We start from the raw sequence: 44,933 nt of genomic DNA, 5'->3' as shown, positions 1-44,933 counted from the left end.
CACCCCCCCCCGCCCGACTCGTTCCCGGGCGCGCCGGTTCAGACCTCCTGACCGCTGCCACCGCTGCTGCTGATCGACGCCTCCCTGATGCCCTCGGTGATCTCGTCGATCACCGACTGCTCGGGCGCCTCGTCACTGACGTCGATGCCGAACCGGACCACGACGAGCCGCGAGGAGTCGGCCGGGGAGGGGAACGCGAGCGACTCGACGTAGCCGTCGTCGCCCTTGCTCGTGACCACCTTCCAGCGGACCAGATAGCCCTTCTCGCCAGCCACGGTCACCGCCTTGGAGGCCAGCTCCTCGTGCGAGCTGATCTTGCCGTACCCCTCGGAGCCGTAGGCGTTCTCGGCGTTCTTGGAGATGTCCTCCTTGGCGGCCGCCTCGGCCGTGGTGGCCTTCAGCTCCAGCGCCTCGGCGGGCATCGAGTAGGCGCCGCCACGCGTGCACGTCTTCGAGTTGTCGGCCGGGCACTCGTACGACGCCTCCGTCACCACCTGCGCGCCGATCTGAAGCGGCGAGGTGACCCAGCCGTCCGGCACCGGCAGGCTGATGCCGCTGGTCGCGTCGGTCGCGTACCCCTCCTCGCCCTGCGGCGGCTGCCCGGACCCGTCGGGCGCCGGACTCTGACCACCGCCACCGGGACCACCCGAGCCACCGGAGTTGCCGCCCGGGCCACCATCGACTCCGCCCTGGCCGTTCTGCCCACCGGGGCCCTGGGACGTCGTGCTGCCGTCGCTGCCACCCTCGCTGCTGGTCAGGGCGTACACACCCACCCCGATGCTCGCCAGCACCGCCGCCGCCACGGCGACGGCTATGCCCGTGCGCAGACCACGCTTCGGAGCGGCGACCGGGTACCCGGGGTATCCGGGATGCGCCCCGGCACCCGGCGGAAAGGCCGGCGGCCCGAACCCCGCGGCCGAGCCCACGGGCCGGATCTGATCCGTCCACGCCTTGCCGTCCCACCAGCGCTCGGTGGCCGGCGCGTCATTCGTCTGCCCGGGGTCGGGATACCAACCGGGAGGAGTCACCTGCGTCATGGAGTCACCGTATGAGGCCGGAGTGAAAAGCGGATGAGAGGGGACGGTTATTCGCCGTGCCCCGTGCGGTTCTCCCCCGATGACCGCCCCCCGACCCGCCCAGCAGCCTGCGCAGCAGCGGCCGTCTCCTGAAGGGGGTGGACCCTGTCGAAGGTCGAGAAACAGCGTCAGATCACGGTAGTTGACTGTCCATCACCTCCAACGCGACAGGTCGGCGGCCGGATGCGTCGCTTCCCGCCGCCCGATGTCACTCGACAAGGCAATACCTGCACGGACCAGCCTTCACTTCGGCAGCCGGAGGGCTACGCTCGATGACCTGTACGTCGTTTGGGCGACCTGGGGAGGTAGCGGGATGACGGAGGACCGGCCGGAAGCGGCCGCCTCGGCTTCCCTGCGGGAGCGCGACGCGGAGATCGCCGCCATCACGGAGGCGATGGACGAACTGCGCGTCGACAAGGCGTCCCCGGGCAGCGTCCTGGTCTTCAGCGGCGAGGCGGGCATCGGCAAGACCGCCCTCCTCACCGAGACCCGCCGGGTCGCCGAGGAGCGCGGCTGCACCGCCTGGTACGCCCGCGGCGGCGAGACCGTCACCTCCGTCCCCTTCCACGTCGTACGCCAGTTGCTGCAGCCCGCGCTGCTCGGGCTGATGGAGGAGGAGACCCGCGACTACCTCGGCGACTGGTACGACATCGCCGGACCCGCCCTGGGACTCGCCGAACCGGGCGCGACACCCCCCGACCCGAAGGGCGTGTGCGACGGACTGGTCGCCGCCGTGAACCGGCTCGTCCGGCGCGACTGGCCGCTCGTCCTGCTCATCGACGACGCCCACTGGGCCGACCAGGAGACCCTGCAGTGGCTGTCGGCGCTCTCCGAACGGCTGACCGAGATGTGCGTCCTCGTCGTGGTCGCCCGCCGCCCCGGCGAGGCCACCGGCGATCGCGCCCAGCACCTCACCGAAATCGCCGCCAAGGCCCGCCCCGTCACCACGCTCAGCGCGCTCACCCCCGAGGCCACCGCCGGGCTCACCCGGGACACGGTCGGCCGGCACGCCGACGACCCGTTCTGCCGCGAGGTGTGGGCAGTGACCGGCGGCAACCCGTACGAGACCGTCGAACTCCTCGCCAAGGTGCAGGACAGCGGCCTGGAGCCGGTCGAGAGTTCCGCCGCCGAACTCCGCGCCCTCAACCGCGCCGCACGCGGCCGCGGTCTCGTCGCCCGCCTGGAGACGCTCGGCGTGGACGCCACCCGCTTCGCCTGGGCGGCGGCCATCCTGCATACCGGCATCACCGTCGAGATCGTGGCCCGCCTCGCCAGCCTCAGCCGGGAGACGGCCACGGAGTGCGCCCATCTGCTGACCGACGCCCGCATCCTCACGGCACCGGATCCGGCCAACCGGCAGGCGGACGACGGGGAGCTGGAGTTCGTGCACCCCCTGATCGCCACCGCCGTCTACAAGTCGATCCCGCGCGGCATCCGCAGGGCGTTCCACGGTGTGGCCGCGACCGTCGTCACCGAGTCCGGCCGCGGCGCCGCCGCGGCCTCCCGGCACCTCATCGAGGTGCACCCGGAAGGCGAACCGGAACTGGTCGAGCAGTTACGGGCCGCCGCCCGCGAACATCTCGCCGTGGGCGCCCCGGAGGCCGCCCGGCACTGTCTGGAGCGGGCCCTGAAGGAGCCACCGCTGCCCGAAACCCGCGTCCACGTGCTCTACGAACTGGGTCGCGCCACCCTCCTCACTTCGCCCGCCACCACGATCGACTACCTCCGCTCGGCACTCGCCGAACCGGGCCTCGACACCACCGAGCGCGTGGACGCCGTCTTCCGCCTCTCCCAGGCGCTGCTCCACAACGACCAGTTGGAGGAGGCCGTCCGCACGGTCGACGCGGAGGCCTCCCGACTGGAACCGGGGCCCGGCCGGATGCGACTCCAGGCCGCGCGTTACATGTGGGAGGGCATCCACACGGGCGAGGCACTCTCTCCCACCCACTCCCAGGAACTCGCCGCGCTCGCCGCCACCTGCACGGGCAAGGACAACGCCGAACGCGCGCTGCTCATCCTGCGTGGCTTCGACGCGATGGCGCGCGGTGAGAACGCCGAGGAGGTCGTCGAGTTCTGCGACCGCGCGCTCGTCAACGGTCGGCTGGCGCCCGGCCTCGGCTGGCTCGACTCCGAGTGGGGCATCGAACTGCTGCTGATGCTGGCCCTCGCGTATGCCTACGCCGACCGGCTCGACCGGGCGGAGAGCTTTTACAGGGATGCCTTGCGCACCTATGAGTCCGCCGGGTGGACCGGCGGCCATCTCGCCATGGCCCACGCGCACGTCGGACTCGGACATCGCATGCGGGGCCGGCTCAGGGAGGCCGAGAAATCCCTGCGCAAGTCTCTGGCCTTCGCCGAGCGGGTCGGCCGCAGACTGCCCCTGCACTGGTCGACGACCTGCAATCTCGTCGATACGCTGCTCGCCCGCGGCCATGTCCAGGAGGCCTGGAAGGTCGCCGAGGAGCAAGGCTTCGCGCCGCCGTACCCGTCCCCCATGGTGCTGCCCGACCCGCGCTCCATTCGGGGTCGGCTGCTGCTCGCCATCGGCCGCACCGAGGAAGGCATCAACGAACTGGAGGCCGCCGAGAAGGCCGCCAACACGCGGGGCCACCACAACACGATCCTCGCGCCCTGGGGCGGTGACCTCGCCCGAGCCCTCGCCAACGTCGACCCGCGCCGTGCCGCCGAACTCGCCCTGACCGTCCGCACTCGCGCCGAACGGCTCGGCACGGACACGGCCATCGGCGAGGCCCTCCGCCTCCAAGCCGCCCTCGCCACCGGCAAGCAGGCCGCCGGCCTCTACGCCAAGGCCGTCACCTACCTGGCCGCTTCACCCTGTGGCTACGAGCACGCCGCGGCCCGCGTCGAATACGGCATCACGATCCGCTCGGCCTCCGAACTCACCCGCGGTCTGGCCCTCGCCGAGTCCTGCGGCGCCGACGGCCTGGCCCGACGAGCCCGGGAGGCTCTCGCCGGGCTCGTCTGAGGAGGCGCCCTCAGTCTTGCTCGGCAGCCTCCTCCTCCGCGAGGACCCGCTGGGCCGTCGCGAAGGCCGAGTTCGCGGCCGGGACTCCGCAGTACACGGCGGTCTGGAGGAGTACGGCGCCGATCTCCTCCACCGTGAGGCCGTTGCGGCGGGCCGCTCGGAGGTGCATGGCCAGCTCGTCGTAGTGGCCGTGGGCCACCAGGGCGGTGAGGGTGATCATGCTGCGTTCGCGGCGCGAGAGGGTCGGGTCGGTCCAGATCTCGCCCCAGGCGTAGCGGGAGATGAAGTCCTGGAACCGGGCCGTGAAGGGCGACTGCCGGGCCTGGGCGCGGTCCACATGGGTGTCGCCCAGGACTTGGCGGCGGACCTCCATGCCGCGCTCGGCGTAGCCGCCGAAGTGCGCGCGCAGCGCGGCCAGTACGGCCTCCGGGCGCTCCGCGGGGGCGAGGTGGGAGGCGCCGGCGATCTCCGTCAGCGACGACCCAGGGACCGCGTCCGCGATCTCCCGAAGATGCGCGGGCGGTGTCGCCGGGTCCTCGCGGCCGGCGATGAGGAGCGTGGGGGCGGTGATCCGGGAAAGGTCCTCACGGATGTCGAACGCGGCCAGCGCGTCACAGCAGGCCGCGTACGCCTCCGGGGCGGCGTTCCGGTGGTCGTCGACCAGCTCCGGCACGGTGAACCCGGGCGTGAACCAACGGGAGTTCGCCGTCTCCGCGAGTCCGGCCAGCCCCTCCCGGCGCACCAGCTCGGCGCGCTCCCGCCAGGGCCCCGCGCCGTTGAAGTGGGCGGAGGAGCAGATCACCGCGAGGGACGAGACCCGCTCCGGGTGGTGCGCGGCCAGGTGCAGACCGACCGCGCCGCCGAGGGACACACCGGCGTACGCGAACCGCTCGATGCCCAGCGAGTCCGCCGACGCCAGCACCAGTTCGGCCAGGTCGCCGACCGTCGCCCCCGGGCCGATGAGACCGGCGGGGGAGCCGCCGTGTCCCGGCAGGTCCCAGCGGACCACCCGGTGCGTGATCGACAGCTCGGGCGCCACCTTGTCCCACAGCTTGGTGGAGGTGCCGAGTGAGGGGCCGAGCAGCAGTGGGGGAGCGGAAGTCGGTCCCTCCGCACGGTGGTTGAGCAGCTTGTCGGTCAACGTCGCTCCAGGGCACGGTCGGTGAGGGCTCCGGCGGAGCCGGTGTAGCGGGCGGGGTCGGTGAGGTCCGCCAGGTCGATGTCCTTCAACTCCGGCTCCTCGGCGAGGAGTTCACCGAGGGGGCGCCCCTCGGCGTACACGCGCTCGGCGGCCCGGGTGAGCAGCTCCTTGGCGCGGGCCCGGCCGAGCACCGGAGCCAGCTCGGCGGCCAGCCGTTCGGAGACGATCAGTCCATGGGTGAGATCCAGGTGTCGGCGCATGGTGTCCGCGTTCACCCGGAGCCCTCGCGTCAGTTCCACGGCGTCCCGGGCCGCGCCACCGACCAGCCGGAGCAGATCGCGCAACGGCTCCCACTCGGCGTGCCAGGCCCCGGCCGGCCGCTCGTCCTCCGCGGCGAGCGAACCGTACAACGTCGCTGCCAGCTGGGGCGCCCGCCGGGCGGCCGCCGCGATCAGCGTGGACCGTACGGGATTCGCCTTGTGCGGCATCGCCGACGAACCGCCGCCGCTGCCCTCGGCGACCTCCGCGATCTCGGTGCGGGCCAGGGTGAGCACATCCACCGCGACCTTCCCGAGCGCGCCCGCGGCGAAGGCGAGCGCTCCGGCGAGGTCGGCGATCGGGGTGCGCAGGGTGTGCCAGGGCAACTCCGGCTCACGCAGGCCGAGTTCACGGGCGTACGCGGCGCTCAGCGCCTGCGTGTCGACCGACCCGAACACCGTGAACGCGGCCAATGTGCCTGCCGCGCCGCCCAGTTGAGCGGGCAGACTCGCCCGTACGAGTGCGAGCCGGTCCCTGGCGTCCAGCACCAGCGAGCGCCAGCCCGCCGCCTTCAATCCGAACGTCGTCGGTACGGCGTGCTGGGTGAGGGTCCGTCCGGGCATGGCGGTGTCCCGGTGCTCGGCGGCGATCCGGGCCAGCGCGGCCTCCGTACGGCCGAGGTCGGCCAGGACCGGGTCGAGGGTGCGCGCGGCGACCAGCATCGTCGCGGTGTCCATGATGTCCTGGCTGGTCGCGCCCCGGTGGACGTACGGGCCGTACTCCGCGCCGACCGCCTTGGTGAGGTCCGCGACCAGCGGGATCACCGGGTTTCCACCGCCGCGGGCGCGCTCCGCGAGCGACGACACGTCGATGCCGCTGGGGCCGGCGCCGGCGGCCTCGGTCACCGCCGTCGCGGCCCCGGCGGGCGCCAGCCCCAGCGAGGCCTGGGCCCGGGTCAGCGCGGCCTCGGCGTCGAGCAGCGCCTGGAGGTAGGCGGTGTCGCCGGTCGCGGCCGCCGCCGGGGAACCGGTCCACCCGGGGGCGAGCAGACCGGTGTCGGGATCGTCAGCTGTCACTGGAACTCCAGGAAGACCGTCTCGCCCTCGCCCTGAAGGCGGATGTCGAAACGGTAGGTGCCGTTGCCCTGGTCCTCGGCGATCAGCGTGCCGCGGCGCGCCTCCTCCACCCGGGAGAGCAGTGGGTCCGCGGCGAGCGCCGCGTCGTCGCCCGGCAGATAGATCCGGGTGAACAGGTGTACGAGCAGGCCGCGCGCGAAGACGCACACGCTGAGGTACGGCGCGCTCTGCCCGCGTGCGCCCGGCCGCAGCGTACGCGCGACCCAGTGGCCGTTCTTGTCCGTCTGGATGCGGCCCCAGCCGGTGAACTCCAGGCCGTTGCGGCCGAGGAAGCCGCCGCTCGCCGGGTCGCGCCGCATCGAGCCGTCGACCCGCGAGACGTTGCCGTCCGGGTCCGGGCCCCACAGCTCCACGAAGGCGTCCGGCAGCGGGTTGCCCTGGCCGTCGTAGATGTAGCCCTGGAGAGAGATGGTGTCAGGGTGACCGAGCGGGGCGATGTCACCGCCGCCGGGGAACGGCAGGGCGTGGCCGTAGAAGGGGCCGACCGTGTGCGACGGGGTCGGGAGCACCGTCTCGGGGCGGCTGGTGTCGATCTTCGTCATGGCAGGTCAGCGCCCTTCTTCGATCCAGGTGGCGTTCGGCCCGTCGAGCACGATGTCCCAGACGTAGCCCATCGAGAACTCCGGCACGGACAGGCTGTGGTCGTAGGTCGCCACCAGCCGCTGCCGGGCCGCGTCGTCCGTCACGGACTGGATGATCGGGTCGTACGGGAACAGCGGGTCGCTCGGGAAGTACATCTGCGTCACGAGCCGCTGCGTGAACGCCGTACCGAAGAGCGAGAAGTGGATGTGGGCCGGCCGCCAGGCGTTGACGTGCTGGCTCCACGGGTACGGACCCGGCTGGATCGTCGTGAAGTGGTAGTGGCCGTCGTCGTCGGTCAGGGTGCGGCCGACGCCGGTGAAGTTCGGGTCCAGCGGGGCGTCGTGCTGCTCACGCTGGTGCGCGTAGCGGCCGGCCGAGTTGGCCTGCCAGATCTCGACCAGCTGGCCGCGGATCGGGCGCCCGTCACGGTCGAGGAGCCGGCCGGAGACGGTGATGCGCTCACCGATCGGCTCGCCGTTGTGCTGCCGGGTCAGATCGTTGTCGATCTCGGTGATGTCCCGCTCGCCGAAGGCGGGGGAGTGCAGCTCCACCAGCTCCGGGTCCTTGGTGGCGTCGATCGCGATCGGCGGCTGCTTCGGATGCCGCAGCACCGAGGACCGGTAGGGGGCATAGCCGCGACGAGGCTGATGCTCGATGGGCGCGCCGTCCGCGACCCGCTTCTCGTACGCGGCACGCTCGGCCGCGATCTCCAGATCGATGTCCGCTTGGGTGAGAGTCATGGGGGTTCCTGGGGGTTCGGGGGTCTCATCGAAGTCGGGGCTGGGATCGCGCGCCCTTTAGGGGCGCGGGGCTGCATCGATATGCGGCTCCGCCGCGTGGGCGCGACCAGCCACGGATGGCCCGCAGTCGCAAACGGTGCTCAACGTTCAAGGACGAGGGCGAGCCCTTGCCCCACACCAATGCAGAGCGTGGCGACGCCGATGCCGGAGCCCTTGCGGGCAAGCTGGTGCGCCACCGTGCCGGCGAGCCGGGCGCCCGAGGCACCGAGCGGATGGCCAAGGGCGATCGCCCCGCCCTGCGGGTTGAGGATCGCGGGGTCGAACTCGGGCCACTCGGAGACACAGCCGAGCACCTGCGCGGCGAACGCCTCGTTCAGCTCCAGGACCGACAGATCGCCAAATCCCTTGCCCGCCTTGGCCAGCGCACGCGTAACCGCCTCGACGGGAGCGAGTCCGAAGTAGTGCGGGTCGATCGCGGACACCCCGGACGCCGAGACCCGGGCCAGCGGCTCGCGACCCGTGGCCGCCAGACCCTCCTCGTCCACCAGCAGCAGCGCGGCGGCACCGTCGTTGAGCGGCGACGCGTTGCCGGCGGTGACCGTCCCCTCCGCGGGGCGGAACGACGGTTTCAGCTTCGCCATCGCCGCGAGGGAGGCGTCGGCCCGTACGCATTCGTCGGCGCCGAAGACGACCGGGTCGCCCTTGCGCTGCGGAATGGACACGGGCGCCAGCTCGCCGTCGAACAGACCCGCGGCCTGCGCCCTCGCGGCCTTCTGGTGGGAAGCCAGGGCGAACTCGTCCTGCTGCTCCCGGCTGATCTTGTGCTTGTCGGCGATGAGCTCGGCCGACTCGCCCAGCGGGATGGTCCACTGCGGGTCGATCTTCGGGTTGACCATGCGCCAGCCCAGCGTGGTCGAGTACAGCTCGGTGTGCCCGGCGGGGAAGGGCCGGTCGTTCTTGGGCAGGACGTAGGGGGCGCGGGTCATGGACTCGACACCGCCGGCGACGGCGATCGAGGCGTCGCCGAGCGCGATGGCCCGGGCCGCCTGGATCACGGCCTCCAGACCGGACGCGCACAGCCGGTTGACGGTCACGCCGGGCACGGAGGTCGGCAGGCCCGCGAGCAGGGCGGCCATGCGGCCGACGTTGCGGTTCTCCTCGCCGGCGCCGTTGGCGTTGCCGAAGTACACGTCCTCGATCCGGGCCGGGTCCAGGTCCGGGGTACGGGCGATCAGCTCGCGGATGGCGTGCGCGGCCAGGTCGTCGGGGCGCACGCCCGCCAGACCGCCGTTGTAGCGGCCGATCGGCGTACGCACCGCGTCGACGATGTAGACGTCCTTCAGGCCGTTCCTCAGGCCGTTGTTCGGACCGTTGCTCATGACTGGATCTCCTCGGGGATGCGCACCTTGGCGGCGGTCTTCGCGACGATCTCCTCGACGGTGACGCCGGGCGCCGTCTCCACCAGCACGAGGCCCTCGTCCGTCACGTCGAGCACACCCAGGTCGGTGATGATCCGGTTCACGCACGCCTTGCCGGTCAGCGGCAGCGCGCACTCCTGAAGGATCTTCGCCGAGCCGTCCTTCGCAGTGTGTGTCATGACGACGATGACCGTACGGGCGCCGTGGACCAGGTCCATGGCTCCGCCGATGCCGGTGATCATCTTGCCGGGGATGGCCCAGTTGGCCAGGTCGCCGCCGGCGGAGACCTGCATCGCGCCGAGGACCGCCACGTCGATGTGACCGCCGCGGATCATCGAGAACGACAGCGCCGAGTCGAAGTACGACGCGCCGGGCAGCACCGTCACGGTCTCCTTGCCCGCGTTGATCAGATCCGGGTCGACCTGGTCCTCGGTCGGGTACGGGCCGGTGCCCAGGATCCCGTTCTCGGATTCGAGGATCACCTCGACGTCGTCCGGGAGGTAGTTCGGGATCAGTGTCGGCAGACCGATGCCGAGGTTGACGTACTGGCCGTCCTGAAGCTCGCGCGCGGCGCGGGCGGCCATCTCTTCACGGTTCCAGGCCATTACTCGCTCACCGTTCCCTGCGCCGGAGGCACGGAGACCGTGCGCTGCTCGATCTTCTTGTCCGCCGCCTGCTCGGAGGTCAGGGCGATGACCCGCTGTACGAAGACGCCCGGCAGGTGTACGGCGTCCGGGTCGATCTCGCCCGGCTCGACCAGTTCCTCGACCTCGGCGATCGTCACCTTGCCGGCCATCGCCGCGAGGGGGTTGAAGTTGCGGGAGGACTTGTTGAAGACCAGGTTGCCGTGCCGGTCGCCCTTGGCCGCCCGTACGAGTGCGAAGTCGGTACGGATGCCGCGCTCCAGCACGTACTCCGTGCCGTCGAACTTGCGGACCTCCTTCGGCGGTGAGGCCAGCGCGACGCCACCGCCGCCGTCGTAGCGCCAGGGCAGACCACCCTCGGCGACCTGCGTGCCGACGCCGGCCGGGGTGAAGAACGCCGGGATGCCGGCGCCGCCGGCGCGCAGCCGCTCGGCCAGCGTGCCCTGGGGGATCATCTCGACCTCCAGCTCACCTGCGAGGTACTGTCGCGCGAACTCCTTGTTCGCCCCGATGTACGAACCGGTCACCCGGGCGATCCGGCCCGCCGCGAGGAGGACCGCGAGACCGGACTCCATGGCCCCGCAGTTGTTCGACACCACGCCGAGGCCCGAGACACCGCGCTCGTACAACGCCTGGATCAGCACGTTCGGCACACCGCTCAGCCCGAAGCCGCCGACGGCGAGTGTCGCGCCGTCCGGCACATCGGCCACTGCCTCAAGGGCTGTGGCGACCACCTTGTCCATCCGTGAGGCCCCATCTCGTCCGAGCGCCCGGTGACCAATTAATCAGGGCACTGAGTATTTCGGTGAAGTTTCTTTCACGCTGCCACTCGCCGGGTCCTGCGTCAAGACCTGGGAGAACGGTGAGGTCAGACGTGTGTGGGTATGGACACGTCGCGGTCGTCTGCGGGTATCGTTCAGTGCACCAACGATTTCCAGTGCATCAACGATGTGCCGACCGCCTTTTTCCGACCCTGTCGACCAGCCGAGGAGCGAACATGGCCGCGGTGGACCTCTCCACCCACCCCGGGCACCTGGCCCGACGGCTGCAGCAGGCCCACTATCTGCTGTGGAACGTGATGGTCTCCGAGGAGATCACCTCGCCGCAGTTCGCGGTGCTCAACACCCTCGTCGCCGAGCCGGGGCTGGACCAGCGCACGGTGGGGGAGCGGGTCGGGCTCGACCGCTCCACGATGTCCGAGGTCATCAGCCGTCTCGGCCGTCGAGGCCTGCTCGACAAGGTCCGTGATCCGCAGGACGGCCGGCGGTTCCTGCTGCGCCTCACCGAGGAGGGCGTGCGTACGCATCGCAAGCTCACGGTGCGGACGGCCCGGATGAACCAGGTGTTCCTGGCGCCGTTGTCCGAGGGGGAGCAGGAGTTGTTCTTCGAGCTGATACGGCGGGTCGCCGACGCGGCGGAGGAACTGCGCAGCCCGGCGGAGATGGTCCGTCAGTAGCCCGTCTCCAGGGTCACTTCTTCGCGTAGACGACCCACACCTGGCCCTTCGCGAAGTTCAGCGGCTCGCCGTTCCGCGTCGTGAAGTCCGTGCCGTCTGTGGCCGTCTTCCGCTTCCAGTTCGCGTCGAAGGCGCGGCCGTCGCGCAGGATCTCCGCCCGGCCCGAGCCGACCGTCTCCGTGTACGGGGTGTTGTTGCCCAGGAAGTCGCGGAACTGCGACTTGCGTACCGTCACGTACTGCACGACCACGGTCGACGCGGCCACCCGGGTGCCGTCCGTCAGCACGGTCGGTGTGCCGTCCATGGAGACCTGCCAGCGCTGCTCGCTCGGCGACCAGGTGAAGGTGAAGCGGGCGGCCGGGTAGCGGATCGTGCGGGAGTTCTCCGGAGTGCCACCCGTGGGGGCGGAGCCGTAGCGGAAGCCGGTCGTCAGGGCGTCGGCGCCCGGTGGGGAGTCGATCAGTCGCTCGGGGCGCAGGAAGAGGTTGTGCGGGGCGGACTTGTCGGTGCTCCGGAAGAAGGCGTCGGCGGCGTCCGAGGGGGTCACCGCGCGCAGGGGCTCCTCGTCTATCAGGGGAAGGAGCTTGCTCTGGGCGCCGGAGAAGGCCAGCGTCGGCTCGTCGAACTGGCGCAGGAGTTCGAGGTCGGACTCGCGTGCGCTGCGCACCGGTCCCACGGTGTCCGGGAACTTCGTCGCGTAGACCGCCATCAGTCGGCTCAGGCCGCCCTCGACCTGCTCGGCGTAGACGATGTCCGCGGCGTCGAGGCCCGTCTGGGGGTGGGCGGCCCGTACGTTGTCGATCTTCACGGCGAGTACGGAACCGGCAGGGCCGGTCGTGACCTGGTCGTCGCGGGGGTTCGGGCTCGTACCGCGACCGTCGTCGTTCGAGCCGTTGCCGGTGCAGCCCGCCAGCAGGGTGCCCGCTGTCACGGCGGCGAGCAGCGCCCCCGTCACCCCGCCGCGCCGTCTCCGCCGCGCGCTCGCCCTCAGACCTATGCCCACTGTGGCCATCCCGTTCCGTGTTTGTTGTTTGTCTTCGATTGTGCGCTTACGGATCCATAGATGGCCATATCTGTCTTTTTATGGCTGCAGTTTGGGGTGAGGCGGTTCGGGGCTGGGGTCGTGGGTACTCGTGCCCGACCTGCTGGGCTGAGGCGAGGGACGGGAGTGTGTCGCGATGAAGGCAGTGACATGGCAGGGCAGGCGGGACGTACGCGTGGAGACCGTGCCCGACCCGGTGATCCAGGAGCCGACGGACGCGGTCATCCGTATCACCTCGACCGGGCTGTGCGGCTCCGACCTGCACCTCTATGAAGTACTCACTCCGTTCATGACGCCCGGCGACATCCTCGGCCACGAACCCATGGGCATCGTTGAGGAGGTCGGCGCCGGAGTGCCGGACCTGGCGGCGGGGGACAGGGTCGTGGTGCCGTTCCAGATCGCCTGCGGCACCTGCTGGATGTGCCTCACCGGCCTGCCCACCCAGTGCGAGACCACCCAGTGCACCGGCGAGGGCATGGGGGCGGCCCTCTTCGGCTACACCCGGCTGTACGGCGCGGTGCCGGGTGCCCAGGCCGAGTATCTCCGCGTCCCGCAGGCGCAGTTCGGGCCGATCAAGGTGCCGGAAGGGCCGCCGGACGACCGGTTCGTGTACCTCTCCGACGTGCTCCCCACCGCATGGCAGGCGGTCGAGTACGCGCACGTCCCGCCCGGCGGCAGCGTCGCCGTGCTCGGCCTCGGTCCCATCGGCGACATGGCCTGCCGGGTCGCCCAAGTGCGGGGCGCGGAACGGGTGTTCGGGGTCGACCTGGTGCCCGAGCGGCTGCGCCGGGCACGCGAGCGGGGCGTCGAGACATTCGACCTCAGGGACTTCGACAGCCAGAAGGAACTCGTCACCGCACTCCAGGACCGCACCGCCGGGCGCGGCCCCGACGCGGTGATCGATGCCGTCGGCACCGAGGCCCACGGCAGCGCGGCCGCCCGGCTCGCCCAGACCGCCACCGGACTGCTGCCCCGGGCCATCGGCGCGCGGTTCGCGGAGCATCTGAGCGTGGACCGGCTGGCCGCCCTCCACACGGCCATCGACCTCGTACGGCGCGGCGGCACCATCTCCATCTCCGGGATGTACGGCGGTACGGCCGACCCGCTGCCGCTGCTCACCATGTTCGACAAGCAGGTCTGCCTACGCATGGGCCAGGCCAACGTCCGCACCTGGAGCGACGACATCCGGCCCCTGCTCACGGACGAGGACCCGCTAGGCGTCGACTCCTTCGCCACCCACCGCCTGCCACTCGCCGAGGCAGCGCACGCCTACGAGATGTTCCAGCGGAAGCAGGACGGTGCGGTGAAGGTGCTCATGGAGCCCTGAGAGAGGGAGCCCTGAGAGACGGAGTTCTACTCCTCCGGCACGATGCGCTCGACCGCTGCCGTCACCAGCAGTTCGCGCTCCGCCTCCGTGAAGACGTCCGGCAGGGTGAGCTGCTCCACGATCAGCCAGTTCAGCGTCAGCATGAGCAGCTTGACGGCCATGGCGTCGCCGGGGAGGCCGGATGCCTCGTGGTAGGCGACGTTGGCGTCGACGTCGGCACGGACCCGCGCGGTGAGGACCTTGCGCAGTTCCGGGCGGCGCGTGGCCTCGAGACGGAGTTCGAGCAGCGCGAGGTAGCCCGTGCGGAAGGAGGCGACCCGGCCGACGAGTTCACGCATCAGCTCCACGTAGGTCTCCCGGTCGCGGCCGGCCGCCTGCTGGCGGGCGATCGTGGCCTCGTCGGGCTGGAGCCGCTCATAGACCCGGGCCCCGGCCTGGGTGAGCAGGTCGTCGCGGTTGGCGAAGTAGTTGGACGCGGTGCCCGCCGGTACGGCCCCCTCGGTGTCCACCGCCCGGAACGTCAGGCCTCGGGCACCTTCCCTGGCCAGCACCTCGATCGCGGCGTCGACGAGCGCGGCGCGCCGCTGGTCGTTCCTTCTCACCATGGGCCCACTCCCACTTCGCCGTTGACACCACTCCAACTGTAGTACTACGTTCAAACCACTTCAATCAGAGTACTACGTATGGAGTGATCAGAATGCGAAAGCTCGTGTACTACGTCGCCGTCTCCCTCGACGGCCGCATCGCCGGCCCCGGCGGTGAGTACGACTTCTTCCCGGCCGGCGACGAACAGCAGCACGCCGCCCGCAGCGCCTGGACCAACGGGCTGTACCCCGAGACGGTCCCGACCGCCATGCGCGCCGCCGTCGGACTCACCGACGCGCCCAACCGGCACTTCGACACCGTCGTCATGGGCCTCGGCACCTACCGCCCCGCCCTCGACGCGAAGATCACCAGTCCGTACGCGCACCTGCGTCAATACGTGGTGTCCAGCACCCTCGACCCCGACATCGACCCGGCCGTCACCGTCGTCCCCGGCGATCCGCTCGCCCTCGCACGCGAGCTCAAACGGGAGGAAGACGCCGACCTGGACGTCTGGCTCTGCGGCGGCGGCAAGCTCGCGGGCGCACTCCTGCCCGAGATCGACGAACTGGTCATCAAGAACTATCCCGTCGTCGTCGGCGCCGGAATCCCGGCCTTCGACGGTGCCTTCGATCCCACCGTCTTCGAGGTCGCCGAACGCACCGCCTTCCCCAACGGCGTGACCCTCACCCACCTCACCCGCCGCTAGCCGCTGGGCCGGGCACGCCTGAAGAACGGCCTAAGTCCTGTCGTCACATTCCCGTCGTCCGCCCGGAGGGCGGGCCGCGCGCCCGCCGCGGTAGCGGCTGATGTCCGCGTAGGTGCGTGCTCTGGGCGTGCCGGGCGAAAGCCCTCGTACTGGATGTACTTGGGCTTTCGCCCGGTGCGGCGGTGGGGGCACCTCCCGCTCCGCTAGTGCCCGAGGATCTCCGTCAAGTCGTAGTTCACCGGCTCCTCCAGCTGGGCGTAAGTGCAGCTCTCGGGAGTGCGGTCGGGGCGCCAGCGGCGGAAGCGGGCCGTGTGGCGGAAGCGGACGCCGTTCTCCATGTGGTCGTACGCCACCTCGGCGACCCACTCGGGCCGCAGCGGCACCCAGGAGAAGTCCTTCTTCGCCGACCAGCGGCTCGGCGCGCCCGGGAGCCGGGCCGTCTCGTGCGCCGCCTCGTCGGACCAGGCCGCCCACGGGTGCTCCTCCACGTCCTCCATCCGCAGCGGCTCCAACTCCTCCACCAGCTCCGCCCGCCGCTTCATGGGGAACGCGGCGCATACGCCCACGTGCTGGAGGGTGCCCCCGGCGTCGTACAGGCCGAGCAGCAGTGAGCCGACCACCGGCCCGCTCTTGTGGAGGCGATATCCGGCGACCACCACGTCCGCCGTGCGCTCGTGCTTGATCTTGAACATGGCCCGCTCGTCCTGCCGGTAGCGAAGATCGAGCGGCTTGGCGATCACCCCGTCCAGCCCGGCGCCCTCGTACTGCTCGAACCACTGCTCGGCCAGCTCGCGGTCCGTGGTCGCCGGGGCGAGATGGACGGGCGCCGTGGTCTCCGAGAGGGCCAGCTCAAGGAGAGCGCGCCGGTCGGTGAGCGGCACGCTCAGCAGCGACTCGTCGTTGAGGGCGAGCAGGTCGAACGCGACGAAGGAGGCGGGGGTCGTCTCGGCCAGCATCCGGACTCGGGAGTCCGCCGGGTGGATGCGCTCGGTGAGGGCGTCGAAGTCCAGCCGGCCCTCCCGGACGATCACGATCTCGCCGTCCACCACACAGCGCTCGGGGAGCCGTTCCCTGAGCGCCTCCACCAGCTCGGGAAAGTACCTGGTCAGCGTCTTGCCGGTGCGGCTGCCGAGCTCCACCTGGCCACCGTCGCGAAACACGATCGCCCGGAACCCGTCCCACTTCGCCTCGTAGTGCATGCCGGGCGGGATCTTCGCGACGGACTTGGCGAGCATCGGCTTCACGGGCGGCATCACCGGGAGATCCATGTTCTGATTCTGCGACCCTGTGACGAAAATTGCCCGGTATGCGCCTTCTGTTCGTTCCGCCTACCGTGGCCGCATGGGTGATGCGGTGGAGTTGGAGGCGGCCGGGCGGACGGTACGGCTGTCCAGCCCCGACAAAGTGTTCTTCCCTGAACGCGGTTTCACCAAGCTGGACCTCGCCCGGTACTACCTCGCCGTCGGCCCCGGCATCCTGCGCGCCCTGCGCAACCGGCCCACCACCCTGGAGCGCTACCCGGACGGGGTCACGGGCGAGAACTTCTTCCAAAAGCGTGCCCCCAAGAACATGCCCGACTGGATCCCCACTGCCCACATCACCTTCCCCAGCGGCCGCAGTGCCGACGAGATGTGCCCGACCGAGGTCGGCGCCGTCCTGTGGGCAGCGCAGTTCGGCACGCTCACCTTCCATCCGTGGCCGGTACGCCGTGACGACGTCGACCGCCCCGACGAACTCCGCATCGACCTCGACCCACAGTCCGGCACCGACTACGACGACGCCGTCCGCGCCGCCCATGAACTCCGCTCCGTCCTCCATGACTACGGCGACCTGCGCGGCTGGCCGAAGACCTCCGGCGGCCGCGGCCTGCACGTCTTCGTGCCGATCGCACCGCACTGGACCTTCACCCAGGTCAGACGCGCCGCCATCGCCGCTGCCCGGGAGCTGGAACGCCGGATGCCGGACCAGGTGACGACGGCCTGGTGGAAGGAGGAACGCGGCCGGAAGATCTTCGTCGACTACAACCAGACCGCCCGCGACCGCACGATCGCCTCCGCCTACTCCGTACGACCCCACCCGCACGCCCCCGTCTCCGCGCCCCTCACCTGGGACGAGGTGGGCGTCGCCGCGCCCCGCGACTTCGACCTGGCCACCATGCCGGTGCGCTTCGCGGAACGGGGCGATGTGCACGCCGACATGGACGACCATGCGTACTCCCTGGAGGCCCTGTTGGAGTTGGCCGCGCGGGACGAGCACGACCATGGGCTCGGGGATCTGCCGTATCCGCCGGAGTATCCGAAGATGCCGGGTGAGCCCAAGCGGGTGCAGCCGAGCAGGGCGAAGAAGTCGTAGGCGCACCACCGATTGCCGCGATGGGTTGTTGGGCGTCTGCGGGATCGTCGTGGCTGGTCGCGCCCACGCGGCGGAGCCGCATATCGATGCGGCCCCGCGCCCCTGAAGGGCCTTCGGCCCTTCAGGGCGCTGCCGAACCGCCCAGCGTTGACAGTATTCGGCGGCAGTCCCTCAGCAACTCCTCGTCCGCCGTGATGTCTTGGCGTGGTTTTGTCGCCGACCCGTCGTTGTGGTGGCGGCGTGAGGAGGCCAGCTCCGCCTGAATGAGGGGCAGGGCCGGTGCCGCGGCGGTGCCCATGTCGGTCAGGCAGGCGGCTATGGCCGCGCGGAACTTCGGGTCGGTGGTCCAGTGGTGGAGGAGGCGGGGCAGGGCCTCGTCGGTGTCGGCGGTCACCTTCCAGAGGGTGATCGCCGCGCGGGCGCCCCCGTCCGCCGCGCGCACGATGTCGCCCAGGGGCGCTGCCGCCGGGCCCAGGGAGCCGAGCAGTCGGAGGGCGAGGTCGCGGGCGGAGGCGTCCTCGGACTCCACGCCGGCGCGGAGGGCCGGCAGCGCCGTCCCGGTGTCACCGGTCGCCGCCCACAGGGCGTGGGCCGCTGCCAGCCGGTTCACGGGGGCGCCGGCGCCGGAGGCCAGCTTCCGCAGCAGCGGGGCTGTCGGGGCCGCCACCTCGCCGTACCGGGCCAGAGCCCGCAGCACGTACCACTGGGTCATCCGGCCTTCCCGGCCTTCGCGGAGTCGGCCGACGAGCGGCGCCAGCGACTCGGGGTGGGTGAGGACGCCCAGCCCGCCGACCAGCCGGTCCCCGGCGGCGCTCCGGTCGTCCGGCCCGAGCGCGGCGAGCCGCTCGTGCAACACAGGGCCCAGTTCGGCCGCTGTGTCGCGCCCGAGCGCCGTGAGCCACCGTTCGAGATTCCGAGGCGGATCCGGGAGTCGGCGCACCATGGACTCCAGCGCGCCCAGGACCCGCTCGTCGCCCTGGAGCGCGAGTGCGTCGATGGCCTTGCCGATCGCCATGTCTTCCCAGCCGAGACCTTTCTCATGGCTGCGGACACCCTCCGAGAACTCCTCGACGAAGGCTGCCACGTCATCGGCCACGACATGGGCGATCGGGGCCAGATGGCGCAGCTCGTCCAACGCGGCCTTGTTGAGACGCAGTTCGGGCTCCCGCAGCTGCCGGGCGAGCGCGATCACCGGTTCGTCGTCCGGGGCCCGCCACCCCGTCAGCACCTCCCCGCACATGTTGATCGCGGCCATGCGCTGCCCCCAGTCGGGGCTGCCGAGCTGGTCCATGAGCAGCGGGAACCGGATGTCGGTCCGGTCGCCCAGCCTCCGATGCAGTCTCCGCAGGAGCCCGGGAGTCTCGTCGGTGTCGGCGTTCGCGTAGTGCGTGGCCTCCAGTTCGCGCAGATACGACACCATCGTGTCCGTCCGGGGGCGCCCGGGCTCCGGCACGGCCGCCTCGGCGACAGCCGCCTTCCGCTCGTACGCGTGCCGCATCGCACCGAGCGCGATCTCCGCGGTGTTCTCCGGCAGTGACCGCGGCGCGCTGTGGGCCAGTTCATCAAGCGCGGTCAGCCGCGCCTCGGGGTCGCAGGCGACGGACAAGGCCGCTCGCAGCAGGCGCCCCGCCTCCTCGGCCAGCAGCTCCGCGTGCTTGTCGGCCAGCTCTCCGACCGCGTTCACCAGAGCGCGCTGCGCCCCAGCCTCCCGCTCGTCCGGCCACCGCTCACGCACCACCCCGAACACCCGCACCGGATCCGGGTGCACATGCGCCAGCGCCCCGGCGGCCGCCGCGCGCACCTCCGCGTCCGGGTCGGTCAGCAACCCGAGAAAGGCGTCGGCGCGCTCGCGGACCCCGGCCCAGGCGTCCAGGAAGTGCTGGACGTACGCCGCGTCCTCCTCCTCGTCCTCGAAGAGGCCGCCGATCTCCTCCGGATCGGGCTTCTCCTCGCCCGCGATGCTGCACAGCAGATGCACGATCGCGGCCCGGTCGGGGAGCCCCTCCATCGCGGCCAACTCGAAGAGGAACGGTATGCACGCCACCGTGCTGTCGTACACGTCCCCCTGGTGATGCACCGCCCCGTACATCCCGTCCAGCGCGATGTCCCGCTCGGCCGGATCGTCCGAGGCCAGACCCCGCAGCAGATCCGGCACATCGGTCGCCGACTCGGTGTACGCATGCCCCATCGACGCCCAGTCGACGTCGTCGATCCCCGTGAGCACAAGAGCCTCCCCGTTGCGCAGTGGCGTACGGCAGCCACTGATCACAGCATGCCGTACGCCACTGACAACGGGCCGGGCCGAACCGGTCACCGGCCCCTACAGCTCCTTGATCCGGATGTCCCGGTAAGAGACCACATCCGTCGTGCCGTGCACCTGGAGTCCGAGGTAACCGGAGGCGAACCGTCGCCCGTCCGTGCCCGGGTCGTCCGAGCGGGGCGGGGTGAAGTCCTGGCCGCCTAGGTTGTCGAACTCGTTGATCAGCACGCCGTTGCGGTAGACCGAGTAGTGCTGGTCGACCACGCGAATCTCGTAGTCGTTCCAGGTGCCCTTCTGGGTGACGCCCGCACCGGCTAGCCCGACGCGGTCGAAGCCGTAGATCGAGCCCGTCTTGTACATGTCGCCGTCGGGCCGGTCGAGGACCTGCACCTCATGGCCGTACTTGATGGCCACCCACTCCGGCCGCGACTCCTCGGGGTGCTCGTGGACCCAGGGGAACCGCACGAACAGACCGGAGTTGGCGTTGGACGTGCCGGGTGCGTCGTCCCGCCACTGGAGCCGCAGCGAGAAGTCGCCGTACTTCCGCTCGGGGAACCACAGCATGCCGAGCCCGGTCTTGGTCGTACCGGAGGTGATCGAACCGTCGGGGTTGAGCGCGAACGAACCGCCGCCCACGTGCTGCCACTTGGTGAACGACTCCTGCGTACCGTCCATGATCGTGCGGTAGCCCTCGGTCTGTCCGGGCTTGCCGATGCCGGACTCCCGCGCCGCCTCCGCGACGGCGTCGTACTCGCGCTGATCGACGACCCCCTCCGTCAGCAGGCCGTCCAGGACGGTGTCCACGTGCTTCAGGAACAGCGCGTGGGACGTCCATTCCTTCTCGTCCTCGATCAACTCGTTGATACGACAACGGTTGTTGGTGACCCGGTTCGGCACACCCGTGTCGACCGTGCCGACGAAGACCGTCAACCGCTCGTCGTACTCGGCGCAGTTGGGCGCGGGGACGCCGCCGCCCGCGACGACCGTGAAGCTCACCGAGCGGGCCGCGGCGGTGTTGCCGGCCTTGTCGCTCGCCCGGTATGTCACCGTGTGCGTGCCCGCGCGATCGACTACCACCGGTGCGGTGTAGGTGAGATACGGCCCGCCGTCCAGCGAGTACTCGATCGCGGCGACACCCGAGCCGCCGTGGTCCGTCGCGGTGACGGTGACCTTCGCGCTCTTGAGGTAGGCGCCGGAGGAGTTCCGGTCGCCCTCGACCGTCACACCGGTGACCGGCGGTGTCGTGTCGTCGGCGGGCGGGGCGACGACGGTGAAGCCGACGCTCTTCTCGGCCGAGACGTTCCCCGCCTTGTCCGTCGCCCGGTACCGCACCTTGTGCGTACCGACCTCGTGCACCATCACGGGCGCGGTGTACGGCTGCCAGGCGCCCGCATCGCCGAGAGCGTACTCGATGGTGTTGACCCCGGAGCCGGTGTCCGACGCGGAGACGGTGACCGTCGCCATGGAGATGTACTGCCCTTGCGGGTTCCGCTCACCGGCGACGGTCGCCGACGTCTCCGGCGCCGTCGTGTCGTCGGTCGGCGGCGCGACCACGGAGAACTCGACGCTCTTCTCGGCCGCCGTGTTCCCCGCCTTGTCGACCGCGCGATAGCGGACCTTGTGCGCGCCGACCTGGTCGATCACGACGGGCGTGGTGTACGGCACCCAGGCGCCCGTGTCGCCGAGCGCGTACTCGATCCGCTCGACTCCGGAGCCGCCCGCGTCGGACGCGCTCACCGTCACCGTCGCCGAACCGACGTAGGCGCCCTCGGAGTTCTGCGTTCCGGCCACCGAGGCGGACGTCTCCGGCGCGGTGGTGTCCTCGCCGGTGCCCTCGGTCACGACGAGGATGCCCTGCATCTGACCGTGGCCGGGGATCGTGCAGTAGTAGCGGTAACGGCCGGGGGTGAGCGTGACCTCGGCGGTGTACCGGCCGCCCTGGTCGTCGTTCGGGTTGGCCAGGATGTTGAGCGGGACGTCGTTGTTGTACTCCGGATCGGAGACGTCGAACGTCAAGGTGTGCGGCATTCCCATGGTGTTGCCGGTCGCCGCGCTGTTCTCGAAGACGATGGTGGTTGGGCCCGCCACCGCCGTCTGCGGGGCGGTCGTGTACCTATTGATGTCGTCACCGGCGGTCCAGGTGAGAACCTGGGCCGCGGCCGCCTCCGCTGCCTCCGCCGGTTCCGCACGGCCCGACGCAGGCGTCGAGGCGAGCCCGACGATCACCAGCACGGCAGCCAACACGGCTGCCCACAAGCGTCTTTCGCGCATCACTCCGCCTTCCGTACGATCTGACCGGCAGCCGGAGTGGGGCCCCCGCCTGTGTAAGTGACCCGCCACAGAGCCGACTTGGAGTCCGAGGTGAAGAAGCCGCGCCCGTAGTCGAGGACGTACAGCGTGCCGTCCGGCCCGAACTTCCAGTCCATGAGGTTCCTGATGCCCTCGTTGCCGACCGGCACGATCCTCTTCAATGTTTCCGCGTGGATCGGGAGCCCGCCGCTGCCCTGGTTCTTCGGGTCCATGAGCACCGCGTGGCGCGGCTGGTCGGCGTCGTAGAAGTCGCCCACGAACCACTTGCCGTCCCAATACGCGGGCCACTGACCGGAGGTGGTGACGGAGGCGTCGTACCGATAGACCGGCCCGTTCATCGTGGCCTGCCCGCCACCCTTCAGCCACGGCAGCAGATACGTGGCCTCCTCGTTCTTGTACGAGGGGACGCCGCTCGCGTCACGCGGGAAGTCGGGGGCGCCGCCCTGCGGCGAGTACCAGATGTTGTTGCCGGTCACCGGGGGCAGGTTGACGAGCCCGTCGTTGTTCGGGGACTCGTTCTTCGGGGCGTCGCAGTCGTACCAGCCCAGCGGCTGCGACGGGTCCGGCAGATTGCGGTCCCGATAGGGCTGCTTGTTGCCCATGCAGTACGGCCAACCCCGGTTGCCCGCCTCGGTGATGGCGGCGAACGTGTCGTACTTCGCGGGACCCCAGGTCGTCGACGGGGCGCTCGCGTCCGGGCCGACCCAGCCGGCGTAGAGGACATCCGTCTTCTTGTCGACAAAGATACGCGCGGGGTTCCTGACGCCCATCACATAGATCTCACCCCGTGTCTTGCCGCCGCCCTCGTCGGTCTCCTTGCCGGTGAAGAGGTTGCCGTCGGGCAGGGTGTACGTGCCGTCGGGCTTCGGGCGGATGCGCAGGATCTTGCCGTTGAGGTTGTTGGTGTTGCCGGCGGTGCGGCGCGCGTCCGCGAACGAGACGCCCTTGTAGTTGGGCTCGGGGTTGTTGCCCGAGTAACCGCTGCTGAAGCCGCTGGAGTTGTTGTCGCCGGTCGCGATGTACAGGTTGCCCTGGGAGTCCCAGGTCATCCCGCCGCCCGCGTGACAGCAACTGTGGATCTGCACCGGCCACTTGAGCAGCACCTTCTCACTGCTCAGGTCCAGCTTGTTCGTGGCGAGGTCGAGCGTGAAGCGGGAGACGCGACGCTCGGCCATGCGGGTGTCGCGGTTGATCTGGGAGTGGGGCGTGTAGTGCAGATACACCCAGCCGTTCTGCTGGAAGGACGGGTCCAACTCGATGCCCAGCAGGCCCTCTTCGACCTTGATCAGCTCATCCCCGCCGCCCTTGTTGCCGAAGACGGTGAGCGCGCCCGCCAAGGTGACCTGCTTGGTCTTCGGGTCGTAGACGTGGATCTCGCCCTTGCCCTTGCCGATGTCCGGGTTGTTCCAGTCGGTGACCACGGGCTGCGAGGAGTCCGCGCCGCCCCGGCCGATGTACAGGACACGCCCGTCCGGCGCGGTGACCAGGCCGTGCGGTTCGCCGATCTGGTCGTTCTGCCCCGGCTGGTTGGGCTGGGTCAGCCGCTCCGCCTTGTAGTTGGCGTCGATCGTGGCCTTGCAGTCCGCCCGCGCCAGCCGGGACGTCCACAGCAGGGCCCCGCGCAGATGCGTACGGAAGTCCGTCTCGTCGTACGCCGACACGGTGCCGCCCATGCTCGTGTAGAAGGAACGGCCGCCGTCGTAGTCACGGCACCAACTCACCGGATGGTCCCAGCCGCCCGCGCCCGTGCCCGGCTGGTACGTCGACTCGCGCACCCGTGCCACGGTGTGCACGGTGCCGGACGGGTTCTTCACCCAGTTGAACCACTTGTCGGGCCGCTTCCACTGCACGGGCAGGTCCTTGGTGGCCGGATGCCGCCGGTCGCCCACCTCAACCGTCGCCCGCTGTACGGCGGTGGGGCTCGACGCGGCCGGACGGGCGCCGATCAGGCCCGTGAACCAGTCCGAGTACGGCTCGGCGCGGGCCGAGTCATGGATGCCGACGAAGCCGCCGCCCGCCTCCATGTAGGCCTCAAGACCCGCCTCCTGCTCGGGGTCGAGGACATCGCCGCCACCGGTGAGGAAGACCACGGCGTTGAAGCCACTCAGCCGGGTGTCGTCGGTGAAGACGGAGGCGTCGTCGGTGGCGACGACCTCGAACCGTTCGGCGGCCGGCCCCGAAAGCCCGATCTTCTCGATCGCTTCGATACCGGCGTTCACGACCGGGGACTCCTCCCCGGCGGCCGCGGAACCGTGGAAGATCAGCACTTGTGGGCCGGTGCCGCCCGGTGGCGACTTGATCGACATCGTTGTCAGGGAGGGGTCGGGGGCCGGGCCCGCATGGGCGGCCGGCCCCGACAGCAGTCCGGCGGCGACGGCCGAGGCGGTCAGAGCGGCCGCCCAGGCCGGTCTTCTCGCGTCGCTCAACCCTCGTAAGTACATGGGCACCTCCTCGGTCACAGCAACAGCGCCAAGGAAGCTAGACCCCTTTGCCCGGTGCGCCAATACCTATGACCGTAATGGCATGAACTTTGTCCTGGGTGTGGATAAACGGGCTCGCTGTCGCTACCGTCTCTCAGGTTCATCACAGACGCGTCTTGGCAAGTTCCGTAGCAGGGTGGGGTGTTCCGCATGGACGGGATGGACAGACGAGGGTTCAACCGGCGGGTGCTGCTCGGTGGCGCGGCCGCCGCGACATCGTTGTCCGTGGCGATCGGGACGGTCAGCGCTCCCGAGGCCGCGAGCGCCGCCACCTCGGCGAGGACGGCTCCGGCCGGCGGCGAGGTGAAGCACATCAAGCTGTACGCCGAGAAGTTGCCCGACGGGCAGATGGGCTACGGCTTCGAGAAGGGCAAGGCCTCCATCCCCGGCCCGCTGATCGAGCTCAACGAGGGCGACACGCTGCACATCGAGTTCGAGAACACCATGGACGTGGCGGCGAGCCTGCACGTCCACGGCCTCGACTACGAGACCTCCAGCGACGGCACGAGGTTGAACAAGAGCGACGTCGAGCCCGGCGGCACCCGCACCTACACCTGGCGCACCCACGCCCCCGGCACCCGCAAGGACGGCACCTGGCGTGCGGGCAGCGCCGGTTACTGGCACTACCACGACCATGTCGTCGGCACGGAACACGGTACGGGCGGCATCCGCAAGGGCCTCTACGGTCCGGTGATCGTCCGCCGCAAGGGCGACGTCCTCCCCGACAGGACCGTCACCGTCGTCTTCAACGACATGCTCATCAACAACAAACCGGCCCACTCCGGCCCCAACTTCGACGCCACGGTGGGCGATCGCGTCGAGTTCGTCGTCATCACCCACGGCGAGTACTACCACACCTTCCACCTGCACGGTCATCGCTGGGCCGACAACCGCACCGGCCAACTCACCGGCCCCGACGACCCCAGCCAGGTCATCGACAACAAGATCTGCGGCCCCGCCGACTCCTTCGGCTTCCAGATCATCGCCGGCGAGGGCGTCGGCGCGGGCGCCTGGATGTACCACTGCCACGTCCAGAGCCACTCCGACATGGGCATGGTCGGCCTGTTCCTGGTGCGGAAGCCGGACGGGACGATCCCGGGGTACGAGCCGCACGAACACTGAGTGCCTTGCCTCAAGCGCTAAAGCTCGCCAATGTCCAGCACCGCCCACTCGGTCTTCCGCCGCTCCCGCACGTAGAGGCGTGGGCCGCGTGACACGACATGGCGCCGGGCAGGGAGCGGGGAGCCGTCCGCGCAGGCCAGACGGGTCGTGGACACGGTCTCGACCGACGAATCGGTGAGCGAGGCCATGACCAGCCTGTCGCCGTCCTTCCGGTAACCGCCGAGGAACGCGACCCGCTCCCCGTGCACCGCCACTCCGGTCGCACCCTTGACCGAGGTCGTACGCACGCGAGGTGGGCCGTCGCCGCGTACCTCCAGCAGGGCGAACTGCGTGTACGGGTACACCCAAGCCGCGCGAACGTCCACATTGAGCGCGTAGCACTCCGCGATCCAGTCGGCGCCGGGCGGCGGGCTGTACGCCCACAGGGGCTCGCCCGTACTGCTCCAGCGACGTACGCCCGCCGCGCTCAGGGGGTCGTCGCCGAAGATGCCCTCGTCGAAGTAGCCGACCCACAGGTCGCCGGACTCGTCCGTCAACAGGTGCTCGATGGCGTCACCGACCAGGTACGTCCAGGTGGGGCGTCCGAGCGCGTCGAACACCTGGACTTGGTCGTCGCCCTCGCGGCAGCGGCTGTCGGCGAGAACGAAGCCGCCGTCCGGTAGCGAGTCGATCCTGGGAAAGCGGGGCAGCACCGAGCTGAGCCGCGTCTCGTGGCAGCCCTCGTCGGCGACCGTGACGACCATCGCGTCGTACGGCCCCGGTGGTTGCTCCGCCGACTCGCGCTCGCGTAGGAGCCAATGGGCGCGGCCGAAGGCGTCGATGGTGCTGTGGAGGAGGGTCAGATCGCGGTACGCGCGCGGCAGGCGGGCGTATGGTGTGAGGCGCTCAGACCGCATGGGCCTTTCTCGTCATCATGGTGTGATCCTCACCCGGACTCCGCTCGCGCGCAAGCCCTTTCCGTGGGTGGGAGCGCTCTCAAGGTGGCGTTCCTCGCGGCTATCCTGATCGGCAACCGCTCTTGAGGAGTCCCGAAGTGACCGAGACAGCGTCGCGCCCCACGTTGGAGGCCGTGGCCGCGCGGGCAGGGGTGTCGCGGGCGACCGTGTCGCGGGTCGTCAACGGGGGCGAGGGCGTGCGGGAGACGCTGGTGGAGCGGGTGCGGCGGGCCGTCGACGAGCTCGGGTACGTGCCGAACCAGGCCGCCCGGAGCCTGGTCACCCGACGGCACGACGCGGTGGCCGTGGTGATCGCCGAGCCGGAGACCAGGGTCTTCGCGGACCCCTTCTTCGCCCTTCAACTCCGGGGCATCAGCAAGGAGTTGACCGCACATGACTCACAGCTGGTGCTGCTGCTCACCGAGGGGCGCGAGGACTATGCGCGAGTCGGGCGGTATCTCGCGGGCGGTCACGTCGACGGGGCTCTCGTCTTCTCCCTGCACCTGGATGATCCGCTGCCGGGACTGATCCACGGCGCCGGCGTGCCGACCGTCTTCGGCGGACGGCCCGGCTGGAGCGACGGCACGCGCGTCAACGGGCCCACCGTGTACGTCGACAGCGACAACCGGGGCGGCGCCCGGGACGCCGTACGCCATCTCGTCGGCCTCGGCCGCACCCGTATCGCCCACATCACCGGCCCCCTCGACCAGACCTCCGCGGTGGACCGGCTCGACGGGTTCCGGGACGTCATGGTGGACGCCGACCCCCGGCTGATCGCGGAGAGCGACTTCACACCGGCCGGCGGGGAGCGCGCGATGCGCGAACTCCTCGACCGCTGCCCGGAGTTGGACGCGGTGTTCGCCGCCAACGACCTCTCGGCGTCCGGCGCCCTGCGGGTTCTGCGCGAGCGGCGGCGGGTGCCCGAGGACGTCGCCGTGGTCGGCTTCGACGACATGCTGCCGGTGACCGAGCAGACCGATCCACCGCTCACTACGGTCCGTCAGGACATAGAGGAGATGGGCAGGTTGATGGCCCGGATCCTGCTGAGGGGACTCGAACAGCGAGGACGGGACGAGCGGGGGAGTATGGGCGGCGCCCCGTCCAGCGTGGTCCTGCCGACCACGCTGGTACGGCGCGCCTCCGCGTAACCGGTCCCGCTCCGGCAGGGAGGGAGGGCTACGAGCCCACCGTCACCGTGAAGCGACGCGGGTTGCCGTCGTGCGCCGCGCCCGACACGTCCGGCTGCCCGTCGGGGCGTACGTCGTCGTACGGAAACGCATACCCGATGGGCGAGTTGGCGTGCACGACACGCGCCCAGTGGTTGCTCACGGTCCCCTGGTAGTAGTCGGCCGCCGTCGCCCCGTTCGGCTGCGCGGGATGGGTGAGCATGATCGAGCGGTTGAAACCAGCGGCGAGACGGGCGAGGAGGCCTTTCTTGTCGTCGGGGTCGCCCGGATTGTTGGCGAACGGGCCGTGGTTGCAGGTGAAGATGTCCTTCGAGGTCGGCCTGGCGAAGGAATGCCCGCCGGTGAACGTGAGCGTGTCGCCGCCGACTCGGCCGGTGAGCACACCTCGGCCGCCCTGGAGGTCGATCGTCAGGTCCGTCCCGCGGTACTTCTCCCACACCTGGTCGATGTACGCGTCCCAGTACGTGCGGAACGGCATCCGGTCGGGCTGGTCGAAGTACGGCGCCATCAGGTTCTGCGGGGAGATCACACGCAGCACCTTGCCGTCGCCGCCCCGGATGACGAGCTGGTCCCACGGCTGTCCGTCCCGCGCCGCCTGCGCCACCACATCGGCGGCGATCCGGTCGACCGCCCCGTCGGGCAGCGGGGCGACGGTGTGCGTGCCGTCGCCCTCCAACGTCAGGCCGATCGGGAGGGCCGTCACCAGGTCGACGTAACTGATGTTGGCGAACAGTTGGGTCGGGTTGAAGGTGAACTCGCAGAACGACCAGGTCCTGCCGTAGTTGGGGTCGGCGGGCGTGGCGAACGCGGGCTCCACCCGGGGCCGGGGTTGAGGAAGAAGTCGAGGGTGTCGTCACGCACGAAGTAGACGCGGGCGCCGTACATCTGAGGGAGCGTCAACACGGTCGGTGCCGAGCCGGCCGAGCCCAGCGGGATGGCGCAGTCCACCGGCAACGGTGTCTGTGGTGCCGAGGGCGAGGCCGGCCGGTAGACACTGCCGTCGGCCCGCAACAGAACCCAGGCGCCGGTCGACTGCTCGTGCCCGGTGACGTACGCCCGGACCGTGCCCGGCAACGAGGCGTTCCGCAGGGCGAGTTCACAGGTGGCGGGCGCGGCCTGGGCGGGGGAGCCGAGAGCGCTCCCGGCGATGGGGGTGCCGACGACGGCGGCGGTCCCGGCGAGGAAGAGACGTCGGGAAAGCATGGTGGGCCTCCTGGGGTGTGGGGGAGTGGAGGCACAGGGGGTGGAGCCCCTGCTCTGGTGCACCCACTGTTCCCAGGGGGAGTTGAGGCGTCAAGACTTATGACTGAGAGCGCTCTCGAGAAGCCGAAGTCCTCCGTCACCCCTGGGGCGACTCGCTCCTGATCACCGCGAACCGTGCCCCATACGGATCGGCGAGCTTGGCGAAACGGCCCACGCCCGCCATGTCCGTCGTCGGGTTCACGCATGTGCAGCTGCCCTCGTCGAAGGTGATCGCGGAGGTCTCCCAGCCGAACACGGAGTTGTAGAACCCGGCGGCCGCGGGCAGGTCCGGCGTGTACAACTCCAGCCAGCACAGCGAACCGGGGACCGTGACGACGTCGAGGCCGCTGTTGCGCTCGGGCTGCCAGATACCGAACGGCACGCCCGCCCGGTCGCCGAGGATGGCCATACGGCCCTGGTCCATCACGTCCATGGGCGGCATGAGCACCGAGCCGTGTGCCTGTTCCACCGCCTTGGCCGTGGCGTCGGCGTCCGGCGTCCGGAAGTAGACGTTCCACGACGGCGGGCCCTGCTCGGGCGGGTTCTGCGTACCGGCCGCGACGGTCCTGCCGGCCAGCTGGAAGAGGCCGTAGCCGCCCGACTCGGGGCCGGCCGACCGGAACTGCCAGCCGAAGAGGTGATGATAGAAGGAGTCGGCGCCTTTGATGCCGGGGGTGCCGAGGTCGATCCAGTTCGGTGAGCCGGTGACGTAGCGGGTGGTGAGCGTCTTCGCCCTCCTCCGGGGGAGTCCTGAGGAGTCCTGAGGAGTCCTGAGGGTTCGGTACCGAGCGGTTGGGAACTGAGGGGCTCGGTTGCCTGCACTGCCGAGTCTGGCATCGTCAGGGTGCCGCGGGTGTGCGACCGCCCCGCGCGGCGCCTTCCTCCGCCGCTCCGCACCACGGGAACATGGAGGGTCCGGCGGAGCGCGTTGATGCGGCGTTGATCGAACGTTTTTCGCTGACCGGCATGATCCTGGCCATGCACAACGACACGATCACCCCGATCGACACCGCCTGGCAGGAGCGGGCGCTGTGTGCGCAGACGGGGGCCGACTTCTTCTTTCCCGAGCCCGGTAGCTCGGTCCGTGAGGCGAAGCGCATCTGCGGCATGTGCGAGATGCGCTCCGCCTGCCTCGACTACGCCCTGACCAACGATGAGCGCTTCGGCGTCTGGGGCGGCCTGTCCGAGAAGGAACGGCTCCGCCTCCGACGCACCGACCGCGGCTGATCCCGCACCTGCCCCGGCCGTAAATCGAATGCCGCGTCGACGCTGGGCACATATGCTCCACACGCGGTCCGGATGTAGCGCAGAGGCAGGCGCGCCGCCTTCTCAGGGCGGAAACGCCGGTTCGAATCCGGTCGTCCGGACCGCGCACACACGGGTATGACGGGGCAGGACGCACATGGACGACGGCGGCGGAGGCGGTATCACCGAGGCCGAGTTGGCGGCCTTCCACCGGACGGTCGGCAGGCTGCGGGCGCTGCCCGTCGACGACCCGGTGCGGCTGTGGGCCGAGCAGGTCGCCGCGTCCTTCGCACGTGATGGCCGGCTCCGTCGCCGCAAGGCCCTGGGCGCCGAGAAGTCGGCAGCCGACGCCGCCGTCATGGCCACGACGGCAACCGGCTCCCTGGACCGGCGTGAGGACGCGCCACTGACCGCGTCCGCGACGGGCGGCGGCGGACTCTTCCGGAAACCCCGTACCTGCTATGTCTGCAAGACGCCCTATCGACAGGTCGACTCGTTCTACCATCGGCTGTGCCCGGCCTGCGCCGCCGACAACACCGCCCGCCGCGCCCTGAGCACCGACCTCGGCGGCCGGCGCGTACTCCTCACCGGTGGCAGGGTGAAGATCGGCTTCCAACTGGCGCTGATGATGCTGCGCGACGGCGCCGAACTGCTCGTCACCAGCCGCTTCCCGCACGACACCGTGCGCCGCTTCCGCGCCGAGCCCGGCAGCGAGAAGTGGCTCGACCGGCTGACCGTCCTCGCCGTCGACCTCCGCGACCCTCGCCAAGTACTGGGCCTGTGCGAGCAGTTGAGGCAGGAGGGTGAGCCGCTCGACATCCTGGTCAACAACGCGGCCCAGACGGTACGACGGCCACCGGAGTCGTACGCGCTGCTGGCCGCCGGGGAGTACGACGCGCTGCCCGAAGGGGCCCGTCAGGCACCGGGGTTCACGCCGATGCGGATGCTGGGCGACGGCGGAGCCTCGGCCCTGCCCGTCGCCCTGCGCGAGGCCGACGAGGCCGGACTGCTGCCCGACCCCTCCCCGGAGAACTCCTGGTCCGCCCGACTCGGCGAACTGGACCCGGCGGAGGTCCTGGAGACCCAGTTGGTCAACGCCCTCGCCCCGGCGCTTCTGTGTGACCGGCTGCTGTCGCTGCTGCTGGCTGCCCCGCACCCCCGCCGTTACGTGGTCAACGTGACCGCCGTCGAGGGCCGTTTCGCCGTACGCAACAAGACGGCCGGCCATCCGCACACCAACATGGCCAAGGCCGCCCTCAACATGCTCACCCGCACCAGCGCCGCCGAACTCGCCCGGCAGGGCGTCCATATGTGCGCCGTCGACACCGGCTGGATCACCGACGAGAACCCCGCCCCGAAGAAGCACCGCATGGCCGGAGCAGGCTTCCGTACACCGCTCGACATCGTGGACGGCGCGGCGCGTGTCTACGACCCGATCGTGCGGGGCGAGGCGGGCGACCCCGTATCGGGGGTGTTCCTGAAGGACTACAGGGAGGCGGAGTGGTGAGGAGGGGAACTCGGGGCTCGGCTGGGGTCCAGGGGCGCAGCGCCCCTGGCGGGGTCCGGGGCGGAGCCCCGTGTCGGTGCGGGGTTGAAGGGGCGGCAGCCCCTGGTTGGGGGTCCCCCCGCTCGAGCGAAGCCGAGAGTGGGGTAGGGGCGGCGGGGGCGAAGAACTCGGGAACGGATCACAAATTCGATCGCCCGACAGCGGGCCGAGCCGCTAGCCTCGACTCCAAGGGTGGGGCCGTAGCGCAGAGGCAGGCGCGCCGGTCTCCAAAGCCGGAACACGCTGGTTCAAATCCAGCCGCCCCGCCCCCTGCGCCACAGCGCGGCAGTGAGGGGCGGTTACGCCCCGGCCCGCGCCGCCATCCGCGCCTTGCGCGCCGCGAGCTTCTCGTCGAACTTGCGGGCCTCGGCGTCCAGTCCACCCATGTAGAGGCCGAGCTCTTCCTGGGCCTTCATGCCCTCGGGGCCGAGGCCGTCGATCTCCATGATCTTCAGGAATCGGAGGACCGGCGCGAGGACGTCGTCGTGGTGGATGCGCATGTTGTAGACCTCGCCGATGGCCATCTGCGCGGCGGCACGCTCGAAGCCGGGCATACCGTGGCCGGGCATGCGGAAGTTGACGACGACGTCGCGGACGGCCTGCATGGTGAGGTCGGGGGCGAACTCGAACGCGGCCTTCAGCAGGTTCCGGTAGAAGATCATGTGGAGGTTCTCGTCGGTCGCGATGCGCGCCAGCATGCGGTCGCAGACGGGATCACCCGAGTGGTGGCCGGTGTTGCGGTGCGAGACGCGGGTGGCGAGCTCCTGGAAGGCGACGTATGCGACCGTGTGGAGCATCGAGTGCCGGTTGTCCGACTCGAAGCCCTCGCTCATGTGGGCCATCCGGAACTGTTCGAGCTTGTCCGGGTCCACCGCGCGCGAGGCGAGCAGATAGTCGCGCATCACGATGCCGTGCCGGCCCTCCTCCGCGGTCCAGCGGTGCACCCAGGTGCCCCAGGCGCCGTCCCGGCCGAAGAGGGTGGCGATCTCGTGGTGGTAGCTGGGCAGATTGTCCTCGGTCAGCAGGTTCACCACCAGGGCGATCCGGCCGACCTCGGTGACCTTCGACTGCCCCTTCTCCCAGGCCTCGCCGTCCTCGAAGAAACCGGGGAAGTTGCGGCCGTCGCTCCACGGCACGTACTCGTGCGGCATCCAGTCCTTGGTGACCTTCAGATGCCGGTTGAGTTCCTTCTCGACGACTTCCTCCAGCGCGTACAGCAGCCGCGCGTCGGTCCATTCGGTGGACGGGCTGCCGAGATGGGGAGAAGTGATCGACACAGAGGCTCCAGGGGGACGATCAGGGACGGAACATGTACGCGGCCACGGGCGGGTGGCCGGAACCTACGGCATCGTAGGCTACGAATCCGTAGGTTACGAAGCCGTAGGTTAAGCGCGCCGTAAAGACCGCTGATCAGCGGGGTCCGGCAAGCGGTCGGCGGACATGCCGAAGGCCCCGTGGACCCGCAGGTCCAGGGGCTGAAGAGCGAGGGGATCACCTGGTCAGGCGTACAGCTCCCGCAGCCGCACCGAGAGGCATGTCACACAACCCTCCAGCTTCTCGAACTCGCTGATGTCGACCACGACGGGCTCGTAGCCGAGGTCGGAGTAGAGCTCCGCGGTCTTCGGCGCGCTCGCCGCCATCAGCAGCTTGTCGCCGCCGAGCAGCACCACATGCGCCCCGGCCTCCTCCGGCACCGGCAGGAAGCGCCCGAACAGCGACGGCGCGTCCATCCTCGGGATGTGCCCGACGACCGTGCCGTCGGGCAGCGCCGTGACCGCCGACTTCAGATGCAGCACCTTGCTCACGGGTACGGAGACGACCCGCGCCCCGAGCGGCTCGAACGCGGCCCGCAGCTGCTGCACCCCGGCAGCGTTGGTACGCCCGCCCCGGCCGGCGAACACGGTGCCACCGACCTTGAGGACGTCGCCGCCCTCCAGCGTGCCCGGCTCCCAGACCCAGTTCACCGAGCAGCCGAGCGCGGCCACGGCCTCCTCGATCCCGGCGGTCTCGTCCCGCCGGGACGCGGCGCCGGGGCGCGCGATCAGCGCCACGTTCTTGTACATGACCACGGTGTCCTCGACGAACACCGAGTCCGGGCAGTCGTCGGCCGGGTCCACCTCGATGGTCTCCCAGCCGTGGGCGCGCAGGGCCTCCCCGTACGCCTCCCACTGCTCGACCGCGAGGTCGACGTCCACCTCCGCGCGTTCGATGTGCGTGACGAGGCCTTCGGCCAGGCGGGGGCTGGGGCGGCGGACGAGGGCCTTCTTGCTGGGCACGTGTGGGACTCCGAATCGAACGAGGGTTTTCCGGCGCCCGTGAAGCGACGCCGGTCCGCCATCATGCAGGGCCCGTCCACGAGGGCAAAACCCTCGCCGTCAAGCTGTGGCCCTCCTGAAATACTCGACGGTAACGAAGTCCGGTGGGGCGGTGGAGTCAGTCCATCGAGCCGATCTCCTCCGGCGTGGTCCCCTTCAGCTCTCCCTCCTCCATCAGCAGCCACCGTGTGATCCCGATCGACTCCAGGAACGGCAGGTCGTGGCTGGCCACGATGAGCGCACCCTCGTACGACTCCAGAGCCGTGGTGAGCTGCCGCACGCTCGCCATGTCGAGGTTGTTCGTCGGCTCGTCCAGCATCAGCAGCTGCGGGGCGGGCTCGGCGAGCATCAGGGCCGCCAGCGCCGCCCGGAAGCGTTCCCCGCCGGAGAGCGTCGCCGCCGGCTGGTCGGCTCGGGCGCCCCGGAACAGGAAGCGGGCGAGGCGGGCCCGGATCCGGTTGTTGGTGGCGTCCGGCGCGAACCGGGCCACGTTCTCGGCGACCGTCAGCTCGTCGTCGAGGACGTCGAGCCGCTGCGGCAGGAAACGCATCGGCACATGTGTCTTCGACTCGCCGCTCACCGGCTCCAACTCGCCCGCGATCGTGCGCAACAGCGTGGTCTTGCCCGAGCCATTGCGCCCGATCAGCGCGATCCGCTCGGGACCGCGCAGATCGAGACCGCCGCTCAGCCGGGACCCGTACCGGAGCTGCAGGTCCAGGAATGTGAGGACGGTACGGCCCGGGGGCACGGCCGTGTACGGCAGGTCGATGCGGATCTCGTCGTCGTCCCGTACCGCCTCCACCGCCTCGTCGAGCCGCTCCCTGGCCTCGGTGAGCTTCTCCTCGTGCATGATGCGGTGCTTGCCGGCGGACACCTGGGCCGTGCGTTTCTTCAGCTTCATCACGGCCCGGGGCTCGCGCTTGTTCTCGTACATCTTGTTGGCGTAGCGCGTGCGCTTGGCCAACTTCGTGTGCGCCTCGACGAGTTCACGCTTCTGCCTCTTCAGATCGGCCTCGGCGACCCGCACCATGCGCTCCGCCGCGTCCTGTTCGGTGGTCAACGCCTCTTCGTACACGGAGTAGTTGCCGCCGTACCAGGTGACCTCGCCGGAGTGCAGGTCGGCGATCTGGTCGACCAGTTCGAGGAGTTCACGGTCGTGGCTGACCACGATCATGACTCCGGACCAGGACGAGACGGCGTCGTACAGGCGGCGGCGCGCGTACAGGTCGAGGTTGTTGGTGGGCTCGTCCAGGAGCAGGACGTCCGGGCGGCGCAGCAGCAGTGCGGCGAGCCGCAGCAGTACCGACTCGCCGCCCGAGACCTCACCGATCGTGCGGTCCAGGTCGACGTGGCCGAGCCCGAGTTGACCGAGGGTGGCGATGGCGCGCTCCTCCACGTCCCAGTCGTCGCCGACCGTCGCGAAGTGCTCCTCGGCGACGTCGCCCGCCTCGATGGCGTGCAGCGCGGCGCGGGTGTCGACGATGCCGAGCGCCTCGTCGACCCTCAGGGTGGTGTCGAGCACGACGTTCTGCGGGAGATAGCCGACCTCGCCCGCCACGCGGATGGTGCCGTCGCTCGGGGTGAGTTCACCGGCGATCAGCTTCAACAGGGTTGATTTTCCCGATCCGTTGAGGCCGACGAGCCCGGTCCGACCGGGGCCGAACGCGATCTGCAGGTCGTCGAAGACGGGGGTGCCGTCGGGCCAGGCGAAGGACAGGGACGTACAGGTGAGAGACAGGGGGGTAGACATAAGGACCTCGCGGTTGCTGGAAGCGGCCAGGGGCAACGCGTTCGAAACACCGCGAGGGGCGACACGACGAGGGCGGGGATACGGGGCAAGAGAAAAGCCCGCTGCCGGGGGACGGCTCGTACGCCGAGGTCGCACGCAACGCACACAGCGGGCTGAGATGCAGCACAGGTGTGTGACGCGGTGTTTCAGGACCTCAGACGAGCAACGTCCTTCTCCAATCGACGGCAACAGGACCGCTGTACAACGTAGGGAGGGGCCGTCAGGGCTGTCAACGCATTAAAACGGCGTCCGGACCGGCGAATCGGATCGACGCCCGGACCGGCCGCCCTCGGGCGGAGCGGGGCGGCGGTGGGAACGGCCTCAGCAGGCGTCCCGCATCAGCTCCGCGAGGTCGTGGTCCAGGTCGACCTGGTGGTGTTCGAGACCGAGAGGCACCAGGTCGGTCGTACGGTCCAGGAAGCGCCGCACCTCGCCGGTCCGGACGTGCACCACGGCGGTGCCCTCCGGAGCGTGGAACTCCAGGACCAGTCGGTCGTAGCCGTACGGGCGCACGCGCACGTCCCCGTGGCCGACGGCCTCGTCCATGCCGGTCACGAAGAGTTCGCGGGCGAAGGTCCAGCAGACCTCGACACCCTCGAGCGTGGCCGGGGCGGGGAAGGTCATACGGACGGCGAAGGGGTCGCTTCGGTCGTAGTGGAGCGTTGCGGGAATGCTCGGCATCCGCGGCGCGGCGGCGACGAGACGGGCCTCTACGGGCTGCTCGATGACGGTGGACAACGCCTTGCTCCCTTGTGACAGATGGACGGACTCCGGATGACTGAGGCCGGGCAATTGGAGAGACGACGGATCGGGCCGTTCCGTGCACATGGGCCTCGAGTGACCTCTGTCACCGAGCCCAATCACCGAGGTGATCCATTTCTCGTCCCACGGTGCCGGGATACCGGAGAGGACACCGGACACGGCCCGACGGTTCCCCGCCGAGGGCACCTGGACGGCACCGGGCGGCGCTCGCGCAGGCGGCACGTGTCACCACCCGGCGCACAGGATCCGCGGTTCCGGGACATAGAGGCATCCGAGGCACGCCGGGCGGTCGTTCCGCCCATTCGACCCCCGGAGCGGTAGCGCATTGTTCAGGTTGAAATGGGATACTTGTGCCGTGTTCGCATCACGGAAGGAGTGATCGATCATGCCACGCGGTTCGAGCCCCAAGCGGGAACGCCAGTACGAGCACATCAAGGAGAGCGCCCGGGACCGCGGTGAGAGCGAGTCCCGCGCCGAGGAGATCGCCGCCCGGACCGTCAACAAGGAACGTGCCCGCTCCGGTGAGTCCAAGACCGCGAGCCGTACCTCCACCCAGGACATGTCGTCCGGCAAGCGCGGCGGCCAGCGCTCCGGCAAGGGGTCCCAGGGGCCCACGTACGACCAGCTCTACGAGGAGGCCAAGCGGCGCAACATCCACGGCCGTTCGGACATGAACAAGAGCCAGCTGAAGCGGGCCCTCGGCAAGTAGCCCTGGAGAGCGACGCCGTGGCGGGGATGCGTACGCTCATCGGCACCATGACGACCGTACGCATCCCGGCGGGCTGGCCCGCCACCGAAGAACAAGCCCTCGCCGTGCAGGACGAGTTGCGGGGGAAGGTGGTCCTCGACGAGCCCGGACCGCCGCCCCGGACCGGGCACGTCACCGGTGTCGACGTGGCGTACGACGACGAGCGGGACGTGGTCGCGGCGGCGGCCGTCGTGCTGGACGCGGCGACGCTCGACGTGGTCGCCGAGGCCACGGCGATCGGGCAGGTCTCCTTCCCGTACGTCCCCGGGCTGCTCGCCTTCCGGGAGATCCCGACCGTGCTGGCCGCCCTCGACGCGCTGCCCTGCGACCCCGGCCTCGTCGTCTGCGACGGCTACGGCCTCGCCCACCCGCGCCGCTTCGGCCTCGCCGCCCACCTCGGCGTCCTCACCGGGCTCCCCACGATCGGCGTCGCCAAGAACCCCTTCACCTTCACGTACGACGACCCCGCCACCCCGCGCGGCAGCACCTCCCCGCTCCTCGCCGGCACCGAGGAGGTGGGCCGCGCCCTGCGCACCCGCGACGGCGTCAAGCCCGTCTTCGTCTCCGTCGGCCACCGGGTGACCCTCGACAACGCCTGCGCGCATACCCTCGCCCTCACCCCCGAATACCGCCTCCCGGAGACGACCCGCCGCTCAGACTCGTTGTGCCGACGGGCGCTGCGGGACACGACCGAGTCATGAGCGCGTCCGAAGCCCGTACATGTACACCCGAAGCTCGCACATGAGTACGTTCGAAGCTCGCATGTGAGTACGGACTGAGTATGTGTACGGATTCCGGTGCGTCGTCATGATCGGCAGGCTTGCCCCATGACGACGCACCGAGCCCCGAAGCCCGCCGCAGCACCCACCCAGACCGTCGAGCGCGCGGTGACCGCCGGGCTGCTGCTCGCCGTGATCGCCGGAGTGGCCTGGATCGCCGGCATGATCTACACGCTGACGGGATGGGCCCAGTAACCGGACCGACGGGAACTGGACGGAAGGGAACTGGACCGAAGGGCCGCGACCGCGACCGCTACCGCGAGGCCGCCACCCGGAAAGTGATCCCCGCCGCGCGCAGCCGCTCGATCAGCGCGTCGCCCATCGCGACCGCCGTCGTGACCTGCCCCGCCGTGGCGGGCAGGTCGTCGAAGGCCAGGCACAGCGCGGACTCGGCGAACATCTTCGCCGTCTCGCCGTAGCCGGGGTCACCGCCCGCGACCTCCGTGAGGACACGGCGCCCGCCGCCCTCGCCCACGAACCGTACCGAGAACCAGCTCTTCGCCCGCTTCTCCGCACTCGGCCCCTCACCCGGCTTGAGCCGATCGCCCAACCAGCGCCGGGCGGGCGGCACTTGGGCGGCCGCGAAGACCGCGCCGACGAACGCGACCCCGCCCACCGCGAACGGCAGGGTCTTGACGGCCGCGTAGTGGCGGTAGCGGAAGTCCGGCCCGTACCGCTCCAGGGCGCGCGCCGAACGCTGCACCACCTGCGCGTCGATGGTCGGCAGCGGCAGCGCCCACGCGCCGACCTCCTTGGCGAACCGGGGCGCGCTCACCGGCGCGTACGCCCGCCGGCCCACCATGCGCGGCTCGTGCCGCTTGCGGTCCTGCGCGGCGGCCATGGTCTGCCGGGTGCGCGAGAACCCCGTCAGCGCGGAGTTGAACGTCCCGCCCGAGAACATGCCCTCCGCCCGCACGAACCCGTCCACGGTGAGCGGCACACCCTCCGGGAGCTGCCGCACCGTGAAGTACGCCCCCAGGTCGTGCGGTATCGAGTCGAAGCCCGCCGCGTGCACGATCCGCGCCCCCGTCTCACGCGCGCGTGCGTCATGCCGTACGTAGGTGAGGTCCACGAACTCGGGCTCACCGGTGAGGTCCAGGTAGTCGGTGCCCGCGTCGGCGCAGGCGGCCACCAACTCCTCGCCGTGGAGGACGTACGGGCCGACCGTCGTGGCCACCACGCGCGCGTGCAGGGCGAGTTCGCGCAGTGACTTCGGGTCGGACACGTCCGCCCGCAGGACACCGATCTCCGCGCCGTCGGGCAGCCGCTCGCGCAGCGCCGCCAGCTTCTCCTCGCTGCGCCCGGCGATCGCCCAGCGCAGCCCCTCAGGCGCATGCGCGGCGAGATACTCCGCGGTGAGCTCTCCGACGAACCCCGTGGCTCCGAAGAGCACGATGTCGTACGCCCGATCCGCCTTGTCCTGCCTGCTCATGACACCCCTCAGCACTCGCCCACGGCCGTCCACGCGCCGTTGTCGGTGGCTGAGGCTAGCGTGAGGAACGAGCAGCCGAACGCGCGGGATCCGGAGGTGGCCGTGACCGTACCCAGGAGCGCCCTGAAAAAGTGGGAGAAGGTGCGAGAGTTCGCGCTCGGGATGCCCGGTGCGGTCGAGGAGTTCCCGTGGGGCGAGACCGTCGCGAAGGTCAACAAGAAGGTGTTCGTGTTCCTCGGCGTCGACGACGGCAGTCATCCGCTCGGCGTCACCGTCAAGCTCAAGGACGAGGAGACCCACGCCCACGCCCTGACCTGCCCGGGCGCCGAACCCGCGGGGTACGGCCTAGGCAGGGCCGGCTGGGTGAGCATCCCACTGGAGCCGAAGGGCGCCCCGAGCGTGGAGGTGCTGTGCGACTGGGTCGAGGAGAGCTACCGGGTGATCGCCCCGAAGCGGCTCACAGCCGAGCTGGAGGGCGGGTGAGGCAGGGCTGACGTGTGCCGCGGCATTGGGCACAATCGACGTTGGGCACAACGACTAAGCGTTTGCTCACTCGGAACTTGTGCGCGGTGGAACACGTTCCTAACATCACTGGTGTTACATCATCTGTGTCACAGAGCTGGGGGCTCGATGGCAGTGGCGAAGACGCCCGGGCACGGTCCGCTCGCCGGTGTGCGCGTGGTCGAACTCGCGGGCATCGGCCCGGGACCGTTCGCCGCCATGCTCCTCGGTGACCTCGGCGCCGATGTCGTCCGCGTCGACCGGCCGAACGGCGCGGGCCTCGCGGTGAACCCGGTCTACGACGTCACCAACCGCAACAAGAGGTCGGTGGTCGTCGACCTGAAGTCCCCGGCAGGCCCGGAGACGGTCCTCGCCCTGGCCGAGCGCGCGCACATCCTCATCGAGGGCTACCGACCGGGCGTCGCCGAGCGCCTCGGCGTCGGCCCCGAGACCTGCCACGCCCGCAACCCCGAGCTGGTCTACGGGCGTATGACCGGCTGGGGCCAGCAGGGCCCGCTCGCCCAGCGCGCCGGCCACGACATCGCGTACATCGCCCTGACCGGCACCCTCGGCATGATCGGCAGTCCGGACGCCCCGCCCGCCGTCCCCGCCAATCTCCTCGGCGACTACGCGGGCGGCTCGCTCTACCTCGTCGTCGGCGTCCTCGCCGCCCTCCACCACGCCCGCGCCACCGGCACCGGACAGGTCGTGGACGCGGCCATCGTCGACGGCACCTCGCACCTCTCCGCGATGATTCACGGCATGCTCGCCGCCGGCGGCTGGCAGGACCGCCGCGCCGCCAACCTCCTCGACGGCGGCTGCCCCTTCTACGGCACGTACGAGACCGCCGACGGCCAGTACGTCGCCGTGGGCGCCCTGGAGCAGCAGTTCTACGCGGAGTTCGTCGACCTCCTCGGCATCAAGGACCGGGCCCCGGCCCGCAAGGACACGGCCGCCTGGGGCGAGCTGCGCGAGACGGTCGCGGCCCGCTTCAAGACCCGTACGAGGGACGAGTGGACGGCCGTCTTCGAGGGCTCCGACGCCTGTGTGGCCCCCGTCCTGTCGCTGCGCGAGGCCCCGCACCACCCGCACCTCGCGGCCCGGGGCACCTTCACCGACTTCGGCGGCATCACCCAGCCCGCCCCCGCGCCCCGCTTCTCCGCCACCCACACCTCGGTCCGCAGCGGCCCCGCCCTGCCGGGCGCCGACACCGCGGACGTGGCCCATGACTGGGGCATACCCGGCCTCCTGACGGAGGCCTCCGCGCAGGACACCGACCGACAACAGCCCTAGGGCCCTCTCCCTCCCGCCATGTGACCCGCCATGTGAAAGGCCACACTCGTGAGCACCGAAGCGTACGTGTACGACGCGATCCGCACCCCGCGCGGCCGCGGCAAGGCGAACGGCGCCCTGCACGGCACCAAGCCCATCGACCTGGTCGTCGGACTGATCCACGAGGTCCGGCGCCGCTTCCCCGGCCTCGACCCGGCCGCCGTCGACGACATCGTGCTCGGTGTCGTGGGCCCGGTCGGCGACCAGGGCTCCGACATCGCCCGGATCGCCGCGATCGCCGCCGGACTGCCGGACACGGTGGCCGGCGTCCAGGAGAACCGCTTCTGTGCCTCGGGTCTCGAAGCCGTCAACCTGGCCGCCGCGAAGGTCCGTTCGGGTTGGGAGGACCTGGTGCTCGCGGGCGGCGTCGAGTCGATGTCCCGGGTGCCGATGGCCTCGGACGGGGGTGCCTGGTTCAACGACCCGATGACCAACCTGGCCGTCAACTTCGTGCCACAGGGCATCGGCGCCGACCTCATCGCCACGATCGAGGGATTCTCACGGCGGGACGTCGACGAGTACGCGGCGCTCTCCCAGGAGCGGGCGGCCACCGCGTGGAAGGACGGCCGCTTCGAGAAGTCCGTCGTCCCCGTGAGGGACCGGGCGGGCCTCGTCGTTCTCGACCACGACGAGCACATGCGGCCCGGCACGACCGCCGACTCCCTCGCCGGGCTCAAGCCGTCCTTCGCGGACATCGGCGAGCTCGGCGGCTTCGACGCGGTGGCGCTGCAGAAGTACCACTGGGTCGAGGAGATCGACCACGTCCACCACGCGGGCAACTCCTCCGGCATCGTGGACGGCGCATCCCTGGTCGCCATCGGCTCCAAGGAGATCGGCGAGCGCTACGGCCTGCGCCCCCGCGCCCGGATCGTCTCCGCCGCCGTCTCCGGTTCCGAGCCCACCATCATGCTCACCGGCCCCGCCCCCGCGACCCGCAAGGCCCTCGCCAAGGCCGGCCTGACCATCGACGACATCGACCTCGTCGAGATCAACGAGGCGTTCGCGGCCGTCGTCCTGCGCTTCGTGAAGGACATGGGACTCTCGCTCGACAAGGTCAACGTCAACGGCGGAGCCATCGCCCTCGGCCACCCGCTGGGCGCCACCGGCGCGATGATCCTAAGCACGCTGATCGACGAACTGGAGCGGCAGCACAAGCGGTACGGGCTCGCCACGCTCTGCGTGGGCGGCGGCATGGGCATCGCGACGATCGTCGAGCGCGTCTGAAACCCGGCGGAACCAAGAGACTTCCACGGCACATCTACGGAGACCCGTCATGACCGAGAGCACCACCATCCGCTGGGAACAGGACCGTACCGGCCTCGTCACCCTCGTCCTCGACGACCCGAACCAGTCCGCGAACACCATGAACGAGGCGTTCCGTGCCTCCCTCGCGGTGATCGCCGACCGACTGGAGGCCGAGAAGGACTCCATCCGCGGCATCATCATCACCTCCGCCAAGAAGACCTTCTTCGCCGGCGGTGACCTGCGCGACCTCATCCGAGTCACTCCGGAGACCGCACAGCAGTTGTTCGACGGCGGCCTGGACATCAAGCGCCATCTGCGCCGCATCGAGACCCTGGGCAAGCCGGTCGTCGCCGCGATGAACGGCGCGGCCCTGGGCGGCGGCTACGAGCTGGCCCTCGCCTGCCACCACCGCATCGCCCTCGACGCACCCGGCTCCAAGATCGGCTGCCCCGAGGTCACCCTCGGCCTGCTCCCCGGAGGTGGCGGCGTCGTCCGCACCGTACGGCTGATGGGCATCGCCGACGCCCTGCTGAAGGTGCTGTTGCAGGGCACCCAGTACACCCCGCAGCGTGCCCTCCAGAGCGGCCTCATCCACGAAGTGGCCGCCACCCAGGACGAGTTGATGGCGAAGGCCCGGGCCTTCATCGACGCCAACCCCGAGTCGCAACAGCCCTGGGACAAACACGGCTACCGGATCCCCGGCGGTTCGCCGTCCAACCCCAAGTTCGCGGCGAACCTGCCCGCCTTCCCCGCCACCCTGCGCAAGCAGACCAACGGCGCGCCCTACCCGGCTCCCCGGCGCATCCTCGCCGCGGCCGTCGAGGGCGCTCAGGTCGACTTCGAGACCGCCCAGGTCATCGAGGCCCGCTACTTCGCGGAGCTGGCGGCGGGCCAGACGTCCAAGAACATGATCCAGGCCTTCTTCTTCGACCTCCAGGCCGTCAACTCCGGCGCCAACCGCCCCCAGGGCATCGAGCCCCGCCAGGTCCGCAAGGTCGCCGTCCTTGGCGCCGGGATGATGGGCGCCGGTATCGCGTACTCGTGCGCCCGCGCGGGCATCGAGGTCGTCCTGAAGGACGTGTCCCTCGAAGCGGCCGCGAAGGGCAAGGGCTACTCGGAGAAGCTGTGCGCGAAGGCGGTGTCCAGGGGCCGTACGACACAGCAGAAGGCCGACGCGCTCCTCGCCCGCATCACCCCCACCGCGGACCCGGCCGACCTCGCGGGCTGCGACGCGGTCATCGAGGCGGTGTTCGAGAACACCCAGCTCAAGCACGAGGTCTTCCAGCAGATCGAGTCGGTGGTGGCACCGGACGCACTCCTCTGCTCCAACACCTCCACCCTCCCCATCACCGAACTGGCCAAGGGCGTCGCCCGCCAGTCCGACTTCATCGGTCTGCACTTCTTCTCACCCGTCGACAAGATGCCGCTCGTCGAGATCATCAAGGGCGAGCAGACGGGCGACGAGGCCCTGGCCCGTGCCTTCGACCTCGTCCGGCAGATCAAGAAGACCCCGATCGTCGTCAACGACTCACGGGGCTTCTTCACCTCCCGCGTCATCGGCCACTTCATCAACGAGGGCGTGGCGATGGTCGGCGAGGGCATCGAGCCCGCATCCGTCGAACAGGCGGCGGCCCAGGCGGGCTACCCCGCCAAGGTCCTCTCCCTCATGGACGAACTGACGCTGACCCTGCCCCGCAAGATCCGCGCCGAGACGCGCCGGGCCGTGGAGGAGGCCGGCGGCACCTGGGACGTCCACCCGGCCGAGGCCGTCATCGACCGCATGGTCGACGAGTTCGAACGCCCCGGCCGCAGCGGCGGAGCAGGCTTCTACGACTACGGCCCCGACGGCCGCCGCACCAGACTCTGGCCCGGCCTCCGCGAACACTTCACCAAGCCCGGCCACCGGATCCCCTTCGAGGACATGCAGGAACGCATGCTCTTCTCCGAGGCCCTCGACACGGTGCGGCTGTTGGAGGAGGGCGTCCTGACATCCGTGGCCGACGCCAACATCGGTTCCATCTTCGGCATCGGCTTCCCCGGCTGGACCGGCGGCGTCCTCCAGTACATCAACGGCTACGAGGGCGGCCTGCCCGGCTTCGTAGCCCGAGCCCGAGAACTGTCCGACCGCTACGGCACCCGCTTCACCCCACCGGCACTCCTGGTGGACAAGGCGGAGAAGGGGGAGCGCTTCAGCGACGGGTGAACCCCCGGGTACGGGCGGGATCTTCCTCGCCCCCGCCGCCCCTACCCGTCC

Annotated in this window: 37 protein-coding genes, 2 tRNA genes and 1 pseudogene; 18 read left to right on the top strand and 22 right to left on the bottom strand. The window is 70.3% G+C overall.

Features of this window, described 5'->3' with window-relative positions:
- Positions 1-38: 38 nt before the first annotated feature.
- Entirely contained in the window at positions 39-1,037 is a 999-nt protein-coding gene (locus tag F3T56_RS06210; protein WP_149823672.1) for a DUF2510 domain-containing protein, read from the bottom strand.
- A 352-nt stretch (positions 1,038-1,389) separates the two neighbouring features.
- On the opposite strand from F3T56_RS06210, the gene F3T56_RS06205 reads away from it, so the two are divergent.
- Positions 1,390-4,062: an ATP-binding protein gene (locus tag F3T56_RS06205; protein WP_149823671.1), complete on the top strand. Its 2,673-nt coding sequence runs from the start codon at positions 1,390-1,392 to the stop codon at positions 4,060-4,062.
- A 10-nt stretch (positions 4,063-4,072) separates the two neighbouring features.
- Here F3T56_RS06205 and pcaDC read toward each other — a convergent pair whose 3' ends face one another.
- The 7 genes from pcaDC to F3T56_RS06170 form a co-directional block, all read right to left on the bottom strand.
- Positions 4,073-5,203, bottom strand: coding sequence for a bifunctional 3-oxoadipate enol-lactonase/4-carboxymuconolactone decarboxylase PcaDC (gene pcaDC / locus F3T56_RS06200; RefSeq protein ID WP_149823670.1), 1,131 nt, complete (start codon positions 5,201-5,203; stop codon positions 4,073-4,075).
- Positions 5,200-6,537: a 3-carboxy-cis,cis-muconate cycloisomerase gene (pcaB, locus tag F3T56_RS06195; protein WP_149823669.1), complete on the bottom strand. Its 1,338-nt coding sequence runs from the start codon at positions 6,535-6,537 to the stop codon at positions 5,200-5,202. Before pcaB ends, pcaDC begins: the two co-directional genes overlap by 4 nt.
- Positions 6,534-7,139, bottom strand: a complete 606-nt coding sequence (pcaG, locus tag F3T56_RS06190; protein ID WP_149823668.1) for a protocatechuate 3,4-dioxygenase subunit alpha — start codon at positions 7,137-7,139, stop codon at positions 6,534-6,536. The genes pcaB and pcaG overlap by 4 nt, the downstream gene beginning before the upstream one ends.
- 6 nt (positions 7,140-7,145) lie before the next feature.
- Entirely contained in the window at positions 7,146-7,919 is a 774-nt protein-coding gene (gene pcaH, locus F3T56_RS06185; protein WP_149823667.1) for a protocatechuate 3,4-dioxygenase subunit beta, read from the bottom strand.
- 140 nt (positions 7,920-8,059) lie between these two features.
- On the bottom strand, positions 8,060-9,262 hold the full coding sequence (locus F3T56_RS06180) for a thiolase family protein (protein WP_149823762.1): 1,203 nt from the start codon (positions 9,260-9,262) through the stop codon (positions 8,060-8,062).
- A 32-nt stretch (positions 9,263-9,294) separates the two neighbouring features.
- Entirely contained in the window at positions 9,295-9,942 is a 648-nt protein-coding gene (locus tag F3T56_RS06175) for a CoA transferase subunit B (protein ID WP_149823666.1), read from the bottom strand.
- Positions 9,942-10,724 carry a CoA transferase subunit A gene (locus tag F3T56_RS06170; RefSeq protein ID WP_149823665.1) on the bottom strand — a complete coding sequence of 261 codons (783 nt, stop codon included), beginning with the start codon at positions 10,722-10,724 and terminating at the stop codon, positions 9,942-9,944. Before F3T56_RS06170 ends, F3T56_RS06175 begins: the two co-directional genes overlap by 1 nt.
- A 254-nt stretch (positions 10,725-10,978) precedes the next feature.
- On the opposite strand from F3T56_RS06170, the gene F3T56_RS06165 reads away from it, so the two are divergent.
- Positions 10,979-11,437, top strand: a complete 459-nt coding sequence (locus F3T56_RS06165; protein ID WP_149823664.1) for a MarR family winged helix-turn-helix transcriptional regulator — start codon at positions 10,979-10,981, stop codon at positions 11,435-11,437.
- Positions 11,438-11,450: 13 nt separating this feature from the next.
- On the opposite strand, the gene F3T56_RS06160 is transcribed toward F3T56_RS06165, so the two are convergent.
- Entirely contained in the window at positions 11,451-12,449 is a 999-nt protein-coding gene (locus F3T56_RS06160) for a DUF3048 domain-containing protein (RefSeq protein WP_149823663.1), read from the bottom strand.
- Between the two features lie 166 nt (positions 12,450-12,615).
- On the opposite strand from F3T56_RS06160, the gene F3T56_RS06155 reads away from it, so the two are divergent.
- Positions 12,616-13,806 (top strand): zinc-dependent alcohol dehydrogenase, encoded by a 1,191-nt coding sequence (locus tag F3T56_RS06155; RefSeq protein WP_149823662.1) that lies wholly within the window; start codon positions 12,616-12,618, stop codon positions 13,804-13,806.
- A 26-nt stretch (positions 13,807-13,832) separates the two neighbouring features.
- Here F3T56_RS06155 and F3T56_RS06150 read toward each other — a convergent pair whose 3' ends face one another.
- Complete coding sequence (locus tag F3T56_RS06150) at positions 13,833-14,411, bottom strand: TetR/AcrR family transcriptional regulator (RefSeq protein ID WP_149823661.1); 579 nt, start codon at positions 14,409-14,411, stop codon at positions 13,833-13,835.
- A 92-nt stretch (positions 14,412-14,503) separates the two neighbouring features.
- On the opposite strand from F3T56_RS06150, the gene F3T56_RS06145 reads away from it, so the two are divergent.
- A complete protein-coding gene (locus tag F3T56_RS06145; RefSeq protein WP_149823660.1) occupies positions 14,504-15,097 on the top strand; it encodes a dihydrofolate reductase family protein in 594 nt (197 codons plus the stop codon).
- 203 nt (positions 15,098-15,300) lie between these two features.
- Here F3T56_RS06145 and F3T56_RS06140 read toward each other — a convergent pair whose 3' ends face one another.
- Positions 15,301-16,365 carry an ATP-dependent DNA ligase gene (locus F3T56_RS06140; RefSeq protein ID WP_149823659.1) on the bottom strand — a complete coding sequence of 355 codons (1,065 nt, stop codon included), beginning with the start codon at positions 16,363-16,365 and terminating at the stop codon, positions 15,301-15,303.
- Between the two features lie 73 nt (positions 16,366-16,438).
- Here F3T56_RS06140 and ligD point away from each other — a divergent pair, with 73 nt between their 5' ends.
- Positions 16,439-17,449: a non-homologous end-joining DNA ligase gene (gene ligD / locus F3T56_RS06135; RefSeq protein ID WP_149823658.1), complete on the top strand. Its 1,011-nt coding sequence runs from the start codon at positions 16,439-16,441 to the stop codon at positions 17,447-17,449.
- 121 nt (positions 17,450-17,570) lie between these two features.
- On the opposite strand, the gene F3T56_RS06130 is transcribed toward ligD, so the two are convergent.
- From F3T56_RS06130 to F3T56_RS06120, 3 genes are read right to left on the bottom strand one after another with little or no spacing between them, the layout of a single operon-like run.
- A complete protein-coding gene (locus F3T56_RS06130) occupies positions 17,571-19,763 on the bottom strand; it encodes a HEAT repeat domain-containing protein (RefSeq protein ID WP_246203437.1) in 2,193 nt (730 codons plus the stop codon).
- Between the two features lie 6 nt (positions 19,764-19,769).
- Positions 19,770-21,980, bottom strand: a complete 2,211-nt coding sequence (locus F3T56_RS06125) for an OmpL47-type beta-barrel domain-containing protein (protein ID WP_172638825.1) — start codon at positions 21,978-21,980, stop codon at positions 19,770-19,772.
- On the bottom strand, positions 21,980-24,460 hold the full coding sequence (locus F3T56_RS06120; protein ID WP_172638824.1) for a ThuA domain-containing protein: 2,481 nt from the start codon (positions 24,458-24,460) through the stop codon (positions 21,980-21,982). Before F3T56_RS06120 ends, F3T56_RS06125 begins: the two co-directional genes overlap by 1 nt.
- A gap of 189 nt (positions 24,461-24,649) precedes the next feature.
- On the opposite strand from F3T56_RS06120, the gene F3T56_RS06115 reads away from it, so the two are divergent.
- The gene (locus F3T56_RS06115; protein WP_149823656.1) at positions 24,650-25,621 is read left to right on the top strand and encodes a multicopper oxidase domain-containing protein; all 972 of its coding nucleotides are present in this window, start codon (positions 24,650-24,652) and stop codon (positions 25,619-25,621) included.
- Positions 25,622-25,638: 17 nt separating this feature from the next.
- Here the strand turns inward: F3T56_RS06115 and F3T56_RS06110 are convergent, their stop codons facing one another.
- Positions 25,639-26,517, bottom strand: coding sequence for a hypothetical protein (locus tag F3T56_RS06110; RefSeq protein ID WP_149823655.1), 879 nt, complete (start codon positions 26,515-26,517; stop codon positions 25,639-25,641).
- Positions 26,518-26,654: 137 nt separating this feature from the next.
- Here F3T56_RS06110 and F3T56_RS06105 point away from each other — a divergent pair, with 137 nt between their 5' ends.
- Positions 26,655-27,704 (top strand): LacI family DNA-binding transcriptional regulator, encoded by a 1,050-nt coding sequence (locus tag F3T56_RS06105; RefSeq protein ID WP_149823654.1) that lies wholly within the window; start codon positions 26,655-26,657, stop codon positions 27,702-27,704.
- Positions 27,705-27,732: 28 nt separating this feature from the next.
- Here the strand turns inward: F3T56_RS06105 and F3T56_RS06100 are convergent.
- Together F3T56_RS06100 and F3T56_RS06095 are read right to left on the bottom strand one after the other, a co-directional pair.
- Positions 27,733-28,946: pseudogene (locus F3T56_RS06100) on the bottom strand (glycoside hydrolase family 64 protein).
- Positions 28,947-29,082: 136 nt separating this feature from the next.
- Complete coding sequence (locus F3T56_RS06095; RefSeq protein ID WP_149823653.1) at positions 29,083-29,673, bottom strand: VOC family protein; 591 nt, start codon at positions 29,671-29,673, stop codon at positions 29,083-29,085.
- Positions 29,674-29,963: 290 nt separating this feature from the next.
- Between F3T56_RS06095 and F3T56_RS06090 the strand changes: the two genes are divergently transcribed.
- From F3T56_RS06090 to F3T56_RS06075, 4 genes are all read left to right on the top strand, one after another.
- The gene (locus F3T56_RS06090) at positions 29,964-30,212 is read left to right on the top strand and encodes a WhiB family transcriptional regulator (protein WP_172638831.1); all 249 of its coding nucleotides are present in this window, start codon (positions 29,964-29,966) and stop codon (positions 30,210-30,212) included.
- A gap of 68 nt (positions 30,213-30,280) precedes the next feature.
- Positions 30,281-30,352, top strand: a tRNA-Glu gene (locus F3T56_RS06085).
- A gap of 35 nt (positions 30,353-30,387) precedes the next feature.
- On the top strand, positions 30,388-31,737 hold the full coding sequence (locus F3T56_RS06080; protein ID WP_149823652.1) for an SDR family NAD(P)-dependent oxidoreductase: 1,350 nt from the start codon (positions 30,388-30,390) through the stop codon (positions 31,735-31,737).
- A gap of 232 nt (positions 31,738-31,969) precedes the next feature.
- Positions 31,970-32,043 (top strand) — tRNA-Trp (locus F3T56_RS06075).
- 32 nt (positions 32,044-32,075) lie between these two features.
- Here the strand turns inward: F3T56_RS06075 and F3T56_RS06070 are convergent.
- The 4 genes from F3T56_RS06070 to ssgD form a co-directional block, all read right to left on the bottom strand.
- Positions 32,076-33,053: an acyl-ACP desaturase gene (locus F3T56_RS06070; protein WP_149823651.1), complete on the bottom strand. Its 978-nt coding sequence runs from the start codon at positions 33,051-33,053 to the stop codon at positions 32,076-32,078.
- 222 nt (positions 33,054-33,275) lie between these two features.
- On the bottom strand, positions 33,276-34,052 hold the full coding sequence (gene ddaH / locus F3T56_RS06065; RefSeq protein ID WP_149823650.1) for a dimethylargininase: 777 nt from the start codon (positions 34,050-34,052) through the stop codon (positions 33,276-33,278).
- Between the two features lie 157 nt (positions 34,053-34,209).
- Entirely contained in the window at positions 34,210-35,841 is a 1,632-nt protein-coding gene (locus tag F3T56_RS06060; RefSeq protein WP_149823649.1) for an ABC-F family ATP-binding cassette domain-containing protein, read from the bottom strand.
- A 360-nt stretch (positions 35,842-36,201) separates the two neighbouring features.
- Positions 36,202-36,618, bottom strand: coding sequence for a spore wall synthesis regulator SsgD (gene ssgD / locus F3T56_RS06050; protein WP_149823648.1), 417 nt, complete (start codon positions 36,616-36,618; stop codon positions 36,202-36,204).
- A 409-nt stretch (positions 36,619-37,027) separates the two neighbouring features.
- On the opposite strand from ssgD, the gene F3T56_RS06040 reads away from it, so the two are divergent.
- The 3 genes from F3T56_RS06040 to mmpA all read left to right on the top strand — a co-directional run bounded on the left by F3T56_RS06040 (position 37,028) and on the right by mmpA (position 38,364).
- Entirely contained in the window at positions 37,028-37,351 is a 324-nt protein-coding gene (locus tag F3T56_RS06040; protein WP_149823646.1) for a plasmid stabilization protein, read from the top strand.
- 47 nt (positions 37,352-37,398) lie between these two features.
- Positions 37,399-38,091 carry an endonuclease V gene (locus F3T56_RS06035; protein WP_172638830.1) on the top strand — a complete coding sequence of 231 codons (693 nt, stop codon included), beginning with the start codon at positions 37,399-37,401 and terminating at the stop codon, positions 38,089-38,091.
- 126 nt (positions 38,092-38,217) lie between these two features.
- A complete protein-coding gene (mmpA, locus tag F3T56_RS46010) occupies positions 38,218-38,364 on the top strand; it encodes a morphogenic membrane protein MmpA (protein WP_172638823.1) in 147 nt (48 codons plus the stop codon).
- Between the two features lie 58 nt (positions 38,365-38,422).
- Here mmpA and F3T56_RS06030 read toward each other — a convergent pair whose 3' ends face one another.
- On the bottom strand, positions 38,423-39,601 hold the full coding sequence (locus F3T56_RS06030; RefSeq protein WP_149823645.1) for a saccharopine dehydrogenase family protein: 1,179 nt from the start codon (positions 39,599-39,601) through the stop codon (positions 38,423-38,425).
- A 102-nt stretch (positions 39,602-39,703) separates the two neighbouring features.
- On the opposite strand from F3T56_RS06030, the gene F3T56_RS06025 reads away from it, so the two are divergent.
- From F3T56_RS06025 to F3T56_RS06010, 4 genes are all read left to right on the top strand, one after another.
- Entirely contained in the window at positions 39,704-40,084 is a 381-nt protein-coding gene (locus F3T56_RS06025; protein WP_172638822.1) for an MmcQ/YjbR family DNA-binding protein, read from the top strand.
- Between the two features lie 147 nt (positions 40,085-40,231).
- Positions 40,232-41,395, top strand: coding sequence for a CaiB/BaiF CoA transferase family protein (locus F3T56_RS06020; protein WP_172638821.1), 1,164 nt, complete (start codon positions 40,232-40,234; stop codon positions 41,393-41,395).
- A gap of 48 nt (positions 41,396-41,443) precedes the next feature.
- Positions 41,444-42,658, top strand: coding sequence for an acetyl-CoA C-acetyltransferase (locus tag F3T56_RS06015; protein WP_149823644.1), 1,215 nt, complete (start codon positions 41,444-41,446; stop codon positions 42,656-42,658).
- Between the two features lie 49 nt (positions 42,659-42,707).
- On the top strand, positions 42,708-44,882 hold the full coding sequence (locus F3T56_RS06010) for a 3-hydroxyacyl-CoA dehydrogenase NAD-binding domain-containing protein (RefSeq protein WP_149823643.1): 2,175 nt from the start codon (positions 42,708-42,710) through the stop codon (positions 44,880-44,882).
- Positions 44,883-44,933: the final 51 nt, after the last annotated feature.

The sequence above is a fragment of the Streptomyces tailanensis genome (assembly GCF_008386495.1).
Classification (GTDB): Bacteria; Actinomycetota; Actinomycetes; order Streptomycetales; family Streptomycetaceae; genus Streptomyces; species Streptomyces tailanensis.
The sequence above is the reverse complement of the archived record's forward strand: the minus strand, read 5'-3'. Positions and strand labels throughout refer to the sequence as shown.

Excerpts from the sequence above, each read along its gene's own strand:
- F3T56_RS06210 (WP_149823672.1), bottom strand. The coding sequence starts at position 1,037 with ATGACGCAGGTGACTCCTCCCGGTTGGTATCCCGACCCCGGGCAGACG.
- F3T56_RS06205 (WP_149823671.1), top strand. The coding sequence starts at position 1,390 with ATGACGGAGGACCGGCCGGAAGCGGCCGCCTCGGCTTCCCTGCGGGAG.
- pcaG (WP_149823668.1), bottom strand. The coding sequence starts at position 7,139 with ATGACGAAGATCGACACCAGCCGCCCCGAGACGGTGCTCCCGACCCCG.
- pcaH (WP_149823667.1), bottom strand. The coding sequence starts at position 7,919 with ATGACTCTCACCCAAGCGGACATCGATCTGGAGATCGCGGCCGAGCGT.
- F3T56_RS06175 (WP_149823666.1), bottom strand. The coding sequence starts at position 9,942 with ATGGCCTGGAACCGTGAAGAGATGGCCGCCCGCGCCGCGCGCGAGCTT.
- F3T56_RS06170 (WP_149823665.1), bottom strand. The coding sequence starts at position 10,724 with ATGGACAAGGTGGTCGCCACAGCCCTTGAGGCAGTGGCCGATGTGCCG.
- F3T56_RS06165 (WP_149823664.1), top strand. The coding sequence starts at position 10,979 with ATGGCCGCGGTGGACCTCTCCACCCACCCCGGGCACCTGGCCCGACGG.
- F3T56_RS06160 (WP_149823663.1), bottom strand. The coding sequence starts at position 12,449 with ATGGCCACAGTGGGCATAGGTCTGAGGGCGAGCGCGCGGCGGAGACGG.
- F3T56_RS06155 (WP_149823662.1), top strand. The coding sequence starts at position 12,616 with ATGAAGGCAGTGACATGGCAGGGCAGGCGGGACGTACGCGTGGAGACC.
- F3T56_RS06150 (WP_149823661.1), bottom strand. The coding sequence starts at position 14,411 with ATGGTGAGAAGGAACGACCAGCGGCGCGCCGCGCTCGTCGACGCCGCG.
- F3T56_RS06145 (WP_149823660.1), top strand. The coding sequence starts at position 14,504 with ATGCGAAAGCTCGTGTACTACGTCGCCGTCTCCCTCGACGGCCGCATC.
- F3T56_RS06140 (WP_149823659.1), bottom strand. The coding sequence starts at position 16,365 with ATGGATCTCCCGGTGATGCCGCCCGTGAAGCCGATGCTCGCCAAGTCC.
- ligD (WP_149823658.1), top strand. The coding sequence starts at position 16,439 with ATGGGTGATGCGGTGGAGTTGGAGGCGGCCGGGCGGACGGTACGGCTG.
- F3T56_RS06125 (WP_172638825.1), bottom strand. The coding sequence starts at position 21,980 with ATGCGCGAAAGACGCTTGTGGGCAGCCGTGTTGGCTGCCGTGCTGGTG.
- F3T56_RS06120 (WP_172638824.1), bottom strand. The coding sequence starts at position 24,460 with ATGTACTTACGAGGGTTGAGCGACGCGAGAAGACCGGCCTGGGCGGCC.
- F3T56_RS06115 (WP_149823656.1), top strand. The coding sequence starts at position 24,650 with ATGGACGGGATGGACAGACGAGGGTTCAACCGGCGGGTGCTGCTCGGT.
- F3T56_RS06110 (WP_149823655.1), bottom strand. The coding sequence starts at position 26,517 with ATGCGGTCTGAGCGCCTCACACCATACGCCCGCCTGCCGCGCGCGTAC.
- F3T56_RS06090 (WP_172638831.1), top strand. The coding sequence starts at position 29,964 with ATGCACAACGACACGATCACCCCGATCGACACCGCCTGGCAGGAGCGG.
- F3T56_RS06080 (WP_149823652.1), top strand. The coding sequence starts at position 30,388 with ATGGACGACGGCGGCGGAGGCGGTATCACCGAGGCCGAGTTGGCGGCC.
- F3T56_RS06060 (WP_149823649.1), bottom strand. The coding sequence starts at position 35,841 with ATGTCTACCCCCCTGTCTCTCACCTGTACGTCCCTGTCCTTCGCCTGG.
- F3T56_RS06040 (WP_149823646.1), top strand. The coding sequence starts at position 37,028 with ATGCCACGCGGTTCGAGCCCCAAGCGGGAACGCCAGTACGAGCACATC.
- F3T56_RS06035 (WP_172638830.1), top strand. The coding sequence starts at position 37,399 with ATGACGACCGTACGCATCCCGGCGGGCTGGCCCGCCACCGAAGAACAA.
- mmpA (WP_172638823.1), top strand. The coding sequence starts at position 38,218 with ATGACGACGCACCGAGCCCCGAAGCCCGCCGCAGCACCCACCCAGACC.
- F3T56_RS06030 (WP_149823645.1), bottom strand. The coding sequence starts at position 39,601 with ATGAGCAGGCAGGACAAGGCGGATCGGGCGTACGACATCGTGCTCTTC.
- F3T56_RS06020 (WP_172638821.1), top strand. The coding sequence starts at position 40,232 with ATGGCAGTGGCGAAGACGCCCGGGCACGGTCCGCTCGCCGGTGTGCGC.
- F3T56_RS06010 (WP_149823643.1), top strand. The coding sequence starts at position 42,708 with ATGACCGAGAGCACCACCATCCGCTGGGAACAGGACCGTACCGGCCTC.